The following is a 51,338-nucleotide window of genomic DNA, read 5'->3' as shown; positions in this document are numbered from 1 at the left end:
AGCCGCAACAAGGCGCCGCGCCACGCCAGCCCGGCTTCCAGCAGCGCCTGCCCGGCGCACAACGCCCCGCCGCGCCGCGCAAGCCGGCGCTGGCTCCGCCGCCGAAGGAAAAGAAGAAACGGTGATTGAGCTCAGCTCTTCGTCGCGCGCGAAGCTCTCGTAGGCAAAGCGAAGCGTGCCCACCCATCTTTCGCGACGGAGAGAGGTGGTGGGCACGGCGCAAGTGCGCCTTTGCCCACCCTACGATTCCGGACTCGCGGAGAGAGCTAGCTCACGCCTCGCCGCGCAGCCAGGCGCGCACCTTTTGCAACAGGCCGTACCGCAGCGCGTCGGCGGATGCAGCCTCGCCCGGTGTCAGCGTCTGCAACGTTGCGTCGGTCTCGTCGGCGGCCAGCGTCGGTACGGGCGCGGGTGACGGTGCAAGGCCGGCCGCGGCGATCGCGATCGGCCCGACCTGGGTGAGAAAGGCGCGCTCATATTCGCGTGAGAGGCGCGCGAGCGCGTCGTCCAGCGGCAACCAATCGACCGCCTTGATGTCGTTCATCAACTTCCGGACCTGGCCGCCCTCGGCCTCCATCCGCCAGAAATGCACCGCTTTCGAGCGCCCTCCCGACTGGTACACGAGCGTGCCCAGGAATTCGTGCATGACGACGTCGTGGCCGGTCTCCTCCATCACCTCGCGGTGCGCGGCCTGCTTCGGCGTTTCGCCGTCGTCGAGCTTGCCCTTGGGCAAGACCCATTCATTGCGCTTGCGTTGACGCACGATCGCGATCAGCGGCGCGTCGCCACGCCGCAACACAATACCACCCGCCGCCATCACCGGCGCCCGCGCCATCACCAATCCCGTTGGATCGTCAATTCGTCCCCCTGGACGATATAGACGCAGGACGCGGCGGAATGAAGACTAGTTCCGCCGCAGCAGCGCTTGACCTGCACGAATGCGCGTGCCCTCCGCAACTCCGTCGCAGAACGAAAAATCGCCCGGCGCGAGGATGATGATGGTCGAGCCGTGCTCGAACCAGCCAAGCTCCTCGCCCTTGGTGACGTTGACGTCGCAAGGAAAATTGACCGGTCCCCTGGTCTGCGCGTTCAGCACCATGTCGAGAAAGTGCAAGCGGATGCTGGCGACCAGGATCGCCGCCACCGGCACCAGCGTCACGGGCTCGCCGGTCGACAAATGCGTGCGGATCACCGCGCGCTCGTTCTTGCAGAACAGCCGCTCGACCCGCTTCAAGGCGATCGGGTTGACGTTCCAGACGTCACCATGGATCAGCGTGACGCGCTCGACATGCGCGTCATAGGGCGCATGAAAGCGGTGATACATGCTCGAGGTCAGCCGCAGCGTGACGAAGCTGCCGTTGCGGTGCTGCTCGACCAGCGCGGGATCGCCGAGCAGGTCGAGCAGCGAATAGGGCGCGCCCTTGACCTGGAACAGTTCGGTATCGGCGATCTTGCCGTGGGCGCCCACGATGCCGTCGGAGGGGCTGGCCACGACCGAGGGATCCGGATCGAACGGACGCAGGCCCGGCTTCAGCTCGCGCGTAAAGCAGTCGTGCAGGCTGGTGAAATGGGTCTTGCGCGCTTCCGACAGATCGAGATCAGAGAACAGCTTCCACAGCGCGATGGAAAAATCCCGCACCAGCGGATTCCTGATCTTGGAGAACCAGCCCATGAAGCGGGTCAAGCCTGCGCGGGGGATGCGGTTGGTCAGCAGGAAGTTGAGGTCTTCCTGCTGGGTGAAAGAGGCGATGAGGGCTTTGACTGTCATGAATCTGTCAGCTCACAGGTTTAGCGCTTGTTGTCATGGAAACGACACTCCCGATTCTCTCGATGTCCGTGGCCGCCGCAGCGTCTGCTGCCGCCGTCCTCCCGAAGATCAAAGCGCGGGTCGAGTTGTCCCGCGCCAAGCACCGCTCGCTCGCCGGACACTCCAAGATGTCGCGTCGGGTGGCCAGGCTGCTGCCGTTCTACGAGTTCGAGGGTGACAAATATTTCGGCTGCGACGGCGCGCCCGCCAATGTGGTGATGCAACGCAAGGACGCCTTCTTCCGTCTGGCGCGCATCTACGCCGATCGCTACCCCAGGGGTCGCGCCATGACGAAGGCGGCGGCAGAGACGATCTCCGACCTCGACTTCACCGAAAGCTACCGCGTGCCCTTCCAGTTCTCGCGCCTCGTCCGCGAGCATCTGGGCACCTCGGCGTTCATGGAGTCCTCGAGCGGCGTCACCGTCACCGATGTCGACGGCAACACCTTCTACGACCTCACCGGGTCCTACGGCGTCAACATCTTCGGCAATGACTTCTACAAGGAGTGCATCGAAGGTTCCGAGAAGCGCGCGCATGCGCTCGGCCCGGTGCTCGGTCCCTACCACCCCGTCATCCTCGACAACGTGCAGCGGCTCTGCCAGATCTCGGGCCTCGACGAGGTCTCGTTCCACATGTCGGGCACCGAAGCCGTGATGCAGGCGGTGCGCCTTGCGCGCTACCACACCAAGCGCACGCATCTGGTTCGTTTCGCCGGTGCCTATCACGGCTGGTGGGGCGACGTGCAGCCCGGCGTCGGCAATCCGCTTCCCACGCACGAGACCTACACCCTCTCCGAAATGTCGGAGAAGACGCTGCACGTGCTGAGGACGCGCAAGGACATCGCCTGCGTGCTGGTCAATCCGCTGCAGGGCCTGCATCCGAACGTCAACGCCCCCGGCGATTCCTCGCTGGTCGATTCCTCGCGCGGCGGCAATTTCGACCGCGCGGCCTACAGCGAATGGCTGAAGAAGCTGCGCGAGGTCTGCGACCAGCGCGGCATCGTGCTGATCTTCGACGAGGTCTTTGTCGGCTTCCGGCTCGCCGCCGGCGGCGCCCAGGAATATTTCGGCGTCAAGGCCGACATGGTGACCTACGGCAAGAGCCTCGCCGGCGGCCTGCCGGTCGGCGTGGTCTGCGGCAAGAAGGACCTGATGCGCCGCTTCCGCGACGATCGTCCCGCCGACATCTGCTTCGCCCGCGGCACCTTCAACTCGCATCCCTACGTCATGACGGCGATGGACGAGTTCCTGAGCCGGCTCGCCAGCCCGAATTTTCGCGCGGTCTATGACGGGCTGGAGGAGACCTGGAACGGGCGCGTGAACAAGCTCAACCAGATGATGCAGGATGCCGACTTGCCGGTGCGCTTCGCCAACTTCTCCTCGATCTGGACAGTGAAATACACCACGCCGTCCCGCTACAACTGGATGCTGCAATATTACCTGCGCGCCGAAGGCCTGGCGTTGAGCTGGGTCGGCACCGGCCGTCTGATCTTCAGCCTCAACTACACCGACGCCGACTTCACTGAAGTCGCCGATCGCTTCGTCCGCGCCGCCGAGAAGATGAAGGCGGACGGCTTCTGGTGGCACGACGGCGCACTCACCAACAAGACCATCAAGCGGCAGATCTTGAAAGAGATGCTGGCCAAGCGTCTTGGGCGCTGAGGTCGGATTATCCATCCTCGTCATGGCCGGGCACAGCCGTCCGAAGGACGGCGTCGCTTCCGCTCGCCTATGCCCGGCCATCCACGTGTTTCCGCGCAACGGCTCCAAGACGTGGATGCCCGGGACAAGCCCGGGCATGACGTAAGCCATAGACATTCGTGTTCTGGGCGACGGCTGTATCAGGCGTGCTGCTCTTCGAGCACGGGCTCGTCGATGAAGCCCAGCGTGTGCTCGGGGTTGAGGTGCAGGCCGGGATCCATCAGCTCGCCGCGCATCAGGGCGAGCGGAGCTCTGCGATACAGCATCAGGTCATGGAACGGATCGGTCAGGATCTTGGTCATCCAGACGAGGCCAGTCTCGACATCGCGGATGAAGAACAGATGCACGGTGCGGAACAGAAGACCGCCGCCGCCGACTGCCAGCCAGATCTTGGCGACCTGGCGGACGAAGTCGCTCGCATTCGCCCACGGCGTGAACAGGCCGAACAGCGTGGGATCGACGACCAGCACCAACGGCGATGCCGCCCAGATCGCCATCAGCACCACCTTGCGCTGAAGGTTGTAGCCGACCTTGATCTCCTCCTTGTACTCGTGCGTCGCCTGGTTGATGTGGTCGTAGGTGTGCGGCTCGAAGAAGAAGTGGCCGGCCTGGCGCGAGGTCATCGAGACCAGCCAGCCGACCAGCGCCGAGATCATGGGATCGACGAACAGCCAGACATAGGCAAAGAGGAAGCTCAGCGCGCTGACGAAGTGCAGGCTCTGATTGATGCGGCTGTGGTGATAGTAGCGATGGTCGTCCCAGCGCTGGATCCGCAGCTGCTCGAGATAGTTCTTGATCATGCTCTTCCCCAAAATGCTTTCGGGTTCAGGATTTACAGGGATTCGATGTACGGCGTGTGACATCATCGTTTTGTCATATGACGATGTGCAGCGACGCGATGACGCAAAGAACGCGCGAGCGGTGCTGCCTTGCTCAAGCTGCCTTGGCGATGTCGACCTTGCGGAAGCGCACCAGCGAGAAGTGGCCGAGCGGCGGAATCAGGCGGCGCTCGGCGAGCTCCATGCCCTTGGCGCCGGCAAGCCATTTGGCGTAGCGCGACCAGGCGAACTCGGCGGTGCGGAAGCCGAGCGGACGCACCACCGGCTGCAGCTTCTGCTCGATGAAACGGCGCATGCCGGTGTCGGCGCTGATACGGGTCAGGATGATCAGCTCGCCGCCCGGACGCAGCACGCGGGCGAATTCGTCCAGCGCCGTCTCCGGATTCGGCACCGCGGTGACGACATATTGCGCCATCACGACGTCGAAGGAATTGTCGGGGAATTCGAGTTTCTCGGCGTCCATCACCGCGAGGCCCTCGACGTTCTTGAGATTGCCCTCGCGAACGCGGCGGCGGGCCTTGTCGAGCATCGCGTCCGAAATGTCGGTGCCGAAGATGCGCAGATGCGGGGCATAGAGCGGCAGCGAGATGCCGGTGCCGACGCCGACCTCGAGCACGCGGCCGCCGATCTTGTTGGTGGCTGCGATCGCGGCCTGGCGGCCCTTGGCGAACACGCCGCCGAACACGAGATCGTAGACGGGCGCCCAGCGGTCATAGGCCTGCTCGACCGAGCCACGGGTGAGGTCGAGCTGCTGGGTGCCGTCAAGGTTCATGATCTTAGCCATCGATGAGGTTCTCGCTTTGGGTCAAAATATGGATCACCCGCGCACCGGCCGCTGCGCCATGCGAGGTGAAGCGCGCAAGGCGCGGCTGGGCTGAAGTGAGGTGAGATTGCCGACGAACTGGCGCGCGCTGTTTTCCCAGGAGCGCTCCAGCGCGAAGTCGCGGCAGGTCTCGCGCGACATGGTGAGCGCGCGCAGGCACGCGGCGCGCAGATCATGGTCGATCGCGCCGATCGGATGATCGGAGATGACGTCCTTCGGTCCCGTCACGGGGAATGCCGCAACCGGCGTGCCGCAGGCGAGCGCCTCGAGCTGCACCACGCCGAACGTATCGGTGAGGCTCGGGAACACGAACACGTCAGCGGCGGCGAGATGCGCGGTGAGATCGGCGCCCTTCTTCTCGCCGAGGAAGACCACATCAGGATATTTCTTCTCCAGCGCGGCCTTCTGCGGTCCGTCGCCGACGACCACCTTGGTGCCGGGCAGATCGAGCGAGAGGAAGGCTTCGAGATTCTTTTCGACCGCGACGCGCCCCATGGTCATGAAGATCGGGCGCGGCAGATCGAGCTCGGCCGGGGAATCAGGATGAAACAGCTCGGTGTCGACGCCGCGCCCCCAGTAGCCGAGGCGCTTGAAGCCGCGCGCCGAAAGCTCCTGCCGCAGCGACGGCGTCGCTACCATGGTCATTGCGGCGGCATCGTGGAAGTGGCGCAACACGGCGTAGCCGACGGCATCGGGGATGCCGGTTCGCACCGAGACATATTCCGGAAAGCGCGTGGTGTAGGACGTCGTGAAAGCGAGGCGGTTGCGGCGGCAATAGGCCCGTGCGGCCCAGCCGATCGGGCCTTCGGTGGCGATGTGCAGCGCTTCAGGGGCGGCCTTCTCGATCCGCCGCGCGATCTCTTTCCCGCTCGGCAACGCAATGCGGATGCCCGGATAGGTCGGCAGCGGCCAGGACCTGAAGCCGTCAGGCGTCAGGAAGTCGATCTCGACATCGAGCGCCTTGGCGGCGGCAGCCAGCGAGGTCAATGTCCGGACCACACCGTTGACCTGCGGATGCCAGGCGTCGGTCGCGATTAATACCCGCATGGGGAAATCCCGAGAGTTTGATGATTCTCAGGCATCGACCATCAACCACGGATATTTCAGGCGTGTGACGTCACAGAAATGTCGGCCCAGTGTTTTGTTCGTTAACGAACCTTCGCGGCCACGAAACTGTCATGAAACAATCCTTGCCGCGATGAAACCGTTTTCGATTTTCCGCGCAAACGTCCCGAAACTTGTTTCCGTTAGGAACTTAAGCAACGGAGCACCGCAACGGTGCCGGGGTGACCAAGAAACACCACGCAAACAGGGGCGACCAATGTTCAATCTGGACACGTTCAGGACGTATTCGCGCGCCGTTGCCGTCAGTGCAGTGGCCGTTGCTGCAATCGCATGTGCCGGCCCGGCAAAAGCCGCGCCCGTGCAGCTCTTCCCGTTCTTCCAGCCGCTGCCGGTGATGACTGCGCCACAGCCGCTTCAGCCTTATCAGCCTTATTCTGCGCCGACCTACCAGGCCGCGCCATCAGAGAACCAGGATGCCGTCGAGACGCCGGCCCGCTTCCGCCGCCAGACCGTTTCATATGCGACGCGCGAAGCGCCAGGCACCATCATCATCGATACGCCCAACACCTATCTCTATTATGTGCTCGGTAACGGCCAGGCGATCCGCTACGGCATTGGCGTCGGCCGTGACGGCTTCACCTGGTCCGGCACGCAGTCGGTGACCAAGAAGGCGGAGTGGCCGGACTGGACCCCGCCGCCGGAAATGATCCAGCGCCAGCCTTATCTGCCGCGCCACATGGCCGGCGGCCCCGGCAACCCGTTAGGTGCCCGCGCCATGTATCTCGGCGGCACCGTCTACCGCATCCATGGCACCAACGCTCCCGACACGATCGGCAAGCACGTTTCCTCCGGCTGCATCCGCCTGACCAATGACGACGTCTCCGACCTCTACGCCCGCGTCAACGTCGGCACCAAGGTGATCGTGCTGCCGATGACCGAGCGGCGCGCGGAGCTGAGGTAACGCGAGGTCCTGGAAGAAAATAGAATGCAAGCGGCCCCGGCAAGACCGGGGCCGTTTTCGTTTGAGGCCACATGGTTCGTCGTGGGATATCATGACTCGCATGATCAGGCTGCTCACACCCGCTGATGCCGCTCTCTACCGTGCGATCAGGCTGGAAGCGCTGGAGGCGCATCCCGAGGCTTTCTCCAGCACCTTCGCGCGCGAGCAGGAAAAGCCGCTCGCCTGGTTCGAGGAACGTCTCACCAGTTCGGACGTGTTCGGCGCCTTCATCGACGGCCAGATCGTCGGCATAGCCGGCTTCCACCGGCAGGATGGTCCCCAGACCATGCACAAGGCCGATCTCTGGGGCATGTATGTGCGACACCAGGCGGGAAGAGCCGGCGTAGGCCGGTGTCTCGTCGATACGGTGATTGCCCATGCCGCCAAGCACGTTGAAAAGCTCCAGCTGACCGTTGCGAGCCAGAACGAACCGGCGTTACGCCTCTACAAGGCCGCCGGCTTCGTCGAATACGGCCGCGAGGTGAAGGCGTTGAAGCAGAACGGCCGATATTTCGATGAAGTCCTGATGGAATTATTCGTCGACGGAAGCGGCAAATAACAAAGACGGCCCAGGAGAGACCAGGGCCGTCTTCGATCCGCACCGATGATCTCTTATGCCAGCCGCCCCGAGAGCAACCGCAGCCACGCCGCCGAATGGAACGCGCTCATCAAGAGATACATCGGCGCCATCCCGCCCAGCGACAGCCCGTGCCCGGCGGAGCAGAGCATGTCCGCCGGGCCGCCACTGAAGGCGGCCGTCAGGACCGCCATGGCCGCGAAGGTCGGCGTGGCCGCAAGGCCCAGCCACCGAGCAAGATGGGATGGGGCAAGCTGGGATGCGGCCTCGCTGCCGTCACGCCTGGCGCTGCCGGGATGGACGTCGCTCATTGGGCACCCGGTGTGCGGAGCGCGATCTCGCCGGCGTCGGAGACCTCGACCCATTTCTTGTCGGGCTCCGCACCCGCCTCGTAGCTGTCGTGCCAGTTCCACCATTTGTAGGTCGGCGTCTGCGGATAGCCCGGAGGCGAATCCTCCCATACCTCCTGGCGGCCGAGCGGGGTGATGTCGAGATAGTTCCAGGTGCCGCCCATCTGCTCGTCGCCGCGACTCTTGATCAGATAGGTACGGAAGATTCGCTTCCCGTCGCGGTAGAACACGTTGGTGCCGTGCCACTCGCCGACGCCGAAATCGGCATCGAAACTGTCGGTGATGGTGACCCACGGAATGTTCCAGCCCATCCGCGCCTTCAGCCGCGCGATATCCGCCTGCGGAGCCCGCGAGGCGAACACCAGCGTGGTGTCGCGGGCGTTCAGGTGCGAGACATGGGCGACCTGGTCGGCCACCATGGAGCAGCCGCGGCAGGCATGGTCGGGCCAGCCGAACACATCAGGCTCGAAGAACGCCCGGTAGAGGATCAGCTGCTTCCGGCCCTGGAACAGATCGAGCAGACTGGCCTTGCCCGATGGCGTCTCGAATGCGTAGGTTTTGGTCACTTCCATCCACGGCATGCGCCGGCGTTCGGCGGCGAGTGCGTCGCGGGCGCGGGTATGTGCCTTCTCCTTCACCAGCAGCACCTGACGGGCTGCTTCCCACTCCTCCGGCGAGACCACTGGCGGTGTTAGCATGGCGGGCTGTCCGTTGGTCGCTGCTTTGTTGGCTGATGTCATCATGGCTCTCCAAATCTCTCGCTCGCCGCACATCGTCGGCCGTGCGGGAGTTGTCGCACCGCAAGTGCGCACGGTGGGAGTAACAAGTGTGGCGGGATTTTCATGGAGTCGCTGATCACGGCCGCCGCACGTGCGCTGGAGGCCGGCGATCCGCTCGGCGCGCTGAACCGCGTCGCATTGCGCAACGATGCGCCCTCGCTGGCGCTGCGCGGCATCGCGATGGCTCAGCTCGGCGATCTCGCCAAAGCCAAGGCGCTGCTGCGCAGCGCCGCCCGCGCCTTCGGGCCGCGAGAGGCGGTCGCGCGGGCCAGATGCGTGGTGGCGGAGGCCGAGATCGCGCTGGTCTCGCGCGACCTGAACTGGCCGGCGAAGGCGCTCACAGCGGCGCGGGCGACGCTGGCAAGCCACGGCGATCTCGCCAATGCCGCCCATGCCGGCCATATCGAGGCGCGCCGCCTGCTCCTGCTCGGACGCATCGACGAGGCGGCGCGGACGCTGGCCGAGATCCGCGCCTGCCCGCTGCCGCCTGCGTCCCAGGTCGTGCGCGAGCTCGTGGTCGCCGGCATCGCCATCAGGCGGCTCAAATCGAACGAGGCGCGCGCGGCGCTTGACCTCGCGGCCCGCGCTGCGCGACGGGCCAACATCCCGGCGCTGGTGGCCGAGGTCGACGGCGCAAGCCTCATTCTGAAGACGCCGGCCGCGCGCCTGATCGCACGCGGCAGCGAGCACCCGCTGCTGCTCGGCGAGGTCGAGCGCCTCGCGACCTCGACCGCGCTCGTCGTCGACACCTTTCATCATGTCGTGCGCAGGCAGGGCATCGCCGTGCCGCTCGGAACGCGGCCCGTACTGTTCGCGCTCGCCCGTCTGCTGGCGCAGGCATGGCCCGAAGATGTCTCGCGCGAGGCGCTGATCTCAGGCGCGTTCCAGGCGAGGCACGCCGACGAGTCGCACCGCGCGCGCTTGCGCGTCGAGATCGGGCGGCTCCGCACCCAGCTCAAGCCGCTGGCCGAGATCAGCGCCACAAAACAGGGCTTCGAGCTGGCGCCGCGAAAGACCCGCGACGTCATCGTGCTGGCGCGCCCGGTCGAGGAGAAGCACGCCGCCGTCCTTGCCATTCTTGCCGATGGCGAGCCATGGTCGAGCTCGGCGCTCGCGCTCGCGCTTCGTATGAGCGCACGCACCGTGCAGCGGGCGCTCGAGGAGCTGGCGCGATCGAACAAGGTGCAGTCGTTCGGCCATGGCAGGGCACGGCGCTGGATGACCCCGCCGGTCCCGGGTTTCCCGACAGGCTTGTTACTCCCCTCGCCGCTCTTGAAAGCGTAGGATTCATTGATCGCCGCACAGGGACCACACCATGAAACGATCAGCCGCCGAGATCATCCGCGAGTACGGGCCTTTTTCGAACGTCAAGTCCGTGCACGGCGTCACCTATGACGGCAGCCAGGTCTGGTTCGCGTCCGGCGACAAGGTGAACGCCCTCGATCCCGCGAGCGGCGAGATCTCGCGCTCGATCGACGTCGCCGCACATGCGGGCACGGCGTTCGATGGCCGTCACCTGTTCCAGATCGCGGAGGATCGCATCCAGAAGATCGACGCGGCGAGCGGTGCGATCGTCAGCACGATTCCCGCACCGGGCGGTGGCGGCGATTCCGGGCTGGCCTGGGCTGAAGGCTCGCTCTGGGTCGGGCAATATCGCGAGCGCAAGATCCATCAGGTCGACCCTGAGACGGGAAAGATCCTCCGCACCATCGAGAGCAAGCGCTTCGTCACCGGCGTGACCTGGGTCGACGGCGAGCTCTGGCATGGCACCTGGGAAGGCGATGACAGCGACCTCAGGCGGATCGATCCTGATACGGGCAAGGTGCTCGAGCAGCTCGATATGCCCGAAGGGACGATGGTCTCGGGGCTGGAATCCGACGGCGGCGACCAGCTGTTCTGCGGCGGCGGCGACAGCGGCAAGGTGAGAGCGGTCCGCCGCCCCCGGCGCAGCTAACTCGCGATAGCCGGGTCCCGTGATCACGGTGTAAAGATATGGCACCGCCCTTCGGGAGAAACCAATGACCGCGCTGGCCACGCTGCTCGACGGCGGCAAATATTACGAAGCCCCGCGCTGGCATGATGGCCGCCTCTGGTTCGTCGACTGCCTGGCGCGGACGCTGCTGAGCATCGACACCGCAGGCCAATGCAGAACGCACGCAACGTTCGAGGACGACATGCCGTGCGGCACCGGCTTCCTGCCCGATGGCAGGCTGATCGTCCTGACCATGTTTCGCAAGCGCCTGTTCGTCTTCGCCGACGAGAAGCTGTCGCTTTATGCTGATCTGTCGCGCGTCGCGACCGGTGTCATCGACGACATGATCGTCGATGGGCTCGGGCGCGCCTATGTCGGTGATCTCGGCTTCAACTTCCCGCCTCCGCCGGATCGCGGCGCCGACGGGCGCATCATCCAGGTCGCACCGGACGGCGCGACGCGCGTCGTCGCTGAGGGACTGCGCTTTCCCAATGGCATCGCGATCTCGCCCGACCATCGCCGGCTCGTCGTCGCGGAGATGGATGGCGAATGCGTCGCCGATTACGAGATGGCGCCCGATGGCAGCCTCACCTTCCGCCGCAGGCTGCCCTGCGGCAAGGAGCCGGACGGCATCTGCCTCGACCAAGACGGCGCGGTCTGGGTTGCCGCCTATTCCGAGGATGCCTTCATCCGGATCGACGCCGGCGGGCAGGAACTGCGGCGCATCACTGTCCCCGGCCGCCGCGCCATTGCTTGCGCGCTCGGAGGCCCCGACCGGCGAACCTTGTTCTGCATCAGCGCCGCGACCTCGCATGAGGACCTGCGGCGCGGCAAGTCCTCCGCGCGGATCGACGCCGTCACGGTGGATGCGCCTGGCGCGGGCTACCCCTGAGACACAGCCGCCGCTTCCGTTAACCCGTTTGCCGCAATTCCACCCCACCGGTGCGCTCTAGCGCCCTCCTCGCCCGCCCTGTAAAATCCCCGTTGGGCGGCCTGGGGGATCGATGCGTCTGACGTTGAATTTGAAGACCGTGCTGATCGCTGTTGCGGTGCTGGCGGCGTCGTTTTTCATCAGCCTGAAGGCGATGGACTGGCTTTCGCCGCGCGCGGTCAATTCGGCGCCGCCGATCGCACAATTGCCGCCGCTGCCGCCGGCCGCGAAGAGCTCGATCGTGGTGGCACCCGTCGCGATCGCGCTGTCGGCGATCCGCGACCAGGCCGAGAAGGCCTCGCCGCGCAATTTCGCCGGCAAGGCCGAGAACCCGATCTCGCAGATCCTGGAGAACGCCGATATCGGCTGGAGCGCCGCCCGCGGGCCAATGTCGGCGACCGGCGACAAGGACGTGCTGACGCTGTCGACACCGATCACCGGCAAGCTGAACGTAACAGGGTCGCTGTCGGCAAAGGCCACCGGCGCGCTCGGCGATGCCCTGGGCAGCGTGCTCGGCGGCGACGCGGCGAAACGGATCGGCGCCGTCAACATCAAGAATTTGAATGCCAGCGCCGAGATCAGGGGCAGCGTGGTCGTCACCTCGCGCCCCAAGCTCGCGGCCGCCTGGCACCTCGAGCCGAATTTGGGCGCGCAGGTCAATCTCGGCGACACCAACGTCAACGTCGCCGGCGCCAAGGTCAACGTGCCGGCGCAGGTCAAGCCGCTGATCGACAAGACCGTTGGCGAGCAGCTCAACGTCGTCGCCGAGCGCATCCGCAACGATCCCAGCCTGCGCGACAATGCCAGGGTGCAATGGGCCAAGGCCTGCCGCTCGATCCCGCTGCAGGGCACCGGCTCCTCGGCGGCGCTGCCGCCGCTCTGGCTCGAGATGAAGCCGACCCGCGCCATTGCGGCGCAGCCGCGCGTCGACGCGCAGGCCGTGACCTTGCTGCTCGGCCTCGAGGCCGAGACGCGCGTGACCTCGGCGCAGACCAAGCCGGACTGCCCCTTCCCCGACAAGATCTCGATCGTGCCGCCGACCGGCACCGGCGTGAACATCGGCGTTCCCATCGACGTGCCCTTCACCGAGATCAACAAGCTGATCGCGGCGCAAATGGTCGGCAACACCTATCCCGAGGACGGCTCCGGTCCGGTCGACGTCACCGTGAAGAGCGTCAACGTGATCCCCTCAGGCGATCGCCTGCTGATCTCGCTGCTGGTGCGCGCCAAGGAGAAGAAGAGCTGGCTCGGCCTGGGTGCCGAGGCGACCGTGCACATCTGGGGCCGGCCGATGCTCGACCAGGCGCAGCAGACGCTGCGGCTTGCCGACATCCGGCTCGCGGTGGAATCCGAGGCGGCCTTCGGCCTGCTCGGCGCCGCGGCCCGCGCGGTGGTGCCGCAGATGCAGCAGGCGCTGGTGCAGAAAGCGACGCTCGACCTGAAGCCGATCGCCGCCAATGCGCGCGAGAAGATCGCAGCCGCCATCGCCGACTACCAGAAGAGCGAGGACGGCCTCAGGATCGACGCCAAGATCGACAGCCTCACGCTGACCGACATCGCCTTCGATTCCAGGACGCTGCGCGTGGTTGCGGAAGCCGGCGGGACGCTGAACGTCTCGCTGACGAAGCTGCCGTAGCGCGCCTTCTCGGCGGGTCCGCGCGCGTCCCGACGGCCGTCATCGGCCATGACGTAAAGCGGAGCCCTCCCCCCGAACTTCGCGGATTGCGAATGCAGATGTCAGCGCCGAACTGATCAGGAACGTGCGTGGTGCACCGAGACATGCTTGAAATCTTGCCTGCTTTGCTCTTCCTTTCGCAGGCCGTCCTCGAGCCATAAACGAAACCCCTCTATAAGAGGGGCATGAGAGCGCTCCGGCCTAATGTGAAGATAATATCCATTGAGCTTAACGTTGGTGCCTAGAAGCTCGACGAGGTTTCCGCCATCGATCTCTCGAGCAACGGTAAGGCGGGAAGCCAAGACGATGCCTTGGCCCGCCAAGGCGGCGTCTATTGCCATGTTGGCGTCCCAGAGCAGGGGCCCTTTCAGTGCGGTTCTTAGCTTGTAGCCGGCGCCTTTGAACCAATTCGTCCACTGTTGGCGGCTCTCCTCGTGGATCAACGGGAGTCTCGAGAGCTCTGCCAAGTTCTCCGGCTGCCCGTTTTTCTCGATCCAGACCTTGCTCGCAACCGGGAACGCTCTCGGACTGATCAGCCACGTTGCGCCCGCGGGCAGGTCGGCTTTTGAACCGAAACCGATCATCACGTCTGCTTCCGACTTCGAGAAGTCCGGCAACCGATCGATCGCCCTGAGGACAATATCTGCACCAGCCAGCGTCCGTTCGATCTCAGACAAGCGTGGAGCGAGCCAGCGCGTTGCAAGGCCCGGCATTGCCCAGATGCGCAACATGCCCCTGCGCGTGCGGGGGCGCAACTCGACCGCCGCAGCGGCGATGATTTGAAATGCCTCGGATACGGCTCGGTAAAAAATCGCGCCTTCCTGTGTCAGCAGGGTACCCCGTGGCCCGGTATCGAGCAGCTTCCGACCAGACCAAACCTCTAGGTTTCGAACGTGACGACTGATGACGGTGTGGCTTACGCCAATATCGTCGGCAGCCTTCCGCATGCTTCCGGCTCTCGCCGCCGCCTCGAATGCCCGGACCATGATCAGTGGTGGCATTCTGGGCGATTCGAGGGGGACATCCTCTGCACCGTTGGCTTTCGGCATAGGCCTCGTAAGTGACTTCATCGTCTCGCCCCTGCTCTTCAGTGGAAACTGTAATGCACCACCGCCTCCGGAATCAATGGTGGTGCGTCTCGTGAACCACTGCGTCGCAATCAAAACGATACCGGCCACGCCGTGAAGGAAGGTAGCCTTTTCCGAATTCAGGAGGAAAGTAGCTCGTGTCCGATAACGCTCTGCTCCAGTCCCGTCGTGCCGCTGCAATTCCACGTGGGCTCGCTTCCGCGTTTCCCGTTTTTGCCACTCGCGCGGACAATTCCCAGCTATGGGACGCGGACGGCAATCGCTTTATCGATTTCGCCGGCGGCATAGCGGTCCTGAACACCGGGCACAGACATCCCGCGGTTCTGAAGGCGGTTCAGGCTCAATTGGCCGCCTACACTCATACCGCGTTCCAGGTCATCCCTTACGAGCCCTATGTGGCCCTGTGCGAACGACTCGGTAAACTTGCGCCCTTCAAGGGCGATGCCAAGAGCATCTTGTTCTCGACCGGCGCGGAGGCGGTCGAGAACGCCGTGAAGATCGCGCGCGCCCACACGCGCCGCACGGACGTGATCGCGTTTTCCGGCGGTTTTCATGGCCGTACTCTCATGACGAGTGCGCTGACGGGAAAGATTGCGCCCTACAAGAAAAAGTTCGGTCCGATGCCGGCCGGAGTCTGGCACGTCCCCTTCCCGGTGCCGCAGTATGGAACGTCGGTCGCCGACACTTTGAACGCGATCGACCATCTGTTTCGTGCGGACGTCGAACCGGCGAACGTTGCGGCGGTCATCATCGAGCCGGTTCAGGGCGAGGGTGGGTTTCACCCGGCTCCGGCCGAACTGCTTGCCGCGTTACGACGCATCTGCGACGCCGAAGGTATCGTCCTGATCGCCGATGAGGTGCAGACCGGATTCGGGCGCACCGGAAAGATGTTTGGCATCGAGCATTCCGGCATCGAACCCGATCTCGTCACGATTGCGAAATCCCTCGCCGGCGGATTTCCGCTTTCCGGCGTCATCGGGAGGTCGGCCATCATGGAGGCTCCAGAGCCCGGTGGTCTGGGCGGCACGTATGCCGGTAACCCGATAGCGTGCGCAGCAGCGCTTGCGGTTCTCGATGTCATTGTCGAGGAAAAACTGCTCGACCGAGCCAACAGGCTTGGCGCGCTGGTGCGGGACGAGCTTCAGCACATCGCGCGGCGCAACGATACGATTCCAATTGGGTTCGTTCGCGGCCCAGGAGCGATGGTCGCATTCGATGTATTGAAGTCGGGCGGGGCCGCGGAGCCCGATCCCGACGGGACAAAACGGGTGATTCAGGAGGCCTTGAAGCAGGGGCTGATTCTCCTGGCCTGTGGCGCACATGCCAATACCATCCGATTGCTGATGCCACTCACGATATCGGACACCCTCCTGATCGAGGGGCTTGCCAAGCTTCAAAACGCCCTCGCCAACGCGCGCTGAGTACAAGCCCATGCTGAAATCGATGCCGCTTGTCGAACGGCTTGCCGACCGTTCGCTTCTGAGGTTGCAGGCTTACATCAACGGTCAATTTGTCGGTGTCGCAAACACCACCGTCAAGAATCCTGCGAATGGACAAGTGATTGCAGCTGTGTCCGGTGTCGGCGCTCAGGAAACGACGAATGCAGTCGAGGCTGCTGCCGCTGCCTTTGGGCCCTGGGCGGCACGAACCTGCAAGGAGCGGAGCGCAATCCTTCGCCGCTGGTTCGATCTCGTAGTTGCCGCGCGCGAGGATCTCGCGATCATTCTCACCAGTGAGCAGGGGAAGCCACTCGCCGAGGCACGAGGAGAGATCGACTACGCGGCGGCCTACATCGAATTCTACGCAGAAGAAGCAAAGCGGGTTGCTGGGGAGCTCCTTTCCTCGCATCGTGCAGACGCGCGCATTTTAGTGCAGCGGCGTCCGATTGGAGTCGTGGCGGCCATCACGCCCTGGAACTTTCCAGCTGCCATGATCACTCGCAAGATCGCTCCGGCGCTCGCGGCTGGCTGTACCGCCGTGGTGAAGCCCGCGCCGGAAACGCCGCTCACGGCGCTCGCTCTCGCCGAGCTCGCCCATCGCGCCGGGTTTCCTGCCGGAACGCTGAATGTGATCACCGGAGATGCCAAGGAGATCGGCTCGGTTCTTACGACGCATCCGGCGGTGCGCCTCGTGGGTTTTACGGGCTCCACGGCTGTTGGGAAGGTGTTGATGGCTCAGGCGGCGGCGACCGTCAAAAGAGTTGCTCTTGAACTCGGTGGTAATGCGCCGTTCATTGTTTTCGACGACGCCGATCTTGATGGTGCCGTCGAAGGTACACTCGTTTCAAAATACAGAAACATGGGACAAACATGCGTCTGCACCAACCGGATCTACGTTCAGGATGGTGTTCACGACGCTTACGTGAAGAAACTGGCTGCCAAGGTCGCCACGCTGCGCGTGGGCGATGGACTCGATGACAATGTCGAGCAGGGGCCTCTCATCAACGAACGGGCATTGGCCAAGGTCGAGGCGCATCTTGACGATGCCGTGTCCAAGGGCGCCTCAATCGTCATTGGCGGTCAGCGCCACCCCCTTGGTGGCACTTTTTTTGAGCCGACCGTACTTCAAGGCGCGACCGACGAGATGCTTCTGAGCCAGGAAGAAACGTTCGGTCCGATTGCCCCCATCTTTCGCTTCAGGAGCGAGGACGAGGTCGTCGCGGCGGCAAACAGCACGACATCGGGGCTCGCCGCCTACCTCTACTCCCGCGACGTCAGCCGCATCTTTCGCGTCCTCGAGAGACTCGACTTCGGAATCGTCGGGATCAACACGGGCCTGATTTCAACCGAGCTCGCTCCCTTCGGCGGAGTGAAAGAGAGCGGCAACTCCCGCGAAGGATCGCACCATGGGATTCTCGAATTTACTGAACTGAAATACGCATGTCTTGCAGTTCGGGCTTGAAATCCGAGGCGGGCGATGGCTACGTTGCTCTTGGTCGAGGCGTTTGGCTCGTGCAATTCATGCCCACATCCACCAGCGCGTGACCATGAACGGAAACAAGGCAGTGGCATTCCCGGCCAGTCCAGGCTCCTTTGCTCAGACAGAATTGGACGACGCTCCCGTCTCGACAACCCTATCCGGAGACATTGATAGTCATGACGAGCGGCCACGACTTTTCGATAACCAAGGCCGACACGCGCACACCTTCCGGAAGTTCTGATCGATGATGGCGACCGCTCAGGATATGCCGGCAGCACGAGAGGACGCCATTCAAGGCAGCATGGCCATGCCCGCGCCCATCCTGGTGCGCTTTTCCGGCATTCAGAAGACCTATGATGGCGAGCACCTCGTGGTGAAGCACCTCGATCTCGACATCAAAAAGGGCGAGTTCATCACGCTGCTCGGCCCCTCGGGCTCGGGCAAGACCACCACGCTGATGATGCTGGCCGGCTTCGAGGTGCCGACCCAGGGCGAGATCTACCTCGCCGACCGCCCGATCAAGAACATGCCGCCGCACAAGCGCGACATCGGCATGGTGTTCCAGAACTATGCGCTGTTTCCGCACCTGACGATCGAGGAGAACGTCGCCTTCCCGCTCTCCGTGCGCAAGACGAGCAAGGCGGAAACGCAGGAGCGCGTCAAGGCGGCGCTGCGCATGATCAAGATGGAAACGCTGGCGCAGCGGCGGCCCGGGCAGCTTTCCGGCGGCCAGCAGCAGCGCGTGGCGCTGGCGCGCGCGCTGGTGTTCAACCCGCAGCTGGTGCTGATGGACGAGCCGCTCGGCGCGCTCGACAAGCGCCTGCGCGAGCAGATGCAGCTGGAGATCAAGCAGCTGCACGAGACCATGGGCATCACCGTCGTCTACGTCACCCACGACCAGAGCGAAGCGCTCACCATGTCGGACCGCATCGCCGTGTTCAACGACGGCATCGTGCAGCAGATCGACAGGCCCGATGCGCTGTACGAGCGCCCGGTGAACAGCTTCGTCGCCAATTTCGTCGGCGAGAACAACGTGCTGTCAGGCACGGTCGAGACAACAGACAAGGATTATTGCCGCGTCTTGCTGGCCGCCGGCGGCACCGTCATGGCCCGTGCGGTCAACGTCTCGGGCGCGGGAGCTGCGACCTCGCTGTCGGTGCGGCCGGAGCGGGTCGCGATTGTCCCCGACGGCGCCTCCAGCGACGGTGCGAACCGGCTGCCGGCCAAGGTGCAGAACACCATCTATCTCGGCGACCATGCGCTGGCCGTGCTCGATGTCGCCGGGAATACAGAGTTCATGGTCAAGCTGCAGCCAGGCGCGCATGACCGGCTGAGATCAGGTGAAAGCGTCTTCATCAGCTTCCGCCCCGAGGACTGCCTCGCGCTCGACCCCGTTTGATTGACCGATCAACCTCAACGCAACTCACCAGAAGAAGGACAACGACCATGCTGAAGCGCAAGACCAGCAAGATGACTGGCAAGATTGCTCTGGGTTTCGTCGCGGCGTTCACCGCCAGCGCGGCGCTGGCGACGGTTGCGCAGGCGCGTGACCTCACCGTCGTGTCGTGGGGCGGCGCCTATCAGGACGCGCAGAAGAAGGTCTATTTCGAGCCGTTCAAGAAGGCGTCAGGCATTGCCATGAACGACGAATCCTGGGACGGCGGCGTCGGCGTGTTGCGCGCCAAGGTGCAGGGTGGCGCCGCCACCTGGGACGTCGTGCAGGTCGAGAGCGACGAGCTCGCGGTCGGCTGCGAGGAAGGCCTCTACGAGAAGCTGGATTATTCCAAGATCGGCGGCGAGGCCGCCTATATCCAGCCGTCGGTCAATCCCTGCGGCGTCGGCGCCATCCTCTATGATTTCGTGCTCGGCTACGACAAGGACAAGCTGAAGGAAGCGCCCAATGGCTGGGCCGACTTCTTCGACACCAAGAAGATCCCCGGCAAGCGCGCCTTGCGCCAGGGCCCGAAGACCACACTCGAGATCGCCCTCATGGCCGACGGCGTCCCGCCGAAGGACGTCTACAAGGTGCTGGCGACCGACGAAGGCGTCGATCGCGCGTTCAAGAAGCTCGACACCATCAAGGGCGACCTCGTCTGGTGGAAGGCCGGCGCCCAGCCGCCGCAATTGCTCGCCTCCGGCGAGGTGGCCATGACCTCGGTCTACAACGGCCGGATCGACACTGCGAACAAGAACGAGAAGAAGAACTTTGGCATGGTGTGGGACGGCGCGCTGTTCACGCTCGACAGCTGGGTCATCCTGAAGGGCAGCCCGAACAAGGACGCGGCCTACAAATTCCTGGACTTCGTCGGCAAGGCGGAAAACCAGTCCAAGCTGTCGCAGAACATTGCCTACGGCACCTCGAACAAGGATGCCGCCGCCCTGATCCCGCCGGCCGTCCTGAAGGATCTGCCGACGGCGCCTGACAACATCAAGAACGCGGTCGAGATCAACGTCGCCTTCTGGCTCGAAAACATCGACAAGCTGACCGAGCGCTTCAACAAATGGGCCGCGAAATAGCGCGCGATCGAACCGGCGTGCGGCGCGGGCGGAGGGGCGAGACCCTTTCGCCGGCGCACCGCCCCTTGCCTGAAATGATCAACCCATGACAGCAGCCTCCCTCACCGGCGCCGATGTGAAGACCAACGTGTCGCTCAAGCGCCGCCTGAAGCGGGCGGAGCGCGCGCGCCAGATCAAGGCGCTGGCGCTGGTTCTGCCGCTGCTGCTGTTTCTGCTGTTCACCTTCGCCGGGCCCATCGCCGGCATGCTGTGGCACGCGGTCGATGACCACGAGGTGCGCCAGGTTCTACCGCAGACGGTCGCGGCTCTCGCCAGTTGGGACGGCAAGGATGTGCCGGACGAAAAGGCCTATGCCGCCCTGGCAAGCGACATCGAGGCGGCGCGCACGGCCGGCACCATCGCCATCGCCGCCAAGCGGCTCAACTATGCCCAAAACGGTTTTCGCACGATCCTCACCAGCACCGCACGCAATCTGAAAGCGATGCCGGAGCCGGGCACGGCCAAGGAGACGCTGGGCAAGATCAACCCGGCCTGGCGCGACCGCGCCACCTGGACGACGATCAGGGGCGCCAGTGGTCCGGTCACCAGCTTCTACCTGCTGGGCGCGCTCGACCTTGTCAGGAACGCGGACGGCGCGATCGTCGCGGCTCCGCCGGATCAGGCCATCTACCGCGATGTCTTCGGCCGCACTTTCCTGATCAGCCTCGGTGTCACGGTGCTCTGCCTGGTCCTCGGCTTCCCGGTCGCCTATTTGCTGGCGACGCTGCCGCCGGGCCGGTCGAACCTGTTGATGATCTTCGTGCTGCTGCCGTTCTGGACCTCGCTTCTGGTTCGAACCTGCGCCTGGATCGTGCTGTTGCAAAGCAAGGGCGTCGTCAATGACAGCCTGCACTGGCTCGGCATCATCGATGAGCCGCTGCGCCTGATCTACAACCGCTTCGGCGTCTGCGTGGCCATGACCCACGTGCTGCTGCCGTTCATGATCCTGCCGCTGTACAGCAGCATGAAGGCGATCTCGCCGGCCTATATGCGTGCCGCCGCCTCGCTTGGTGCATCGCCCATCACCGCTTTCCTGCGGATCTATATGCCGCAAACCCTGCCCGGCATCGGCGCGGGCAGCCTGCTCGTCTTCATCCTGGCGCTCGGCTATTACATCACGCCGGCCCTCGTCGGCGGCGCCGCCGACCAGATGATCAGCTACTTCATCGCGCTCTACACCACCGAAACAGCTAATTGGGGCCTGGCTTCGGCGCTGGGCGCGGTGCTGCTGCTCGCGACCGTCCTGCTCGCGCTCGTCTATGGCAAGCTGGTGCAGGGCCAGCAGGTGACGGGAGGGATGAAGAATTGAGCGACGCTTCCTCCTTGCGCACACCCAGCCAGCGCATCGCCTGGACCGCAACCATCGTCATCTCGACGCTGGTCTTCATCTTCCTGATCGCGCCGATCCTGGCGATCATGCCGCTGTCCTTCAGCTCGGGTTCGTATCTCACTTATCCGCTGCCGGGTCTCTCCTTGCGTTGGTACGACGACTTCATCAGCTCACCGCGCTGGATGAACTCGCTGAAGAACAGCATGATCATCGGCGTGGCCTCGACGCTGTTGTCGATGGTTCTCGGCACGCTGGCAGCCCTTGGGCTGGCGCAGTGGAAGAGCCGGTTCAAGCCGCTGGTGCTGGCCTTCGTGCTGTCGCCGGTGGTCGTGCCCGGCGTCATCACCGCGGTCGGTCTCTATTTCTTCTTCGCGCCGATTGGCCTCACCGGCAGCTATCTCGGCCTGATCCTGGCTCACACCGCGCTGGCAACGCCGTTCGTGGTGATCACGGTCGGCGCGACGCTGCAAAGCTTCGACACCAACCTCGCCCGCGCCGCCGCCTCGCTCGGCGCCTCGCCGCTTCTGGCGTTCCGCCGGGTGATCCTGCCGCTGATCCTGCCGGGACTCGCATCGGGTGCACTGTTCGCCTTCGCGACCAGCTTTGACGAGGTGGTGATCGTGCTGTTCATGGCAGGGCCCGAGCAGCGCACTTTGCCGCGCGAAATGTTCAGCGGCATCCGCGAGAACATCAGCCCGACCATCACGGCAGCCGCGGTGATCCTGACGACGGTCTCGGTGATCCTGCTCGCGACGCTGGAGGGCCTGCGCCGGCGTAACGAGCGGCTCAAGGGCGGCGCGTAATGCCCTCTTCCTTCTTCCCTTGCGGGAGCCGAGATAGCGAAAATAGTGCAATGATATCAACGGTCAACAGCGAGGCCGCCTCCTTTCGGTCTCGCCGGCGGGGGCTCTCGAACGTCCCAAATATTCTAGTGGGGTACTGCTACGCCGAGGCGGAGAAGTACGGGTCCGGCCACGCGCAGTGGCTACAAGAGAGAATCAGCTACACTGTGAGCAGCCTTTGGGAGAATGCTCAGCGTGCCTAGCGACCGCTATCCTCACGTCACCGAGCGGAACAAGCGCATTTGCGCCCTCTACGAAGAGGGCCGCGCCTCCGGTCTGTCGTTAACTGCGCTTGGCAAGGAGTTCGACCTCAGTCGCGAGACCATTCGCGGCATCATCCGTCGCCGCAACAATGCACGCCGACGAGCAGAGGCACTTGCGTCGCTCAGAGAAGCGTTTGCTAAGGGCAATGGCGACCCCCGTCGTCACGACCGGACGTAGGCCGCGACTTCGCCGCTGGGGAATGCATGCGGATACGTGAACAAGTGCAACTGAATCCAGTGAGCGATGAAGTGTTGGCGCTCACTGCCGTGGTTCGCCCAATTCTTACGGGCACTCTCTATGCCTTGAAGGCCGATATAGTTGCCGAGGCGGGCGGATATGATCAGATCAAGCTGAAGATGCTACCTCGGCTCTACAAAGCTGGCGATGGCGACTGTGGCATCTGCTTTGAGTACGCAGTGCATGAGGCGATCAGCAGGGGCGATGCCCGCGTGCTTGAGCGGATAGAAGACGCGGCAAAGCTGTGTAAGTTGAACGGGCAAGCGCCCCCTCGCTCGCTGTTGTTCGGCCTCGAAAAAACCGGAACGCAGCAGTTAATCGACACTGCGGGTGACATCCTCACAGATGATTCGCGGCTTCTGTACGGGACGCGCGGCCAACCCGCGAAGTTGAAGCGCCACCTTAACCAGATCGCCGGAGCATTCCGAAACAGAAAGACGCGACTGGCGCTGCCATACTCAATTCGCGGTCTTTGGAAAGCTGACTTGTTCGTCGGCTACACCGATGTAGAACGTTGGGTGGCGACGACCGTGAAGATCAATCCGTCTCAACTTGAGGGGGCCGCTGGACTTCGCATCGGCATCGTGCCGACGAAGCAAGGCGCAAAAGACATCGTTCGGAAGGACGACGGAAAGAACCTCATCATCTGCCCGCTGCATCACGATGAAGACTTCATGCAGACCTTTTACGAGGGTTGGCGCATCGTACAGGCTTTCATTGATGCGGACGGGCAAATGCCCAAAGAGGTCTCGCTGCCGCGTCCGGCGCATCGAGAGGTCGTGAGGATTCTGGTTGAGCGGCGCGAGTTCCCTGTCGTCGATGTTGTCGAAGCCATAGAGGCCTTCGGCCAGCCGGAATTGCTCGCAACTGACGACAAGCAAGTGGAAACGACGACGCTCAAGGGCCATTCAAATACCGACCTGATGATCGCTCCTGTTTCGCGAGAACCAGACTTGTTTGGCCCACGGTAACTCCATGCTCTCCCAGATTTTCGGCGCAGCCGTTCAGATCGCTTGCGGGCCTCGCTGATGCGTCGGCACGTCGGCCGATGTTCAGTGCCGGCGATCTCGAACGAATGCATGGGCGGTCGGCTCCGGCGATCTTGCCGAGGCGCAGGCATAGTCCGCCTACTCCTTGAGCCAAAAAACCACGACGGATGCCACTTTAGGATCAGGAACATCCCCTGCATACCAGTCCCACGTCTTGCCGTCGTTATAAGAGATGATGGAGCTTCCGGTTTTGCTATCGCGCCCATATTTTGGCGCGTCCTCGCCGCTGACCAACGCACCGCTCGCATTATAGGCCTTCACATGCGCCTTGTAACTGCAGCCTTTGTCGCCGAGAGGCGCGTGCATGAAGTCGCAGTCTTTTGGTTTGGTGCTCGTCTGGACCTTGTCAAAGCCAACTTGGTATTTGACGCCATACCAGAGCGCATTCGTCCAACTGTCTGGAGCAAAGAACCAAAGAGCTACCGACCCAAAAAGAAAATATACTGCAGCACCATCGTCAGATTGAGCCACGTTTCCAGCCCTCTATTACAGCTATGCGTCCCTCGTGAAGCCGGCGAACACCCAGCCAATCACCCAGAAGAGGACATAGGCAACGATGGCACAGATGCCGGTGATGATCAGGCCCATCCCGAGCGCGGAAGCTGCCTCGCTCGTCATGAATGTCGGAGCCGGCGAGTCTGCGATTGCAATGATCTCGCCTACCGACTTGCCATAGAGGCCGTAGTCCGAGCAACCGTTCACGTCGTAGTCGAGCGTTCGGCTGTCGATCGATGGATATTTCAGTTTGAAGACGTAGCCCGCGCGTGACAGCCGCGCGATGCACTGAGCGTTCCTTTGGACGCTCACTTCTCTACTGTAGCCCTCGTTGACGATACCGTACGTAATCGCGAGGCCGATCACAGCCACCAGCACGGCAACGACCGCGCCGATCCGAGTGAAGCCGCGAATGAAGCGCGCACCGCCGGTCAACGGTGCATCGCGCTTTGGTTGGAAAGGACTAAGACTGTTCATCGCCCCCGGTGCCCCAGCATTCATCAAGCCCCAAATCACTGGTCTAATTCGCACACCGTAAGGAGGTCAATGCTGCTTATTTCTCGCCGCCAGCGCGGCCAGCGGCGCCTTCCGCCAAGCCTGCATGATCGGCCAGTCCTGATACACGCCATGGGCGACATCAGGTAGCCCGGCGGCGGGCCGTCCAGCGCGGGATAAAACACGGAGGGGCCGCCGACGACGCCGATCAAAGACCAGTCTAGCTTCTTGCTGATGGCCAGATATTCGGCGCGCCGGCTGCCGTGCTCTTACCACCGCTGATGATCGCCGGCCGCGACGATCTCCATGCCGGTCGCGAACAAGCCGACCATCTCGTCGCTGACGTTGGGCTTGGCCGCCCGGTGCAGCAGCTCCCGCTCGGCCGAGCTCATGGCGCGCTTCCCGGCGGACGACCGGGCGAGGCGCGTACCGGTTCGTAGTTAGCCCAGTCGGCTCAGCGTCCGGACCACGAAGGCGCGGTTCGCGAGTTCGTGCTTCAGCGCCGGGTGATCCTTGATGCCGCTGCGGGTGCGGATCACCGGACAGCGCTCCTGATCTCCTCGCACAAGGCCTCGGCATGATCGCGAAGCGCCGGATGAGGGGTATCTGTCCGCGCATTCAATTGAGAGTTGGATTCGCGGAGAGAACCCCTCACCCGTCTCGCCGCTATCGCGGCGAGCCACCCTCTCCCCCAAGGGGAGAGGGTTAGGAACACCGCCCGCCCCTTCCGATTTTGCATTCTGCTATGGCGCGGAGCGCTTAGCTGCGATCGCCGATAGCCGCTAGAACAGTCCCCGCAACAACGCCCCAACGACAATACACAGGGAGAAACGATATGCATAAACTCATCGCCGCGGTCGCGGCCGGCCTCGCCGTCGCCGCCACACCGGGCGCGGCACAGGCGCAGATTTCCGACAACGTCGTCAAGCTCGGCGTGCTCACGGACATGTCGAGCCTCTACGCCGACGCGACCGGCAAGGGCTCGCTCGCCGCGGTCGAGATGGCCGTAGCCGACTACGGCGGCAAGGTCGCGGGCGTGCCGATCCAGGTCGTGTCCGCCGACCACCAGAACAAGCCCGACGTCGGCGTCAACATCGCCCGCAACTGGTACGACAACGAGAAGGTGGACGCCGTGATGGACGTGCCGACCTCCTCGGTCGCGCTGCCGATCTCGGCGCTGACGCGCGAGAAGAACAAGATCAACATCAATTCCGGCGGCGGCTCGTCCGACATCACCGGCACCGCCTGCTCGCCCAACACGGTGCACTGGACCTACGACACCTACGCGCTGTCGAATGTCGCCGGCAAGGCGATGGTGAAGCGCGGCGAGGACACCTGGTTCTTCGTCACCGCCGACTATGCCTTCGGCATGGCGCTCCAGCGTGACGCCGCGAATGTGGTCAAGGAGAGCGGCGGCAAGGTGCTCGGCGAAGTCCGCCATCCGCTCAACTCGTCGGACTTCTCGTCCTTCCTGCTCCAGGCCCAGGCCTCGAAGGCCAAGGTGGTCGCGCTGGCGAATGCCGGCGGCGACACCACCAATGCGCTGAAACAGGCCTCGGAGTTCGGCTTGACCCAAGGCGGCCAGAAGATGATCGCGCTGCTGCAGGAAATCACCGACACGCATTCACTCGGCATCAAGGCAACGCAAGGCCTGATCGTCACGGACGCGTTCTACTGGGACATGAACGACGAGACGCGAGCCTTCTCCAAGCGCTTCAACGAGAAGGTCGGGCACATGCCGACCATGATCCAGGCCGGCCTCTATTCCGCGACCATGCATTATCTGAAGGCGATCGAAGCCATCAAGAGCGACGAAGCGCCGAAGGTGATGGAGCAGATGCGCAAGACGCCGATCAACGACTTCTTCGCCAAGAATGGCAAGATCCGCATCGACGGCCGCATGGTCCACGACATGTATCTGTTCGAGGTGAAGAAGCCCGAGGAATCCAAAGGCGAGTGGGATCTCTACAAGCTGATCGCCACCGTGCCCGGCGACGAAGCCTTCCGTCCGCTCGACAAGGGCGGCTGCCCGCTGGTGAAGGGGAATTGAGGATCTTCTTCCCGTGAAAAAGACACGACGGCGCGCCCGGTGAAAGCCGGGCGCGCTGCGTTCAGGCGTTTAGAAGCCATTACTCCGAGTACTTGAACTCGGGCATGTTCTTCAGCTCGTCCTTGGTCGCATTGAACACGGCGTGGTCAGGATACCACTTCGAGCTCGACGACGCCGTCGTGGTGGTGGTCGCAGCAGGCCTGTCGGTGCCGGTCGCAGCACCCGTCGTCGTGGTCGCAGCGGGCTTGGCGCCCGGGTTCGTCCCGGCGCCGGTATAGGCCACGGCCTCATTGACGAACTTCAACTTCTCATACGGCACGGCAACGAGATGCTCGCCCATGCCGAGGAAGCCGCCGACGCCAATCACAGCGATTTTCACGGCGCCGCTCTTGTCCATCAGCAGATCGTTGATCGAGCCGATGTTCTCGTTCGCCTCGTTATAAACCTTCACGCCTGCCATCTTCGAGGCGCGCCATTCGCCCGACGCGCTCGTGGTTGTCGTCGTCGCGGTCGAAGCGGTGGGCGATTTGTCGGCGGTGGTGGCGGCCGGGTTCTGCGCAAACGCAACGGTCGCAAGCAAGGCAGTGCCGGCCAGGCCGGCAGCGATCGATTTCATCAACATGGTTTGTCCTCTCCTTCAGCAGAAAACTCGTGCGGGGAAAACAGCGACGGTCACCAGCAGTTCCCAAGGTGCGGCAATTTCGTCGCGCCTTTGTGGCACTGCGGCGCGAGGAAAAGTTCCTGGAACGCGCGAGGCGCATAGTTCCCCGCCGACAATCATGCGCCCTGGGATGAAGCATGCTGGCGCCGCCGTCGTTGCGGGGCGTTGCCGACATGCGCTCGGAAACACACTGAAACAATAATCTTCGCCTTTTGGCCCGAATCTTGGACAAACAAGGCCCATGGCCATTCCTTCTCCCAACATCCTGGTCGTCGAGGACGATCGCGAAACCCGGACCTTGATTGCGAAATATCTGCGCAACAACGCCTGCAACGTCACCGCCGTGAGCGACGGCCGCGAGATGTCGCGAGCCATGGCCGACCACCGCGTTGATCTCATCATCCTCGACGTCATGCTGCCCGGCGAAGACGGCCTCAGCCTGTGCCGCAAGGTGCGCTCCGAGGCGCAGACGCCGATCATCATGCTGACCGCGCGCGGCGAGGACGTCGATCGCATCGTCGGCCTCGAAATGGGCGCGGACGATTATCTGCCGAAGCCGTTCAACCCGCGCGAGCTGCTCGCGCGGATCAATGCGGTGCTGCGGCGTCAGGAGGGCGCCCCGACACTCGCCTTCGAAGGCTGGCGCATCGATTTGCGGCTGCGCGAGCTGTGCAATCCGGAAGGCGCCCGCGTCGCGGTGACCAGCGCCGAGTTCGACCTGCTCAGGACGTTCTGCGAGCGTCCCGGTCGCGTGCTGTCCCGCGACAGCCTGCTCGACCTGACGCAGGGCCGCAACACCGGCTCGTTCGAGCGCTCCATCGACGTGCTGGTCAGCCGCATCCGCCGCAAGATCGAGCCCAATCCGGCCGATCCCACCATCATCAAGACGGTGCGTTCCGGAGGCTACCTGTTTACGCCTCGAACGGAAGTGTGTGCCACGCCGGCGAGCAACTGACGGGCTCTGCGACGATGAAGCCGTTCGGATTCTTTCACCTCAAGGGCATCGGCGGACAGATCGCCGCGCTGGTGCTGGCTTCGACCGTCGCGCTGCACCTCGTCGTCACCACCGCGTTCCTGCTCAGCCGCCCCGACCGCCCGGACACGTCGCCTGATGGCGCGCATCAGCTGACCGATGCGGCGCTGCTGCTCGGCTCGGCGAGGCCCGACGACCGGCCGCGCCTCGTCGCAGATCTCGCGCGCGCCTTCCCGAAACTCAACCTCGAAACATTGGCGCCCGGCGCGGCGGCGATGGTCGACGACAGCGAAGCCCAGCACCTGCGTGGCATCCGCCGTCATCTCGGCCGCGGCTACAAGGTGGTGCAGCTCGCGCCGGAGGGCGATGCCCGTCGCGTCGGCGTGGAATTGCCCGACGGCACCGTGATTGCAGGCCATGTCGAAAGCGGCCCGCGTCCGTGGTTCTGGGGCGCACCGTGGCTCATCACGCTGATGACCGCCTTCATCTGCATCACCGTGCTCGGCCTGTGGGCCGCACGCGCGCTGGCGGCGCCGCTGTCGTCCTTTGCCAAGGCGGCCGAGAATTTCAGCCTGGGCGGGACCGCCGATCCGCTGCCCGAGCGCGGTCCGGAGGAGATCCGCTCCGTGGCCCGCGCGCTCAACCGCATGCATGAGCGCATTGCGCGCCTGATGTCGGATCGCACCAGGATGCTGGCGGCGATCAGCCACGATCTGCGCACTCCGATCACGCGGCTGCGCCTGCGCGCCGAGTTCATCGCGGACGAAGGCAACCGCAAGCGCATGCTTGTTGACCTCGACCAGATGCGCTCGATGCTGGAGAGCGTGCTGTCGCTGCTGCGCAACGACCGCAAGATCGAGGCGGTGACGCTGGTCGATATCGCCTCTACGCTGCAGCTCATCGCCGACCAGTTCGGCGACATGGGCCATGTCGTGCATTACGAAGGCCCGCCATCCGCGACCGCCGCAGCGCGGCCCGACGATCTGCATCGCGGCGTCACCAACCTGGTCGAGAACGCGGTGCGCTTCGGCGCCGAGGTCACGATCCGCCTCGATGTATCCAGCACAAAACTCGTCATCGATGTCGAGGATGACGGCCCCGGCATTTCGGACGCGCGCAAGCAGGAGATGCTGGAGCCGTTCGTGCGCGGCGAGGATGCGCGCACCATGGACGATGCGACCGGCTTCGGCCTTGGCCTGTCGATCGCGCGCGCAATCGCGCTCGCCCATGGCGGCGAGCTGTCGCTGCACGACCGCCAGCCGCACGGGCTGATCGTCCGAATGCAATTGCCGATATGGCGGCAGCCGCGGCTGGCCGCCTAAGGCCTTCGCCTCAGGCCGCGAGCGGGACGGTCACAGGCTCATCGAAGATCGCGATCGCCTCGAAGTGATAGCCACAAGCCTGGCATTTCCAGAGATAGGAAATGCGTCCCTCGCCCGGCTCGATCCAGTCCGGGAACGGGATCGGTGTCCCGCATTGTGCACACGGATTATGCGTGGGGATGTCGCCGATGTCTGCTGGGGTCACGGACGTCCTCCCGAATGCTGGTGGTGCGGTTTTTGGGCGGATGCACCAATGGACAGACCTGCTGTCGCGTAAGGCACTCCGCCGGCTCCGAACCTAACCCATGTTTGAGTCGTAAAAACGACGGCTCGGCGAAAATCGCCGGTGGCGGCGTTTCGCCACATCATCGCCGTGTTCGGCAGGCCTAACGCGCACGGTCCAGGTCAGTTCTGCCGGGGAACATTTCAATGAAAATTTTGCGCATCGCCGTTCTCGCGGCAGTCGGGCTGATATTGCCGCAAGCCGCAATCGCAGGCCAGGCCGACTATGCAGAGATGGTTGCGATGCATGCGCGCGCCAACGGCGTGCCGGAGGCGCTGGTGCATCGCGTCATCATGCGCGAGAGCCGCTATCAGCCGGGCCTCGTCGGCCATGGCGGCACCATCGGGCTGATGCAGATCAAGCTCGCGACCGCCCGCGGCCTCGGCTACACCGGCGATGCGAGCGGCCTGCGCGACCCCAACACCAATCTCACCTATGCCGTCAAATATCTCGCCGGTGCCTATCACGCCGCCAATGGCGATCACGACCGGGCCGTGCGTTATTTCGCGGGCGGCTATTACTATGCTGCAAAGCGGCAGCGCCAGGAGATGGTGCGAGAGGCAAGCTTCGAGCCTCAGCTGGAGCCGAACGGCAATCCGCAGCCGATGTTCGGCCCCGCGCCGCATCGCAAGCTGGCCCAGCAGGTCCGCAACGCGCGGGCGCAGGTTCCACACGATTGATCGTCATTCCGGGATGGTGCGAAGCACCAGACCCGGAATCTCGAGATTCCGGGTTCGATGCTTCGCATCGCCCCGGAATGACGGGGCTGCAACATGCGTTGACCACCCTGTCCTACTGGCCTACATTAGAGTCGTTCCGAGGGGTGCTCCGAGGAGGAGCTGAGATACCGCTAAATGGGCAAGCCTGCACTTCGGCAAGCACGCCCAGGACCGCGGTGACCCTTTGAACCTGATCCGGGTCATGCCGGCGAAGGGACAGGGATGTTGCAAACGACCAAGCGACCGGATTCCCCGGTATCCATCATCGGCGCAGGCATAGCCGGAGCCTGGCAGGCGCTGCTGTTCGCGCAAGCCGGCCACGCCGTCACCCTGCACGAGCGCGGTGACGCTGACATGACCGATGCCACCAGCCATTGGGCCGGCGGCATGCTTGCGCCCTATTGCGAGGCGGAGGTCGCCGAGCCCATCATCAGCCGCCTGGGGCTGCGCTCGCTCGATATCTGGCGCCGCGAATTGCCCGACACCCCCTTCAACGGCTCGCTGGTCGTCGCCCATCCGCGCGAGCGCAACGATTTCGAGCGCTTTGCCCGGATGACCGAGAGCCATCGCCGGCTCGATGCCGCGGGCCTCGCCGCGCTCGAGCCGTCGCTCGAAGGCCGTTTTCGCGAGGCGCTGTTCTTCCCGACCGAAGGCCATGTCGAGCCGCGCCGCGTGCTGCCGAAGCTGCACGAGCGCATCGTCGCCGCCGGCGGCATCATCAAGTTCGGCAGCGACGTCACCGCCGCCGAGCTCGCAAACCTTGATCCCAAAGGCCTCGTGATCGACTGCCGCGGCCTTGCCGCGCGCGAGGAACAGCCTGGCTTGCGCGGCGTCAAGGGCGAGATGATCCTGATCGAGACCAGCGAGGTGCAGCTGTCGCGCCCGGTGCGGCTGATCCATCCGCGCTGGCCGCTCTACGTCATCCCCCGCGAGGCCAATCGGTTCATGCTGGGGGCGACCTCGATCGAGGCCGAAGACACCGGCGTCAGCGTCCGCTCGGCGCTGGAGCTCTTGGGCGCGGCCTACACCGTGCATCCGGCCTTCGGCGAGGCCCGCATCGTCGAATTCGGCTCCGGCCTTCGCCCCGCCTTTCCCGACAATCTGCCGCGCATCGGCGTGCACGGCGGCAAGATCAGCGTCAACGGGCTCTACCGCCACGGCTTCCTGATCGCCCCCGCCCTCGCCGAGCTGACGCTGGCTTTCGTCGAGCGCGGCGAGATCGACAATGAGGTGATGCAATGCGCGTGATCGTCCAATGCTTGTAATCGTCAATGGCGAGCAGCGCGAGATCAGTTCAGCCAGCGTCGATGCGCTGCTGTCCGAGCTCGACTATGAGGGCACCCACTTCGCCATCGCGCTCAATTACGACGTCGTGCCGAAGAGCCGCTGGGCCGAGACGAGCTTGAAGCCCGGCGACGAGATCGAGATCATCACGCCGCGGCAGGGAGGGTGAGGGAATGAATGCCTCCACGAACTCAGCCGTCATCCCCGCGCGAGCGCATAGCGCTCGTCGCTGGAGGTGCGAGCCGTCTTCGGCTCGCCTCGAAGGATGGCCGCAAGCGGCGCTGTCATCCTTCGAGGCGCGCAAGTGCGCGCACCTCAGGACGACGGTCTGTGCAAGTTGCCTGCAAGGAAATTAGAGCCATGGTGACCTTCTACGGCAAGACCTTCGCCTCCCGCCTGCTCATCGGCAGCGCGCTCTATCCCTCGCCCGCGATCATGCAGGACGCCATCCGCGCCTCCAGCTCCAACATCGTCACGGTCTCGCTGCGGCGCGAATCCGCGGGCGGCAAGACCGGGGACGCGTTCTGGAAGCTGATCCGCGAGCTCGACGTATCAGTGCTGCCGAACACCGCCGGCTGCCGCACCGTGCGCGAGGCCGTGACCACCGCAAAGCTCGCCCGCGAATTGTTCGACACCTCCTGGATCAAGCTGGAAGTCATCGCCGACAACGACACGCTGCAGCCCGACGTCGTTGGCCTGGTCGAAGCCGCCACCATCCTGATCAAGGACGGCTTTGAGGTGTTCCCCTATTGCACCGAGGATCTCTCGGTCGCCAATCGCCTGGTCGAAGCGGGGTGCAAGGTGGTGATGCCGTGGGCCGCCCCGATCGGCAGCGCCAAGGGCATCATCAACCGCGACGCGCTCAAGCTGCTGCGCGAGCGGCTGCCTGACGTCACGCTGGTGGTCGACGCCGGCATCGGCGCGCCGAGCCATGCGGCTGAAGCGCTCGAGCTCGGCTATGACGCCGTGCTGCTCAACACCGCGATCGCCAAGGCCGCCGATCCCGTCGCCATGGCCAAGGCTTTCCGCCTCGGCATCGAGGCCGGCCGCACCGCTTATGAGGCCGGGCTGATGAACGCCCGCGACTTCGCCTCTCCTTCCACCCCTGTCGTTGGGACCCCGTTCTGGCATGCCGTATCCTGATCGCGACGCGTATCCTGATCGCTTTTATCCTGTGGTCGACAGCTTGGCGTGGGTCGAACGCCTGACCAGGCTCGGCGTCGGCACCATCCAGCTGCGCGCGAAGAATCTCGACGACGCGCAGGCCTTGCAGATCGTCACCGACGCGCTCGCGATCACGAAAGGCACGCAAGCCAAGCTGGTCGTGAACGATTATTGGCGCGCGGCGATCGTCGCCGGCGCCAAATACCTGCATCTCGGCCAGGAGGATCTGGCGGAGGCCGACCTCAAGGCGATCCGCGAAGCGGGCCTCTCGCTCGGTATCTCCACCCATGACGACGACGAGCTCGCGACCGCGCTCGAGGCCAAGCCTGACTACGTCGCGCTCGGCCCGATCTTCTTCACCACGCTCAAATCGATGCGCTTCGAACCTCAGGGCATTCCCAAGATCACGGAGTGGAAGCAGCGTATCGGCACCATCCCGCTGGTCGCGATCGGCGGCATCAAGTTCGAGCACGCCGCGGAGATCTTTGCGGCGGGTGCGGATTCCATTGCCGTCGTCAGCGACGTCACCCAGAACGCCGACCCGGACGCGCGCGTGCGTCAATGGCTGGGCCAGAAGGAGGCGGCATGATGCATATCCTGCTCTCACCCCACACAACACTGTCATCGCCCGTCTTGACCGCCGCGGCTTCACGGCTCCAGCCGCACCGCCTCGGAATACTGGATCCCCGCCTTCGCGGGGATGACGGAGAGCCTTCCACCCGGCGTCATTCCGGGGCACGCGAAGCGTGAACCCGGAATCTCGCTCAACAACCTCGAGGTTCCGGATCGGACCGCTATGCGGTCCGTCCGGAACGACGCCCATTAACCGGAGAACCCCATGAACATTCGCTCCAACCCCGAAAAAACCGTCCCCGCCGTCACCACCGGCCCGCTTCCCTCCTCGCGAAAGATCTTCGCTTCCCCGGACGCCGCGCCCGATCTGCGCGTGCCCTTGCGCGAGATCATCCTGTCCGAAGGCGCCGGCGAGCCGAACCTACCGGTGTACGACACCTCGGGCCCCTACACCGACCCGTCCGTGACCATCGACGTCAACGCCGGCCTTCCCCGCAACCGCAAGCAGTGGGTGCTGGAGCGCGGCGGCGTCGAGGAATATGAGGGCCGGCAGATCAAGCCCGAGGACAATGGCAGCGTCTCCACCGACAAGGCCGCGCGCGCCTTCTCGGCCTATCACAAGCCCTTGCGCGGCCTCGACGGCCACAAGATCACCCAGCTCGAATTCGCCCGCGCCGGCATCATCACCAAGGAGATGATCTACGTCGCCGCGCGCGAAAATCTCGGGCGCAAGCAGCAGCTCGAGCGCGCCGAAGCCGCCCTTGCCGACGGCGAAAGCTTTGGCGCTTCGGTCCCAGCCTTCATCACCCCGGAGTTCGTCCGCAGCGAAATCGCGCGCGGCCGCGCCATCATTCCCTCCAACATCAACCACAGTGAGCTCGAGCCGATGATCATCGGCCGCAACTTCCTCACCAAGATCAACGCCAATATCGGCAACTCGGCGGTGACCTCGTCGGTCGAGGAGGAGGTCGAGAAGATGGTGTGGGCGATCCGCTGGGGCGCCGACACCGTGATGGACCTCTCCACGGGGCGCAACATCCACACCACGCGCGAGTGGATCCTGCGCAACGCCCCGGTGCCGATCGGCACCGTTCCCATTTATCAGGCGCTGGAGAAGTGCAACGGCGATCCGGTGAAGCTGACCTGGGAGCTCTACAAGGACACGCTGATCGAGCAGTGCGAGCAGGGCGTCGACTATTTCACCATCCACGCCGGCGTGCGCCTGCAATACATCCACCTCACCGCGAACCGCGTCACCGGCATTGTCAGCCGCGGCGGCTCGATCATGGCGAAGTGGTGCCTGGCGCATCACAAGGAAAGCTTCCTCTACACCCATTTCGACGAGATCTGCGATCTCATGCGCAAGTATGACGTCTCGTTCTCGCTCGGCGACGGCCTGCGCCCCGGCTCGATCGCCGATGCCAACGACCGCGCCCAGTTTGCCGAGCTCGAAACGCTCGGCGAGCTGACCAAGATCGCATGGGACAAGGGCTGCCAGGTCATGATCGAAGGCCCCGGCCACGTGCCGATGCACAAGATCAAGATCAACATGGACAAGCAGCTCAAGGAGTGCGGCGAGGCGCCGTTCTACACGCTTGGACCGCTGACCACCGACATCGCGCCGGGCTATGACCACATCACGTCAGGCATCGGCGCTGCCATGATCGGCTGGTTCGGCTGCGCCATGCTCTGCTACGTCACGCCGAAGGAGCATCTCGGCCTGCCCGATCGTAACGACGTCAAGACCGGCGTCATCACCTACAAGATCGCCGCCCACGCCGCCGACCTCGCCAAGGGCCACCCCGCCGCACAACTGCGCGACGACGCCCTCTCCCGCGCCCGGTTCGAATTCCGCTGGACCGACCAGTTCAACCTCGGCCTCGATCCGGATACGGCAAAGAGCTTCCACGACGAGACCCTGCCGAAGGAAGCCCACAAGGTCGCCCATTTCTGCTCGATGTGCGGCCCAAAATTCTGCTCGATGAAGATCACGCAGGACGTGCGGGATTATGCCGCGACGCTGAACGATCCGAACAGCGTGGGCATGTCGATCAGCGGCACCGCCGAGGACGGCATGGCCAGGATGAGCGCGAAGTTCAAGGAGATGGGCGAGAGCTTGTATCTGGATGCGGAGAAGGTGAAGGAGAGTAATCGGGTGTTGTGAGGGGCTCTTCGCTCCATCAAGCAGCATTCAGCTCGTAGGGTGGGTTAGCGCAGCGTAACCCACCCCTTTGCATCCTACGCCGCGCCAGACGTGGTGGGTTACGCCTTGCGCCGTCGCGTGTTGAACGACCACGCTTATAAGCGGCTAACCCACCCTACGAGACCTCGGCATCGGCTTCACCGATCTCGCTAAGTTGGGCACCTCGACAAAATCCTCCTCCGTACCTATTCTGATGGCATGAACATCGTTCGCCGCAGGCTGGATATCGACGCCGACACTGACGCGCGTCTGCACGAGACGGCCGACGAGCGCGGGCAGGATGTCGCCGCCGTCCTCGCCGAAGCCGTGGCGCTTCTGGATTCCGTGGTCGATATTGCCGGCCCCGACGTTGCCGAGGATCGCCGGCGGCTGGATGATTTTCGAAGGAGCCCCGCCGCCGTGCCGTTCAATGAGGTGACGGACTGGGTCGCGAGCTGGGGATCGGCGAAGGAGCTGCCGCGGCCTGCGGCGCGCAGGATCGGATGATCCGTAGCCCGGATGGAGCGAAGCGCAATCCGGGACCACCTTATCAGCCGATCCAGCTCCCGCATTGCGCTTCGCTTCATGCGGGCTACGTCGCGACGGACAATTGACTTGATTGAAGCCCACCGCCTCCCCGACCAGCTCCGCGAAAACCTCCGCCTCGTCTTCGTCGGCACCGCCGCCTCGACGCGCTCGGCCGAGCTTGGGCATTACTACGCCCATCCCGGCAACCGGTTCTGGCGCGCGATCCATGAGGCCGGGATCACGCCACGGCGGTATCAGCCGGGCGAGTTCGCATCGCTGATCGAGCTCGGGATCGGCTTCACCGATCTCTCCAAGTCGGGCGCGGGGATGGATCACCAGATCGCGGCGGAGACGATCGATGTGCCGGGCTTCAGGGCGAAGATGGAAAAGTATCGGCCGCGGACGATTGCGTTCACGAGCAAGAAGGCGGCGAGCCTGTTTTACGGCAGGTCGTCAGCTGCGATTGCGCTGGGGCGGCAGGTGCGCGATGCGGACCTGCCCGAGATATTTGTGCTGCCGTCCCCATCGGGCGCTGCCTCGGGGCATTGGACGATCGAGCCGTGGCGGGCACTGGCGGTGTGGATTGCGGCAGAGGGGGATGAACGATAGCGCTCCAAACTCAGCGGTCGTCCCGGCGAAGGCCGGGACCCATAACCACAGGCAGGAGTTTGGCGAAGACTCGTCGTTCGGTACGCTTACCGGCCTCACCCGTTAGATCACGCGGTATGGGTCCCGGCCTTCGCCGGGACGACACCGTTTGTTTGGCTACGCCGAACAACTCATCTCGCTGCTTCGTAGGGTGGGTTAGCTGCGCGAAGCGCGGCCGCGCGGCGTAACCCACCGCTTCGGTCGCCGCGGAAGCGCAAGCGGTGGGTTACGCCTTGCGCAGTTCCGTGTTGATGGACCACGCTTGCGAGCGGCTAACCCACCCTACGCACCGCCACCGCCGCCCAACGCCGCCACTTCCCGCGCGAGATTGGCGCGGGCTTGCCGGTCATACGCCGCGGCGAAATCCGGATCGGGAAAGATCACCTCGCGGGCCGCGAAGCGGCGCAGCACCCGGGCGCGGCCGATGCGATAATCGTGCTCGCTGACATGGCCGAACTCGCGGCGGATCGCGGCGGCATACGCGTCGTAGCGCGCGGGATCAGCGCCGAGAATGCTGAGGTCGATCGAAATCAGGATCGCCCCCAAGCGATCGCCGGCATCCACATCGTGTGTCTTCGTCAGGCGGATCAGGCGGCCGACCACCTGACGAAGCTCGGCGCGAACGTGCTGCTCGGCGAGCTCCGCGCTGCGCTCCTCGTTGTCGGACCGGGTCGGATCGTAAACGACATCGTGCCACCAGATCGCCTCCGTCAGCGTCTCGCGCTCGGCTGCCGAAAGACCCTCGACCCGCGCGAGCGCGGCCAGGCAATCCTCGATATGCGCGAGATTATGATAGTGGCGGCCAGGCGCCGCATACGCGTCAGCCAGTTGGTCGCGCTTCATCAAGGCATCACTCCTCGAACGTCGCGTTGTCGATCTTGTCAGTATTGATGGCCATCGCGATCTCCCCCGAGCGATGTTTGGTCCATCCTACGGCACATGAGGCAATCCGCAACGCTCTCCAAGGACACAACTCTCGTAGGGTGGGCAAAGGCGCCCTTGCGCCGTGCCCACGACCTCTCCATGAGTTCGACAGAACGTGGGCACGTCGCGCCAAGACGCGCGCCTTTGCCCACCCTACGAGAGCGTGCCTAGAGATCGAAATTGGTCGGCATCATCACCACGTCGCGGATGGTCATGCCGCGCGGGCGGGTCAGCATGAACATCACGATTTCGGCGACTTCGCTGGCTTCCAGCAGGCTGCCGGAATCCCTGGCCTCCTGCAGCTTCTCAGGCGGCCAGTCCGCGAGCAGCGCGGTGACGACGGGGCCGGGCGAGATCGAGCCGACGCGGATGCCGTGCTTGAAGACCTGGCGCCGCACCGTCTGGACGAAGCAGTTGATCGCCCATTTCGACGAGGCATAGACCGGCTCCCATGGCGTCGGAAAATGCGCCGCCAGCGAGCTGGTGACGATGATGTCGCCGCTGCGGCGCGCGATCATGTGCGGCAGCACGTCGTGCACGTTCTTCATCACGACGTTGACGTTCAGGTTCAGCATCCGGTCGATCGCAATGGTGTCCGCATCGACCAGATCGCCGCCGACATAGCTGCCTGCGTTGGCGTGGAAGATGTCAAGCTGCCCTGCCTGCTCCAGCACGCGCGGCAGCAGCGCCGCGCAGTCTTTGGGGTCGAGCAGGTCCACGACCAGCGGGATCACGGCATCGCCGTGCTTGTTGCGAAGCGTGTTGAGCGCAGCCTCGTCACGATCGACCATCACCACGCGCGCGCCCGCGGCCAGCATCGCTTCCGAGCTCGCCAGCCCGATGCCCGACGCCGCGCCCGTCACCGCCGCAACCTTGCCTTCCAACGCTCTTGCCATGAGATCACCATTCTGCTGGGAGCGGCAGTATAGCGATGCGAGGCGCGCTCGCGAAGCAGATCGCCGGCCTCGTAGGGTGGGCAAAGGCGCAAAGCGCCGTGCCCACGGTCTCTCTCCGAATCCGGCAGAACGTGGGCACGGCGCGCGAAGAGCGCGCCTTTGCCCACCCTACATCCCATCATCCTCACCCCGCATACGCCTTGTCCAACTCCGCAATTACGAGCTTCCGCATCCCCATCATCGCCTGCATGACGCGGTTCGCCCTGGTGCGATCAGGATCGCTGAGATAGCGGCCGAGCGCGGACGGGATCACCTGCCAGGACAGGCCGAACCTGTCCTTGAGCCAGCCGCAGCGGGATTCCTCGCCGCCGTCGGCGGTGAGCGCTTGCCAAAAGTAATCCACCTCCTCCTGCGTCTCGACGCTGATGAAGAACGACACCGCCTCGTTGAAGCGGTATTGCGGCCCGCCATTGAGCGCGTGGAAGCGTTGCCCTTCGAGCTCGAACACCGCCATGAAGTCGCTGACGGTCTCGACCTCAGCGTTGGGGAATACGGATTTGTAGAAGGCGACGGCATCAGGAACATTGTTGTCGAACCAGAGAAACGGCGTGATGGAGGTCATGTCAGGATATCCTTTGCCTTGGACCAGGCGCGCCCACGCACGCCGTCGCACGAAGGACGAAGGCGGGGGCGATAATCCGACAGGCGGAATAGCATTTTTTGATCCGGAGAGCGGCCTCCGCCAAACGGATGATGCCGGGGTATCCTCCGATCGGCGTCGTGTGCGGACACTTGCCAGGGCGTGACAGCAGCGATACGACTTTGAGTGGAAAAATCGCGTTGGAACAGCCGGGCCTCAACCAGCGCACATGTCGAGGATGCCGCCGCATGAGCGACGATCTCTCCGGTGTCTGGGACGGCACTTACATCCAACCCGGCACGGGGATGGTCACGTTCACGGCGACGCTGGTCGAGGCCGGCGGCGCGCTCTCAGGCTGCGTCACCGAACCGTGCTCCAATCCGCGCTGCCCGGTGCGAACCCACAGCGCCTCGATCACGGGCCATCGCGCCGGCAGCGTGGTGTCCTTCGTCAAGCGCTACGAGCCGCCCGGCTATGGCTTCGACATCGTCCACTATGACGGCATCATGAACGGCGAGGCGACCGAGATCGACGGGCGCTGGCGGCTTCCGGGCACGTCAGGATCGTTCCTGATGATCCGCTCCGGCAAGCGCGCAGAGGCCGCCACCACCGACAAACGAGCCACGACGCCCGCCCGCGAGTAAAGGGAGCCATCATGCTGACGCTCTATTCCTATCCGGAGCTGTTCGGCGTCGCCGACAACAACGGCTATGGGCTCAAGGTCTACGCGTTCCTGAAGCTGTCAGGCGTTCCGTTCGTGCATGAGCATATCTTCGATGCCTCGGCCGCACCACGCGGGCAGCTGCCTTATATCGTCGACGACGGCGACACCATCGGCGACAGCGAGACCATCATCGCGCATGCGATCGCAAAATATCATCTGACCATCGATGCCGGACTGTCGCCGGCACAGCGCCGCACCCATCATTTCGTCACGCGCATGCTCGATGATCTCTACTGGGTGATGTCCTATTCGCGCTGGAAGGACGAGCGCTATTATCCCGCGTTTCGCGACGGCTTCATCGCGCAACATCAGCAGATCGATGCTGCCGGCTTCGAGAAGGCGAAAGCCTACAACGCGCAGCGCTACCACTACCAGGGCATCGGCCGCTACACGCCGGAGCAGGCCTACGCGCGGGGGCTGGCCGATTTGCAGGTGCTGGCCGAGATCGTGCCCGCAAATGGCTTCGTCGATGGCGAGCGCCCCACCAGCTGCGATGCCGGCATCTACGGCTTCATCGCGAATATCTATTACTTTCCGATCCCGACGCCGCTGAAGGCCTTCGTCGATGCGCATGGCAATCTCGTCGCGCATTGCGAGCGGGTGCATGCGATGGTGAGCGGGTAGCCACGTCCGGGATCTCGTAGGGTGGGTTAGTCCTGCGGATGCGCGAAGCGCAGGCCGCGGGGCGTAACCCACCATTTCTGTCACTGCGGAAACCAAAGAGGTGGGTTACGCATCGCGACCGCGCTTCGCGCCGTCGCGACGCCAACCCACCCTAGGGCACCGTGCCCTACTGCATCGTAATCGCAAGGCCGGATAGATCGGCATTCGCCATCAGGCCGGTCTGGGTGCCCGACAGCTCCAGCACCGCGCCCTTCTGGTTGGTGAGCACGATGGCGCGGGCGCCACGGCCGACGGCAAGGCCTGCCCCGGCAGCGCCGTAGACGCCGGCGACGTCGGACGGCCTGACGATGTTGGAGACGCGACCGCGCAGCACGGTCTTGGAGCCGCCGAAGACGAGGCCGTAATCGAGCCCGCCGGTCGAGAGTCCATAGGAGCGGCCGTGGAAGTTCAAAACGCCCGAACCGCCGGAGCCGCCGATGAACCAGCCCGCCTTGTAGATCGTCAGCACCACGGTGCCGCCGTCGGCCTGCGCCGCGGTCGAAAGGCCGGCAAAAGCGGCCATGGCGATGAGCGCGGCACGCAAGGTGGAAGCAATCTTCATGAGGCGTCTCCGGGGGCTATTTTTCTCGGGAGGAAAAGCGAATCAGACGCAGCAATCTATCCGATCGATCGCGGCGGCAACATGATGGGGTGTGGCCCATGAGGCGCGAGGTGGGTACCCACACACTCAACTGTCATCGCCCGGCTCGACCGGGCGAACCAGTATTCCAGAGGCCAGCGTTGAAAAGCTCGCTCTCACCACATCCGCCACGGCGTACTGGATGCCCCGGACGAGCCGGGGCATGACAGCCGAGTTCTTGGCGCTACAGGGCCCTCATGCCCGCATTCCCCCATCATGCCATTCTGCCACTGTTTTGCCCGACGGGTCAATGCGCATTTCTTCCTTCCCGAATTTGCGGTTTTGCCGATCATTTCTACTGTGCATGGGGTTGTTTTCGCGTTTTGTGTTGGAGCAGGCCGCGCATCCCGCTACGCTTCGCCCAACTTACCCGCACCCTCCGAGGCCCCCATGCCGATCCAGCATTTCGCGCCCCCGCCGCACGTCAAGGCGCCGCCGCTCTCTTTCGCGACCCGTGTCGGCGACCTCTTGTTCGTGTCAGGCATTCCCGGCTTCGATGCCCATGGCGCGCTGCCTGACGGCTTCGAGGCGCAGTTCGCCAACGTCGTCGTCAACATCAAGCGCGTGCTGGACGAGGCCGGTGCCACGACGCGCGACCTCGTCAAGGTCAACGTGCTCCTGACCCGCCCCACTGATGTTGCCGCGATGAATGCGCTCTATGCCGGCGCGTTCGGCCCGCCGCCATTCCCTGCACGCACCACCTGCGTGGTGCAGGCGCTGCCCGATCCCAAAATGCTGATCGAGATCGAGGCGGTGGCGTCGCTGGCGAAGTGAGCGTGTGTGTCCTGCAGGGCACGCAGCCAAACCAAGTGGTCGCGCCGGTCTGACATGTCCGTGAAAGCCGGCTCCCCGGCTTGCAAAGCAGCTGTTTTTACCGCACGAATTTTCGGTTCACCCGTCCAGACTGAGGAGATTTTCCATGCGTCGCGTTTTCGCCCTTTGTGCCGTTGCCGGCATCGCCAGCTCCGTCTTTGCCGCGCCCGCCTCCGCAAAGGTCGGCTATTACGTGATCCGCTGGGACAACACGGGCATCTGCCAGGTCTGGAACGAGGACCTGCACTACAAGCCGCTGCAGTGGGGCGTCTCGACCTACAAGGTCGTCAGCAAGCCGCTCCCGACCTTCGCCCAGGCTTCCGACCTCCAGATCAAGATGCGTGGCGAGCGCCGCTGTACGCTCTGAGCCATCAGGCGGGTCCTGATATCGAGGGCGAGTTGCGCATGCAGCCCGCCCTTTCCTTTTGGCGGCTTTGAACCTGATCAGCACACGGAACTACTCACCTCTTGTCCGGGGCGCAGGCTGAGGAAGCGCTCCGCACTCCTCCCCGTCATTGTCGGGAGGCGCATCACATCTTTCAATTGAGGAGCTGATCCATGCGTCGTCGTATTTCCATGCTCTGCGCTGCCGCCGGTCTTGCCGCAGCCGCTTTCGTCGCTGCGAGCCCCGCCGAAGCCGGCTATCATTTGATCCGCTGGCAGGACAGCGGCTTCTGCCAGATCTGGGACGAGAGCATTCCGACCACGCCGTGGCCCGCCGGCTATCATCGCGCCAGCACGACCGTTCCGACCTTCGTCGACGCACTGGCGATAAAGGACAGCGCGCTCAAGGCCGGTCACTGCCGCTGGTAAGTCTTCGATCGGCGGACGACAGGGCCGGGCAAGGATGCGACGCTAGCATCCTTGCCCGGTGATTTTTTGCCTCCCGAACAGGAGCAGCTCGATGCGCGTACGGACCACGACGCTGGCGGCCCTCGCCGCTTCGCTCCTGCTTGCCGCTGCAGTGCAGGCGCAAGCCCCGCAATCCTTCCGCGTCATCTCGCCGATCTTCGGCCAGCTCGTCGCCTTCGCGATGCCGTCGCATTTCGCTGCGGTGTTCGAGAACACCAGGGGCGGCCACTACACCCGCGAAGCCGTGCTGAAGGGCGAGACGTCCGAGCGCTGGACGCAGATGATCACGGTGACAGGCGAAAAGGGCATGACGCTGACGCCAGGGAGCTCGCCGGAGATGTTCGCGGGCACCATCGCCGGCGGCTTCAAATCGGCCTGCCCCGACAGCTTTGCGGCGCGGCCCCTGGGCGAGACCAGGTTCGGCCGCTTCGAGGGCTTTGTCGCGGTGATCGGCTGCGGCCGCATCGACAGCGGCCCGACGCGGCACAGCGAGACCACACTGCTGATCACGCTGAAGGGCACGAGCGACTATTACACAATCCAATGGGCCGAGCGCGGCCCGGAAAGCGACGAGCCGCCGGTCAACGACGTCAGCTGGCAAGCGCGCCTGCGCGACCTCAGTCCGATTGATCTCTGCCCGATCATGCCGGGCGAAGCCGCGCCCTATCCGAGCTGCGTCAACAAGAGCTGAGCGCTCTCAGGCGTCCTTGTGCGCGCCCGGATGAATCAAAACGTCGCGCGCGGCCGCGAGGTCGATGAAGGCCTGCGCGCTGCCGCCCTGGTCGGGATGCATGCCCTTGGCGGCGCGGCGATAGGCCTGGTTGATATCCTCGCAAGTGAGCTGCACCGCGAGCGGCAGGCCAAGCATCTTGCGGGCCCGATCCTCGCTGGACAGTTTCTTTGGCGCCGCGTTGCGACGGCCAAAGCGCGGCGCAGTCAGATCATGGACGACGTCGAGGATCACGCCGATGCGGCGGCGCGCGGCCAGCGTCACTCCGTGATCGTCGTTGTCTGCGGCCTGGCGCAGCACGGGCAGCGCCTGTTCGGCGGCATGGCGCAGCGTAGCATCCGTGCTCATCCTGATGATCTCGGCCACCAGCCGGCCCGCCTCGGCCCACTCCGCCGTGTCCGACGCCCGCAGGCGCTCGAGCGCCAGTTTCCAGGATTCAAGTCGTTCCATCATGCGCGCAACGTTTAGCAACGCGGACGAGTATGCCAAGGCCGCCGTTTCCGCCGCCTTAATTTCGGGTTAGCCTTTCATGAAACTTAGAAACGAATCCGGGAGAAAATTGCCATGGCATTGCTCGCAAACCACATCGCTGTCGTCACGGGCGCCGGATCCGGCATCGGCCGGGCGATTGCCGCCGGCTATGCCCGTGAGGGCGCGCAAGTGGTGCTGCTCGACGTCAACGCCGCCACGGTCGCGGAGGCCGCCGAGGAGATCCGCAAGGCCGGCGGCAAGGCTACGAGCTTTGCGCTGGACGTGACCAGGCGTGACGACTGTTTCGCGCTGGCCAAGCAGGTCGCCGACACAGTCGGGCCGGTCTCGATCCTCGTTAACAATGCCGGCATCACGCGCCGCAATGCCTTCACCGCCGAGACCGAGGCGGTGGCAAAGGACTGGAACGACATCATCTCGCTCAACCTCAACGGCGTTTTCAACACGACGCAGGCGTTCCTCAGCGCCCTGCGCGCAACCAAGGGGCGTATCGTCAATATCGCCTCGATCCAGTCCTTCGTGCATCTGCGGACGCCGAGTTCGGCGGCCTACACCACTTCGAAGCATGGCGTGCTCGGCTTCACCAAGGCGCTCGCGGTCGAGCTCGGCAGGGAGGGCGTGCGCGTCAACGCGATCGGGCCGGGCTTCATCGAGACCAACCTCAACGCCCATGTGCGCGCCACCAATCCGGCATTGGTGCAGGCCTTCGTCGACCACACCCCGCTCGCGCGCACCGGCAAGCCCGAGGACATCGTCGGTCCCGCGATCTTCCTCGCGTCAGACCTGTCGTCCTTCGTCACAGGATCGATCGTGATGGTGGACGGCGGATATCGCACAGTGTGAGCCGCAAGAGATCGGTCCGCATCGCTATGCATCTCGTGCCAATCGCGGCAACGCTGCGGCATTCCCAAGGTCAATTCATAGCGATCGCTTGGAATTAACCTTTCATTAACCAAAGCCGCCCACCGTAGATCTACGGATTAGGAGTCGTTGTTCTCGATCCGCTTCCAACGATGGAAGCGGGCGTTGATCGGGGGAGTGTATTGATGACCACTGTTCATGTCGCGGCGCCCGAGCAGGGCACGCAATTGCTTGCACCCAATGAGATCGTCCCACTGTTGATCGGCGCGACCGTCGACGAGGTCGAACGCGAGCTGGTACTGCAGACGCTCGCGCGCTGCGACGGCAACCGCACGCGTGCCTCGCGCGTGCTCGGCCTGTCGGTGCGCACGCTGCGCAACAAGATCAGGATCTATGCGGCCTCCGGCATCGAGGTGCCGGCCTATCACGACTAGCGCGTGACGGCGCCGAAGAGCGTCCGGTACAGCTTCGTGCCGACAAGCAGTGACGTCGTGATGATCGCGACCAAGGTCGCGGTCGATGCGATTGCGCACGACGCGAAGGCCGTCAGTATCGCCCATGACGGCTGCGGCTCCTCGGCGTAGCCAACCGGGACGACGTCGGGGCACGATGCCGTCTTGCAGCGCCGATTGATGTTGATCAAGCCCGCCACGACGCGCGGGCGGAATTGCTGCTGCCGTCAAACGCCGCTAAGTAGCAAGCGTGCCAAGAGGGAGCAGCGGCGTGGCAGACGATCAGGGACGGCCGGGACCGCAGGGTCCGCGCGGACGGCAGGGCGAACCGGGACGGCCGGGGCCGCAGGGTCATCCGGGCAAGCGCGGCCCGGACGGCGCGCGCGGCAAGCCGGGACCACAAGGCAAGCCTGGACCGACCGGAAAGGCTGGACCTCAGGGCAAGCCTGGCTTGCCAGGCAAGCCAGGCGAGGTCGGTCCGCGGGGTGCCGCAGGACCCCAGGGCCCCGCAGGACCCCAGGGCCCCGCAGGATCTCAGGGCCCCGCAGGACCTCAGGGCCCAGTCGGTCCGCAGGGCCCGCGCGGCGAGCCGGGCCCGCCCGGCCAGTTGCCATCGATCGAGCAAGTGCTGCCGTGGCTCGATCAGCTGTTCGACGCCTGGGACGAGCGCCGCCGCCAGCGCGAGCAGGAAGCCGCCGAGCGCACCGCCCTCGAAGCTGCAGTGCACGAGGTTGAAGATGCGTCCTCGGATAACGATAGCGACGAGGACGAAGGCGACGAGCCCAAGAAAAAGAAGAAAAAGAAGAAGCACGGCCAGAAGGGCTAAAACATGATCCGGAAAAATGCGAAGCGGTTTTCCGAAAAGATCATGCTCAAACCACGAGCTGAAGCGCGATGATCATCGCGCTTTGCGCCGTTACTTCGCCTGGTTGTCACGTCGCGGCACCATGCCCATGCGCTCGAACTGCCAGCGCATGGCGCGGTACCAGAGATAGCCGACAGCCGCGCCGCAAACCGCCAGGATCACCACGTTCGCGCTCGAGAACGAGCCGCTCCACCACATCATCCACGCTGTCCACAACAGCGTGAATATGATGGCACCTGCTTTCAGCGGAAGAAGGGGACGGCTCATGGTTCCTGCTCCGGGTTGTCAGAACCCCGGCAGACATCATCGCGCGTCACGGCCAACGCCACCGTGAGGCAGGTCACGGTGGGACTTTGTGTAACGTCTAGCCGAAGCGCAGACGCGAACGCTCCTTCGCCTTCTCCGCCTCGACCTCTCGGTCGCGCGCCGGCGCGTGGGTATGCAGCGAGGTCAGTAGTTTTCGCGCAGCCTCTGAAACCTCCGCCACCGCCCGGTCGAAGGCCGCCTCATTGGCCTGTGAGGGCTTGTTAAAGCCGGAGAGCTTTCGCACAAACTGAAGCGCGCTGGCATGGATCTCCTCCTCCGTCGCCGGCGGCTCAAAATTGAACAGGGTCTTGATGTTGCGACACATGCAGTCTCTCCCGGTGATGTCCTCATAAGACGGTCGGCGAAGCCGAAATCCTACATCCGTCCGGACACTTCTGCTAAGGTCCACGCCAACGCGGCCGCCAGAGATGAGCCGCATGGGGAGAGAAACGTGAAAGCTTCTTGCGCAGCACTGTCGGCCGTCCTGCTGTCGATTTCGGCATCGGCATTCGCGGCAGACTACCCGGCACCGAAACAGGGCGACTGGATCGCCAGGGACTTCAAGTTCCATACCGGCGAGGTCATGCCGGAACTGAGGCTGCATTACGCCACGATCGGTGAACCGACCGGACAGCCGGTGCTGGTGCTGCACGGCACCGGGGGCTCTGGCGCGAGCATGCTGACGCCCGCCTTCGCCGGCGAATTGTTCGGAGCCGGCCAGCCGCTCGATGCGTCCAAATATTACATCATCCTTCCAGATGCGATCGGCCACGGCAAATCGTCGAAGCCCTCCGATGGCATGAAGACGAGCTTCCCGAAATACAATTACAACGACATGGTCGAGGCGCAGCATCGCCTCGTGACTGAAGGCCTTGGCGTCAAGCACCTGCGGCTCGTGATCGGCAATTCCATGGGCGGCATGCAGACATGGCTGTGGGGCGAGAAATATCAACAGGCGCCGACCGCGGCAAAGGCCGACGCGATCGTTGACGAGCGGCTGGCGAGGCCGATTACCGCTGACGCGAACGATTACGTTTATCAATGGGAGTCCTCGCATGACTACAAAGCCGCCGAGAAGCTCGAGGCGATCGAGGCCTCGCTGCTGCTGATCAATTCCGCCGACGACGAGCGCAACCCGCCCGAGACCGGGATCACGGATGCCGCGATGAAGCGGGTCAAGAACGGCAAGCTGTACCTCATCCCCGCGAGCACCGAGACGCGTGGCCACGGCACCACCAGCAACGCAAAATTCTACAGCGAACAGGTCCGGCAACTGCTGCAAACCGCACCGCAGCGCACGATGTAGACATCTTCCAGCGACCTCAATATCGCAACGCATCATGTGCGGCGCCCCCGCGCCGCATATTATTTGAGCATGCAATGAGCGGACGGCTCGGGCTTAATCGCGTCAGCGATACGAATCGACAACGCGATGAGGAGGATTTGCATGCACAGGCTTGCGCTGTGCGTTTGGCTCGCCGCGATGACGGGCACCGCGCTCGCGTTCGACAATGGCCAGTACGATGGCGTTCCACCCGACATCCGTGCGTGGTTCAAGAGCGTAATCGCGCCGAACGGCGTACCCTGCTGCGACATCTCCGATGGCCACCGCACGGACTACGACGTGCGCAAAGGTGCGTACTGGGTGCCGATCGAGGGACAGTGGATGGAGGTGCCTGAGCGCGCCATCATCCGCGATCGCGGCAATCCGGTCGGTCAAGCCGTGGTGTGGTACGTCCACCACCGCGGCGCAATCATCATCAGCTGCTTCGTGCCTGCAGACGCCGTCTGACGTCTCAAGGGGAATTCATTGGCGGACGTAGCCCGATCGGGTAGTTTGACGCCGAGCTCATCCGGAGGCACGCCGTTGACTGACCTTTGCGCCGAAGACCTCGCCACCATCTATGCGAAGCCAACCCCGCGCGTGATCGCCAAGGCGCGTCCCGCGATCGATGCGCATGCGAGGAAGTTCATCGAGATGTCGCCGTTCTGCGTGCTCGCGACATCGGGCACCGATGGAAGCGTCGATGCCTCACCGCGCGGTGGCGGCGTCGGCTTTGTCCATGTCGCCGGCCCAAACCAGTTGCTGATGCCCGACCGCGCCGGCAATAACCGCATCGACAGTTTTCGCAATGTCGTCGAAGGCTCGGGGTTCGTGCATTTGCTGTTCTTCGTCCCTGGGATTGACGAAACGCTGCGCGTTGGCGGGCGCGGAACACTCTCGGCCGATCCGGATCTGCTCGCCGCGATGGTGGAGTTCGGCAAGCCGCCGCGCGCGGTGCTGAGCGTCGCCGTCAACGAAGTCTACTTCCACTGCGGCAAGGCTCTGATGCGCTCCAAGCTGTGGTCGACGGAGAAGGTGCCGCGCTCAGTGATGCCCAGCATCAGCCAGGTCATCCACGATCAGACCAGCCTCGGCGAGCCCGAAAGCCAGGAGATCGTGGAGGAGCGCTACAAGGCGCAGCTGTAACGGGATGTTCGCGGCTCAAACAGACCGTCATGCCCGGGCTCGTGCCGGGCATCCGCATTCTTCGTCCCGCGTCGCAAGACGTGGATGGCCGGGTCAAGCCCGGCCATGACGAAACGAGAGAGCGAGGCTCAGTGCCCCTCGCCCTCGAGCCCGCCGACGTGCTTCTGGGTGTAGAGCTCGAGGCCGATGCGGCCGATCAAGTCGAGCTGGGTTTCGAGGAAGTCGATGTGGTGCTCCTCGTCGCTCATCAGCTTCTCGAACAGGTCGCGCGTGACGTAGTCCTTGACGCCGTGGCAGTAAGTCGCCGCTTCCTGGTAGAGCGCACGCGCGCTCATCTCGGCGGCAAGATCGCACTCGATGATCTCCTTGACGTTCTGGCCGATGCGGAGCGGATCCAGCACCTGCATGTTCGGGAAGCCGTCGAAGAACAGGATGCGCGCAGTGAGCTTGTCAGCGTGCTCCATCTCCTCGATCGACTCCTTGCGCCAGACCTTGGCCATGTCGAGAAGGCCCCAATTGTCGAGGAAGCGGTAGTGCAGCCAGTACTGGTTGATCGCAGTCAGTTCGTGACGCAGCGCCTTGTTGAGATAGTCGATAACTTTTGCGTCGCCTTGCATGGTCCACTCCAGCTCCTGCAGTCCAAATCGGTTCCATCCGATTTAGAACGCTTCTAAATGAGTTTAAATACAAGGGCAACTGACTGCCGGGACGCAGCCGGGGAAAAGCTCAGCCGGCGTCGCGGAAATTTTCAGCAGGCCGCGAGGGCGAACTGGGCGGGTTCGGCGAACTCGTCGTTCGCAGCCACCGTGTGGCTGTGCGGGCAACCGGCGCAGCAGGACTGCGCACACGGGCCGAGCGCTTCGTCGATGATCGTCTTGATCGTTCGGGCGCAGCGACCGCATTCGGCGCTACAGCCGAGGCATCCATAGACCTGCTTGGCATGGCGCACAGCATCGTCGGACTCGGCGACGGCGGCGCGGATATCGTCATCGCTCAGCACGTTACAGGAACAAACGATCATGGAAGCGATAGGCCCCTTCGGTGATGCACCATCATCGATATTTAAGGGGCCGGCCGGACGCAAAAGGAAAAACCGGTATTTCAAGCTATTCCAAACTGGCCCGGATAAAGCCTAGAACGGCTCTAAATTAGCGAGTTGCGCTGGATCAAAAGGATGCCGGACCGGGCTTAATCGCTGCTCCCGCCGCCTCCACCATCACCACCGCCGCCACAATCTCCACCGCTGCCGCCACTATCACTGGCGGAGCAGCTGCCGCTGTCGGTCGAGCTTCCGGAACTGTCGCTGGGGAACCAGCTTCCTAACGAGAAGCCGTCATTCGTCGTATCCGAATAGCTGTCGGCGCCGCCATCGCCGCTTGCTCTGGTACGCGTCCGAGGGGCGCGGTTCTGCAGGTGGGTCATCAGGGCATAACCCACCACGCCAACGGCGCCGAAGGCGATCAGGGCATTGGTCAGGGCATTCATCGTCGTCTCCTGGAAGCCTCTGTCTCAACCATTGGTCGCACCCGCCCATTGCGCCGTTCATTGATCATTCAAGCGAAATATGGAACTTTGGCCGCAAGAGTTATGCGTTCCTGTGAAAGGTCGAGCCGATGAAGAAGACGCTATTGGCAATCGCTGCCGCCGCCACCCTGGTCCTGACCACGGGAGCGCCTGCCCACGCGCAGCGAGGTGTCGCAGCAGGCGTCGCCGCCGGCATCATCGGTGGTGCCATCGTCGGTGGCGCGCTGGCTTCTCCGTATTATTACGGACCCAGCCCCGGTTACGCCTATGGCCCAGGCTACGGCTACTATCCGCCCCGCTATTACGCGC

The 51,338-nt window shown here is 64.0% G+C and carries 63 protein-coding genes, 1 pseudogene and 1 riboswitch (1 of these 65 only partly in view); of the genes and pseudogenes, 41 read left to right on the top strand and 23 right to left on the bottom strand.

What is annotated here, in order from left to right; translation table 11 throughout:
* Positions 1-271: 271 nt before the first annotated feature.
* Together XH98_RS36420 and asd are read right to left on the bottom strand one after the other, a co-directional pair.
* Positions 272-835, bottom strand: coding sequence for an NUDIX hydrolase (locus tag XH98_RS36420; protein WP_271602519.1), 564 nt, complete (start codon positions 833-835; stop codon positions 272-274).
* A gap of 69 nt (positions 836-904) precedes the next feature.
* Positions 905-1,768 (bottom strand): archaetidylserine decarboxylase, encoded by an 864-nt coding sequence (gene asd, locus XH98_RS36415; protein ID WP_271621405.1) that lies wholly within the window; start codon positions 1,766-1,768, stop codon positions 905-907.
* A gap of 35 nt (positions 1,769-1,803) precedes the next feature.
* On the opposite strand from asd, the gene XH98_RS36410 reads away from it, so the two are divergent.
* Positions 1,804-3,468 carry an aminotransferase class III-fold pyridoxal phosphate-dependent enzyme gene (locus XH98_RS36410; protein WP_271621404.1) on the top strand — a complete coding sequence of 555 codons (1,665 nt, stop codon included), beginning with the start codon at positions 1,804-1,806 and terminating at the stop codon, positions 3,466-3,468.
* Positions 3,469-3,647: 179 nt separating this feature from the next.
* On the opposite strand, the gene XH98_RS36405 is transcribed toward XH98_RS36410, so the two are convergent.
* The 3 genes from XH98_RS36405 to XH98_RS36395 form a co-directional block, all read right to left on the bottom strand.
* On the bottom strand, positions 3,648-4,307 hold the full coding sequence (locus XH98_RS36405; RefSeq protein ID WP_271602516.1) for a hypothetical protein: 660 nt from the start codon (positions 4,305-4,307) through the stop codon (positions 3,648-3,650).
* 133 nt (positions 4,308-4,440) lie between these two features.
* Positions 4,441-5,130 (bottom strand): class I SAM-dependent methyltransferase, encoded by a 690-nt coding sequence (locus XH98_RS36400; RefSeq protein ID WP_271621403.1) that lies wholly within the window; start codon positions 5,128-5,130, stop codon positions 4,441-4,443.
* A 33-nt stretch (positions 5,131-5,163) separates the two neighbouring features.
* Positions 5,164-6,216 (bottom strand): glycosyltransferase family 4 protein, encoded by a 1,053-nt coding sequence (locus XH98_RS36395; RefSeq protein ID WP_271602514.1) that lies wholly within the window; start codon positions 6,214-6,216, stop codon positions 5,164-5,166.
* A gap of 274 nt (positions 6,217-6,490) precedes the next feature.
* Here XH98_RS36395 and XH98_RS36390 point away from each other — a divergent pair, with 274 nt between their 5' ends.
* Positions 6,491-7,195 carry a L,D-transpeptidase gene (locus tag XH98_RS36390; RefSeq protein ID WP_271602513.1) on the top strand — a complete coding sequence of 235 codons (705 nt, stop codon included), beginning with the start codon at positions 6,491-6,493 and terminating at the stop codon, positions 7,193-7,195.
* Positions 7,196-7,286: 91 nt separating this feature from the next.
* Positions 7,287-7,793 (top strand): GNAT family N-acetyltransferase, encoded by a 507-nt coding sequence (locus tag XH98_RS36385; protein WP_271621402.1) that lies wholly within the window; start codon positions 7,287-7,289, stop codon positions 7,791-7,793.
* Between the two features lie 53 nt (positions 7,794-7,846).
* On the opposite strand, the gene XH98_RS36380 is transcribed toward XH98_RS36385, so the two are convergent.
* Complete coding sequence (locus XH98_RS36380) at positions 7,847-8,122, bottom strand: hypothetical protein (protein ID WP_271602511.1); 276 nt, start codon at positions 8,120-8,122, stop codon at positions 7,847-7,849.
* Positions 8,119-8,904: a DUF899 domain-containing protein gene (locus XH98_RS36375; RefSeq protein ID WP_271602510.1), complete on the bottom strand. Its 786-nt coding sequence runs from the start codon at positions 8,902-8,904 to the stop codon at positions 8,119-8,121. Before XH98_RS36375 ends, XH98_RS36380 begins: the two co-directional genes overlap by 4 nt.
* Positions 8,905-9,003: 99 nt before the next feature.
* Here XH98_RS36375 and XH98_RS36370 point away from each other — a divergent pair, with 99 nt between their 5' ends.
* The 4 genes from XH98_RS36370 (at position 9,004) to XH98_RS36355 (ending at position 13,479) form a co-directional block, all read left to right on the top strand.
* Entirely contained in the window at positions 9,004-10,224 is a 1,221-nt protein-coding gene (locus tag XH98_RS36370) for a helix-turn-helix domain-containing protein (protein ID WP_271621401.1), read from the top strand.
* A gap of 31 nt (positions 10,225-10,255) precedes the next feature.
* A complete protein-coding gene (locus XH98_RS36365) occupies positions 10,256-10,894 on the top strand; it encodes a Vgb family protein (protein WP_271602508.1) in 639 nt (212 codons plus the stop codon).
* A gap of 64 nt (positions 10,895-10,958) precedes the next feature.
* A complete protein-coding gene (locus XH98_RS36360; protein WP_271602507.1) occupies positions 10,959-11,804 on the top strand; it encodes an SMP-30/gluconolactonase/LRE family protein in 846 nt (281 codons plus the stop codon).
* A gap of 112 nt (positions 11,805-11,916) precedes the next feature.
* Positions 11,917-13,479 (top strand): DUF4403 family protein, encoded by a 1,563-nt coding sequence (locus tag XH98_RS36355; RefSeq protein WP_271621400.1) that lies wholly within the window; start codon positions 11,917-11,919, stop codon positions 13,477-13,479.
* A gap of 116 nt (positions 13,480-13,595) precedes the next feature.
* Here the strand turns inward: XH98_RS36355 and XH98_RS36350 are convergent, their stop codons facing one another.
* Positions 13,596-14,567: a LysR substrate-binding domain-containing protein gene (locus XH98_RS36350; protein ID WP_271621399.1), complete on the bottom strand. Its 972-nt coding sequence runs from the start codon at positions 14,565-14,567 to the stop codon at positions 13,596-13,598.
* A 176-nt stretch (positions 14,568-14,743) separates the two neighbouring features.
* On the opposite strand from XH98_RS36350, the gene gabT reads away from it, so the two are divergent.
* From gabT to XH98_RS36305, 9 genes and pseudogenes are all read left to right on the top strand, one after another.
* A complete protein-coding gene (gene gabT / locus XH98_RS36345) occupies positions 14,744-16,027 on the top strand; it encodes a 4-aminobutyrate--2-oxoglutarate transaminase (RefSeq protein WP_271621398.1) in 1,284 nt (427 codons plus the stop codon).
* A gap of 10 nt (positions 16,028-16,037) precedes the next feature.
* Positions 16,038-17,507 (top strand): NAD-dependent succinate-semialdehyde dehydrogenase, encoded by a 1,470-nt coding sequence (locus XH98_RS36340; RefSeq protein ID WP_271602501.1) that lies wholly within the window; start codon positions 16,038-16,040, stop codon positions 17,505-17,507.
* A gap of 34 nt (positions 17,508-17,541) precedes the next feature.
* Positions 17,542-17,655 (top strand): annotated as a pseudogene (gene purU / locus XH98_RS36335) (formyltetrahydrofolate deformylase); the annotation flags it as partial.
* A gap of 171 nt (positions 17,656-17,826) precedes the next feature.
* Complete coding sequence (locus tag XH98_RS36330) at positions 17,827-18,924, top strand: ABC transporter ATP-binding protein (RefSeq protein WP_442868672.1); 1,098 nt, start codon at positions 17,827-17,829, stop codon at positions 18,922-18,924.
* 47 nt (positions 18,925-18,971) lie between these two features.
* A complete protein-coding gene (locus XH98_RS36325) occupies positions 18,972-20,042 on the top strand; it encodes an ABC transporter substrate-binding protein (RefSeq protein ID WP_057754284.1) in 1,071 nt (356 codons plus the stop codon).
* A gap of 85 nt (positions 20,043-20,127) precedes the next feature.
* Entirely contained in the window at positions 20,128-21,390 is a 1,263-nt protein-coding gene (locus tag XH98_RS36320; protein WP_271602499.1) for an ABC transporter permease, read from the top strand.
* A complete protein-coding gene (locus XH98_RS36315) occupies positions 21,387-22,214 on the top strand; it encodes an ABC transporter permease (protein ID WP_271621397.1) in 828 nt (275 codons plus the stop codon). The genes XH98_RS36320 and XH98_RS36315 overlap by 4 nt, the downstream gene beginning before the upstream one ends.
* Before the next feature lie 225 nt (positions 22,215-22,439).
* On the top strand, positions 22,440-22,694 hold the full coding sequence (locus XH98_RS36310) for a hypothetical protein (protein WP_271621396.1): 255 nt from the start codon (positions 22,440-22,442) through the stop codon (positions 22,692-22,694).
* Between the two features lie 26 nt (positions 22,695-22,720).
* Positions 22,721-23,725, top strand: coding sequence for a hypothetical protein (locus XH98_RS36305; protein ID WP_271621395.1), 1,005 nt, complete (start codon positions 22,721-22,723; stop codon positions 23,723-23,725).
* A gap of 156 nt (positions 23,726-23,881) precedes the next feature.
* Here XH98_RS36305 and XH98_RS36300 read toward each other — a convergent pair whose 3' ends face one another.
* From XH98_RS36300 to XH98_RS36290, 3 genes are all read right to left on the bottom strand, one after another.
* Positions 23,882-24,274 (bottom strand): hypothetical protein, encoded by a 393-nt coding sequence (locus tag XH98_RS36300; protein WP_271621394.1) that lies wholly within the window; start codon positions 24,272-24,274, stop codon positions 23,882-23,884.
* A 21-nt stretch (positions 24,275-24,295) separates the two neighbouring features.
* Positions 24,296-24,814: a hypothetical protein gene (locus XH98_RS36295; RefSeq protein ID WP_271621393.1), complete on the bottom strand. Its 519-nt coding sequence runs from the start codon at positions 24,812-24,814 to the stop codon at positions 24,296-24,298.
* Between the two features lie 248 nt (positions 24,815-25,062).
* Positions 25,063-25,185: a hypothetical protein gene (locus tag XH98_RS36290; RefSeq protein WP_271621392.1), complete on the bottom strand. Its 123-nt coding sequence runs from the start codon at positions 25,183-25,185 to the stop codon at positions 25,063-25,065.
* Between the two features lie 443 nt (positions 25,186-25,628).
* On the opposite strand from XH98_RS36290, the gene XH98_RS36285 reads away from it, so the two are divergent.
* On the top strand, positions 25,629-26,843 hold the full coding sequence (locus XH98_RS36285) for an ABC transporter substrate-binding protein (protein ID WP_271602498.1): 1,215 nt from the start codon (positions 25,629-25,631) through the stop codon (positions 26,841-26,843).
* A 79-nt stretch (positions 26,844-26,922) separates the two neighbouring features.
* On the opposite strand, the gene XH98_RS36280 is transcribed toward XH98_RS36285, so the two are convergent.
* Positions 26,923-27,465: a PRC-barrel domain-containing protein gene (locus XH98_RS36280; protein ID WP_271602497.1), complete on the bottom strand. Its 543-nt coding sequence runs from the start codon at positions 27,463-27,465 to the stop codon at positions 26,923-26,925.
* Positions 27,466-27,745: 280 nt separating this feature from the next.
* On the opposite strand from XH98_RS36280, the gene XH98_RS36275 reads away from it, so the two are divergent.
* Both XH98_RS36275 and XH98_RS36270 read left to right on the top strand, forming a co-directional pair.
* Positions 27,746-28,459 (top strand): response regulator, encoded by a 714-nt coding sequence (locus XH98_RS36275; protein WP_271621391.1) that lies wholly within the window; start codon positions 27,746-27,748, stop codon positions 28,457-28,459.
* A 14-nt stretch (positions 28,460-28,473) separates the two neighbouring features.
* Complete coding sequence (locus tag XH98_RS36270; RefSeq protein WP_271621390.1) at positions 28,474-29,799, top strand: ATP-binding protein; 1,326 nt, start codon at positions 28,474-28,476, stop codon at positions 29,797-29,799.
* A gap of 10 nt (positions 29,800-29,809) precedes the next feature.
* Here the strand turns inward: XH98_RS36270 and XH98_RS36265 are convergent, their stop codons facing one another.
* Complete coding sequence (locus XH98_RS36265) at positions 29,810-30,004, bottom strand: hypothetical protein (RefSeq protein ID WP_271602494.1); 195 nt, start codon at positions 30,002-30,004, stop codon at positions 29,810-29,812.
* A gap of 224 nt (positions 30,005-30,228) precedes the next feature.
* Here XH98_RS36265 and XH98_RS36260 point away from each other — a divergent pair, with 224 nt between their 5' ends.
* The 8 genes from XH98_RS36260 (at position 30,229) to XH98_RS36225 (ending at position 37,141) form a co-directional block, all read left to right on the top strand.
* On the top strand, positions 30,229-30,762 hold the full coding sequence (locus tag XH98_RS36260; RefSeq protein WP_271602493.1) for a lytic transglycosylase domain-containing protein: 534 nt from the start codon (positions 30,229-30,231) through the stop codon (positions 30,760-30,762).
* A 129-nt stretch (positions 30,763-30,891) separates the two neighbouring features.
* Positions 30,892-31,036: riboswitch (TPP riboswitch) on the top strand.
* Positions 31,024-32,049: an FAD-dependent oxidoreductase gene (locus tag XH98_RS36255; RefSeq protein ID WP_271621389.1), complete on the top strand. Its 1,026-nt coding sequence runs from the start codon at positions 31,024-31,026 to the stop codon at positions 32,047-32,049. (Overlaps the previous riboswitch by 13 nt.)
* 7 nt (positions 32,050-32,056) lie before the next feature.
* On the top strand, positions 32,057-32,254 hold the full coding sequence (gene thiS, locus XH98_RS36250) for a sulfur carrier protein ThiS (protein ID WP_057754260.1): 198 nt from the start codon (positions 32,057-32,059) through the stop codon (positions 32,252-32,254).
* Positions 32,255-32,445: 191 nt separating this feature from the next.
* Entirely contained in the window at positions 32,446-33,228 is a 783-nt protein-coding gene (locus tag XH98_RS36245; RefSeq protein WP_271621388.1) for a thiazole synthase, read from the top strand.
* Complete coding sequence (locus tag XH98_RS36240) at positions 33,215-33,838, top strand: thiamine phosphate synthase (RefSeq protein WP_271621387.1); 624 nt, start codon at positions 33,215-33,217, stop codon at positions 33,836-33,838. Before XH98_RS36245 ends, XH98_RS36240 begins: the two co-directional genes overlap by 14 nt.
* A 249-nt stretch (positions 33,839-34,087) precedes the next feature.
* A complete protein-coding gene (gene thiC / locus XH98_RS36235; protein ID WP_271621386.1) occupies positions 34,088-35,986 on the top strand; it encodes a phosphomethylpyrimidine synthase ThiC in 1,899 nt (632 codons plus the stop codon).
* Positions 35,987-36,223: 237 nt separating this feature from the next.
* Positions 36,224-36,511 (top strand): hypothetical protein, encoded by a 288-nt coding sequence (locus tag XH98_RS36230; RefSeq protein WP_271621385.1) that lies wholly within the window; start codon positions 36,224-36,226, stop codon positions 36,509-36,511.
* A gap of 78 nt (positions 36,512-36,589) precedes the next feature.
* The gene (locus tag XH98_RS36225; protein WP_271621384.1) at positions 36,590-37,141 is read left to right on the top strand and encodes a mismatch-specific DNA-glycosylase; all 552 of its coding nucleotides are present in this window, start codon (positions 36,590-36,592) and stop codon (positions 37,139-37,141) included.
* A gap of 321 nt (positions 37,142-37,462) precedes the next feature.
* Here XH98_RS36225 and XH98_RS36220 read toward each other — a convergent pair whose 3' ends face one another.
* The 3 genes from XH98_RS36220 to XH98_RS36210 form a co-directional block, all read right to left on the bottom strand.
* Positions 37,463-38,023 carry an HD domain-containing protein gene (locus XH98_RS36220; RefSeq protein WP_271602485.1) on the bottom strand — a complete coding sequence of 187 codons (561 nt, stop codon included), beginning with the start codon at positions 38,021-38,023 and terminating at the stop codon, positions 37,463-37,465.
* A 248-nt stretch (positions 38,024-38,271) separates the two neighbouring features.
* Positions 38,272-39,000 (bottom strand): SDR family oxidoreductase, encoded by a 729-nt coding sequence (locus XH98_RS36215; RefSeq protein ID WP_271602484.1) that lies wholly within the window; start codon positions 38,998-39,000, stop codon positions 38,272-38,274.
* 184 nt (positions 39,001-39,184) lie between these two features.
* On the bottom strand, positions 39,185-39,622 hold the full coding sequence (locus tag XH98_RS36210) for a VOC family protein (RefSeq protein ID WP_271602483.1): 438 nt from the start codon (positions 39,620-39,622) through the stop codon (positions 39,185-39,187).
* Positions 39,623-39,888: 266 nt separating this feature from the next.
* On the opposite strand from XH98_RS36210, the gene XH98_RS36205 reads away from it, so the two are divergent.
* Positions 39,889-40,284, top strand: coding sequence for a hypothetical protein (locus tag XH98_RS36205; protein WP_271602482.1), 396 nt, complete (start codon positions 39,889-39,891; stop codon positions 40,282-40,284).
* 11 nt (positions 40,285-40,295) lie between these two features.
* Positions 40,296-40,988, top strand: coding sequence for a glutathione S-transferase family protein (locus tag XH98_RS36200; RefSeq protein ID WP_271602481.1), 693 nt, complete (start codon positions 40,296-40,298; stop codon positions 40,986-40,988).
* Between the two features lie 166 nt (positions 40,989-41,154).
* On the opposite strand, the gene XH98_RS36195 is transcribed toward XH98_RS36200, so the two are convergent.
* Positions 41,155-41,589, bottom strand: coding sequence for a hypothetical protein (locus tag XH98_RS36195; protein WP_220006806.1), 435 nt, complete (start codon positions 41,587-41,589; stop codon positions 41,155-41,157).
* A 468-nt stretch (positions 41,590-42,057) separates the two neighbouring features.
* On the opposite strand from XH98_RS36195, the gene XH98_RS36190 reads away from it, so the two are divergent.
* The 4 genes from XH98_RS36190 (at position 42,058) to XH98_RS36175 (ending at position 44,023) form a co-directional block, all read left to right on the top strand.
* Positions 42,058-42,441 (top strand): RidA family protein, encoded by a 384-nt coding sequence (locus XH98_RS36190; RefSeq protein ID WP_220006805.1) that lies wholly within the window; start codon positions 42,058-42,060, stop codon positions 42,439-42,441.
* Positions 42,442-42,586: 145 nt separating this feature from the next.
* Positions 42,587-42,847: a hypothetical protein gene (locus XH98_RS36185; protein ID WP_057754219.1), complete on the top strand. Its 261-nt coding sequence runs from the start codon at positions 42,587-42,589 to the stop codon at positions 42,845-42,847.
* A 191-nt stretch (positions 42,848-43,038) separates the two neighbouring features.
* Entirely contained in the window at positions 43,039-43,293 is a 255-nt protein-coding gene (locus XH98_RS36180) for a hypothetical protein (RefSeq protein WP_271602480.1), read from the top strand.
* A gap of 91 nt (positions 43,294-43,384) precedes the next feature.
* On the top strand, positions 43,385-44,023 hold the full coding sequence (locus tag XH98_RS36175) for a hypothetical protein (RefSeq protein ID WP_271621383.1): 639 nt from the start codon (positions 43,385-43,387) through the stop codon (positions 44,021-44,023).
* Between the two features lie 6 nt (positions 44,024-44,029).
* Here XH98_RS36175 and XH98_RS36170 read toward each other — a convergent pair whose 3' ends face one another.
* Complete coding sequence (locus tag XH98_RS36170) at positions 44,030-44,515, bottom strand: J domain-containing protein (RefSeq protein WP_271621382.1); 486 nt, start codon at positions 44,513-44,515, stop codon at positions 44,030-44,032.
* 111 nt (positions 44,516-44,626) lie between these two features.
* On the opposite strand from XH98_RS36170, the gene XH98_RS36165 reads away from it, so the two are divergent.
* From XH98_RS36165 to XH98_RS36150, 4 genes are all read left to right on the top strand, one after another.
* Entirely contained in the window at positions 44,627-45,394 is a 768-nt protein-coding gene (locus XH98_RS36165; RefSeq protein WP_271621381.1) for an SDR family NAD(P)-dependent oxidoreductase, read from the top strand.
* Positions 45,395-45,597: 203 nt separating this feature from the next.
* Positions 45,598-45,846 carry a helix-turn-helix domain-containing protein gene (locus XH98_RS36160; RefSeq protein WP_271621380.1) on the top strand — a complete coding sequence of 83 codons (249 nt, stop codon included), beginning with the start codon at positions 45,598-45,600 and terminating at the stop codon, positions 45,844-45,846.
* Between the two features lie 3 nt (positions 45,847-45,849).
* The gene (locus tag XH98_RS36155; RefSeq protein WP_271621379.1) at positions 45,850-45,996 is read left to right on the top strand and encodes a hypothetical protein; all 147 of its coding nucleotides are present in this window, start codon (positions 45,850-45,852) and stop codon (positions 45,994-45,996) included.
* A 139-nt stretch (positions 45,997-46,135) separates the two neighbouring features.
* A complete protein-coding gene (locus XH98_RS36150; RefSeq protein WP_271621378.1) occupies positions 46,136-46,690 on the top strand; it encodes a collagen-like protein in 555 nt (184 codons plus the stop codon).
* A gap of 90 nt (positions 46,691-46,780) precedes the next feature.
* Here XH98_RS36150 and XH98_RS36145 read toward each other — a convergent pair whose 3' ends face one another.
* Together XH98_RS36145 and XH98_RS36140 are read right to left on the bottom strand one after the other, a co-directional pair.
* Positions 46,781-46,996, bottom strand: coding sequence for a hypothetical protein (locus XH98_RS36145; RefSeq protein ID WP_057754199.1), 216 nt, complete (start codon positions 46,994-46,996; stop codon positions 46,781-46,783).
* 97 nt (positions 46,997-47,093) lie between these two features.
* Positions 47,094-47,360 carry a DUF2277 domain-containing protein gene (locus XH98_RS36140; protein ID WP_057754196.1) on the bottom strand — a complete coding sequence of 89 codons (267 nt, stop codon included), beginning with the start codon at positions 47,358-47,360 and terminating at the stop codon, positions 47,094-47,096.
* Between the two features lie 126 nt (positions 47,361-47,486).
* On the opposite strand from XH98_RS36140, the gene XH98_RS36135 reads away from it, so the two are divergent.
* The 3 genes from XH98_RS36135 (at position 47,487) to XH98_RS36125 (ending at position 49,505) form a co-directional block, all read left to right on the top strand.
* Positions 47,487-48,341, top strand: coding sequence for an alpha/beta fold hydrolase (locus XH98_RS36135; RefSeq protein ID WP_271621377.1), 855 nt, complete (start codon positions 47,487-47,489; stop codon positions 48,339-48,341).
* Positions 48,342-48,482: 141 nt separating this feature from the next.
* The gene (locus XH98_RS36130; protein WP_271621376.1) at positions 48,483-48,827 is read left to right on the top strand and encodes a hypothetical protein; all 345 of its coding nucleotides are present in this window, start codon (positions 48,483-48,485) and stop codon (positions 48,825-48,827) included.
* Positions 48,828-48,902: 75 nt separating this feature from the next.
* Complete coding sequence (locus XH98_RS36125) at positions 48,903-49,505, top strand: MSMEG_1061 family FMN-dependent PPOX-type flavoprotein (protein ID WP_271602474.1); 603 nt, start codon at positions 48,903-48,905, stop codon at positions 49,503-49,505.
* Between the two features lie 128 nt (positions 49,506-49,633).
* Here the strand turns inward: XH98_RS36125 and bfr are convergent, their stop codons facing one another.
* The 3 genes from bfr to XH98_RS36110 all read right to left on the bottom strand — a co-directional run bounded on the left by bfr (position 49,634) and on the right by XH98_RS36110 (position 50,990).
* A complete protein-coding gene (gene bfr / locus XH98_RS36120; RefSeq protein ID WP_011089420.1) occupies positions 49,634-50,122 on the bottom strand; it encodes a bacterioferritin in 489 nt (162 codons plus the stop codon).
* A gap of 131 nt (positions 50,123-50,253) precedes the next feature.
* Entirely contained in the window at positions 50,254-50,526 is a 273-nt protein-coding gene (locus XH98_RS36115; RefSeq protein WP_057754191.1) for a (2Fe-2S)-binding protein, read from the bottom strand.
* A 167-nt stretch (positions 50,527-50,693) separates the two neighbouring features.
* On the bottom strand, positions 50,694-50,990 hold the full coding sequence (locus tag XH98_RS36110) for a hypothetical protein (RefSeq protein ID WP_271602473.1): 297 nt from the start codon (positions 50,988-50,990) through the stop codon (positions 50,694-50,696).
* Between the two features lie 128 nt (positions 50,991-51,118).
* Between XH98_RS36110 and XH98_RS36105 the strand changes: the two genes are divergently transcribed.
* Positions 51,119-51,338 carry the 5' portion of a hypothetical protein gene (locus XH98_RS36105; RefSeq protein ID WP_271621375.1) on the top strand. 113 nt of this gene lie beyond the right edge of the window, so 220 of the gene's 333 nt are visible here — the first part of the coding sequence; its start codon is at positions 51,119-51,121; its stop codon lies beyond the right edge, outside the window.

This window comes from Bradyrhizobium sp. CCBAU 51745, assembly GCF_028128715.1.
Lineage (GTDB): Bacteria > Pseudomonadota > Alphaproteobacteria > Rhizobiales > Xanthobacteraceae > Bradyrhizobium > Bradyrhizobium manausense.
Note: the sequence above shows the minus strand (reverse complement) of the source record. Positions and strands in the feature narration are given on the sequence as shown.

Bases quoted from the DNA above. Each gene is read 5' to 3' on its own strand.
- XH98_RS36420 (WP_271602519.1), bottom strand. From the start codon at position 835: ATGGCGCGGGCGCCGGTGATGGCGGCGGGTGGTATTGTGTTGCGGCGT.
- asd (WP_271621405.1), bottom strand. From the start codon at position 1,768: ATGACAGTCAAAGCCCTCATCGCCTCTTTCACCCAGCAGGAAGACCTC.
- XH98_RS36410 (WP_271621404.1), top strand. From the start codon at position 1,804: ATGGAAACGACACTCCCGATTCTCTCGATGTCCGTGGCCGCCGCAGCG.
- XH98_RS36405 (WP_271602516.1), bottom strand. From the start codon at position 4,307: ATGATCAAGAACTATCTCGAGCAGCTGCGGATCCAGCGCTGGGACGAC.
- XH98_RS36400 (WP_271621403.1), bottom strand. From the start codon at position 5,130: ATGGCTAAGATCATGAACCTTGACGGCACCCAGCAGCTCGACCTCACC.
- XH98_RS36395 (WP_271602514.1), bottom strand. From the start codon at position 6,216: ATGCGGGTATTAATCGCGACCGACGCCTGGCATCCGCAGGTCAACGGT.
- XH98_RS36390 (WP_271602513.1), top strand. From the start codon at position 6,491: ATGTTCAATCTGGACACGTTCAGGACGTATTCGCGCGCCGTTGCCGTC.
- XH98_RS36385 (WP_271621402.1), top strand. From the start codon at position 7,287: ATGACTCGCATGATCAGGCTGCTCACACCCGCTGATGCCGCTCTCTAC.
- XH98_RS36380 (WP_271602511.1), bottom strand. From the start codon at position 8,122: ATGAGCGACGTCCATCCCGGCAGCGCCAGGCGTGACGGCAGCGAGGCC.
- XH98_RS36375 (WP_271602510.1), bottom strand. From the start codon at position 8,904: ATGATGACATCAGCCAACAAAGCAGCGACCAACGGACAGCCCGCCATG.
- XH98_RS36370 (WP_271621401.1), top strand. From the start codon at position 9,004: ATGGAGTCGCTGATCACGGCCGCCGCACGTGCGCTGGAGGCCGGCGAT.
- XH98_RS36365 (WP_271602508.1), top strand. From the start codon at position 10,256: ATGAAACGATCAGCCGCCGAGATCATCCGCGAGTACGGGCCTTTTTCG.
- XH98_RS36360 (WP_271602507.1), top strand. From the start codon at position 10,959: ATGACCGCGCTGGCCACGCTGCTCGACGGCGGCAAATATTACGAAGCC.
- XH98_RS36355 (WP_271621400.1), top strand. From the start codon at position 11,917: ATGCGTCTGACGTTGAATTTGAAGACCGTGCTGATCGCTGTTGCGGTG.
- XH98_RS36350 (WP_271621399.1), bottom strand. From the start codon at position 14,567: ATGCCGAAAGCCAACGGTGCAGAGGATGTCCCCCTCGAATCGCCCAGA.
- XH98_RS36340 (WP_271602501.1), top strand. From the start codon at position 16,038: ATGCTGAAATCGATGCCGCTTGTCGAACGGCTTGCCGACCGTTCGCTT.
- XH98_RS36330 (WP_442868672.1), top strand. From the start codon at position 17,827: ATGGCCATGCCCGCGCCCATCCTGGTGCGCTTTTCCGGCATTCAGAAG.
- XH98_RS36325 (WP_057754284.1), top strand. From the start codon at position 18,972: ATGCTGAAGCGCAAGACCAGCAAGATGACTGGCAAGATTGCTCTGGGT.
- XH98_RS36320 (WP_271602499.1), top strand. From the start codon at position 20,128: ATGACAGCAGCCTCCCTCACCGGCGCCGATGTGAAGACCAACGTGTCG.
- XH98_RS36310 (WP_271621396.1), top strand. From the start codon at position 22,440: ATGCTCAGCGTGCCTAGCGACCGCTATCCTCACGTCACCGAGCGGAAC.
- XH98_RS36305 (WP_271621395.1), top strand. From the start codon at position 22,721: ATGCGGATACGTGAACAAGTGCAACTGAATCCAGTGAGCGATGAAGTG.
- XH98_RS36290 (WP_271621392.1), bottom strand. From the start codon at position 25,185: ATGAGCTCGGCCGAGCGGGAGCTGCTGCACCGGGCGGCCAAGCCCAAC.
- XH98_RS36285 (WP_271602498.1), top strand. From the start codon at position 25,629: ATGCATAAACTCATCGCCGCGGTCGCGGCCGGCCTCGCCGTCGCCGCC.
- XH98_RS36280 (WP_271602497.1), bottom strand. From the start codon at position 27,465: ATGTTGATGAAATCGATCGCTGCCGGCCTGGCCGGCACTGCCTTGCTT.
- XH98_RS36275 (WP_271621391.1), top strand. From the start codon at position 27,746: ATGGCCATTCCTTCTCCCAACATCCTGGTCGTCGAGGACGATCGCGAA.
- XH98_RS36270 (WP_271621390.1), top strand. From the start codon at position 28,474: ATGAAGCCGTTCGGATTCTTTCACCTCAAGGGCATCGGCGGACAGATC.
- XH98_RS36260 (WP_271602493.1), top strand. From the start codon at position 30,229: ATGAAAATTTTGCGCATCGCCGTTCTCGCGGCAGTCGGGCTGATATTG.
- XH98_RS36255 (WP_271621389.1), top strand. From the start codon at position 31,024: ATGTTGCAAACGACCAAGCGACCGGATTCCCCGGTATCCATCATCGGC.
- thiS (WP_057754260.1), top strand. From the start codon at position 32,057: ATGCTTGTAATCGTCAATGGCGAGCAGCGCGAGATCAGTTCAGCCAGC.
- XH98_RS36245 (WP_271621388.1), top strand. From the start codon at position 32,446: ATGGTGACCTTCTACGGCAAGACCTTCGCCTCCCGCCTGCTCATCGGC.
- XH98_RS36240 (WP_271621387.1), top strand. From the start codon at position 33,215: ATGCCGTATCCTGATCGCGACGCGTATCCTGATCGCTTTTATCCTGTG.
- thiC (WP_271621386.1), top strand. From the start codon at position 34,088: ATGAACATTCGCTCCAACCCCGAAAAAACCGTCCCCGCCGTCACCACC.
- XH98_RS36230 (WP_271621385.1), top strand. From the start codon at position 36,224: ATGAACATCGTTCGCCGCAGGCTGGATATCGACGCCGACACTGACGCG.
- XH98_RS36225 (WP_271621384.1), top strand. From the start codon at position 36,590: ATGCGGGCTACGTCGCGACGGACAATTGACTTGATTGAAGCCCACCGC.
- XH98_RS36220 (WP_271602485.1), bottom strand. From the start codon at position 38,023: ATGAAGCGCGACCAACTGGCTGACGCGTATGCGGCGCCTGGCCGCCAC.
- XH98_RS36215 (WP_271602484.1), bottom strand. From the start codon at position 39,000: ATGGCAAGAGCGTTGGAAGGCAAGGTTGCGGCGGTGACGGGCGCGGCG.
- XH98_RS36210 (WP_271602483.1), bottom strand. From the start codon at position 39,622: ATGACCTCCATCACGCCGTTTCTCTGGTTCGACAACAATGTTCCTGAT.
- XH98_RS36205 (WP_271602482.1), top strand. From the start codon at position 39,889: ATGAGCGACGATCTCTCCGGTGTCTGGGACGGCACTTACATCCAACCC.
- XH98_RS36200 (WP_271602481.1), top strand. From the start codon at position 40,296: ATGCTGACGCTCTATTCCTATCCGGAGCTGTTCGGCGTCGCCGACAAC.
- XH98_RS36195 (WP_220006806.1), bottom strand. From the start codon at position 41,589: ATGAAGATTGCTTCCACCTTGCGTGCCGCGCTCATCGCCATGGCCGCT.
- XH98_RS36190 (WP_220006805.1), top strand. From the start codon at position 42,058: ATGCCGATCCAGCATTTCGCGCCCCCGCCGCACGTCAAGGCGCCGCCG.
- XH98_RS36185 (WP_057754219.1), top strand. From the start codon at position 42,587: ATGCGTCGCGTTTTCGCCCTTTGTGCCGTTGCCGGCATCGCCAGCTCC.
- XH98_RS36180 (WP_271602480.1), top strand. From the start codon at position 43,039: ATGCGTCGTCGTATTTCCATGCTCTGCGCTGCCGCCGGTCTTGCCGCA.
- XH98_RS36175 (WP_271621383.1), top strand. From the start codon at position 43,385: ATGCGCGTACGGACCACGACGCTGGCGGCCCTCGCCGCTTCGCTCCTG.
- XH98_RS36170 (WP_271621382.1), bottom strand. From the start codon at position 44,515: ATGATGGAACGACTTGAATCCTGGAAACTGGCGCTCGAGCGCCTGCGG.
- XH98_RS36165 (WP_271621381.1), top strand. From the start codon at position 44,627: ATGGCATTGCTCGCAAACCACATCGCTGTCGTCACGGGCGCCGGATCC.
- XH98_RS36160 (WP_271621380.1), top strand. From the start codon at position 45,598: ATGACCACTGTTCATGTCGCGGCGCCCGAGCAGGGCACGCAATTGCTT.
- XH98_RS36145 (WP_057754199.1), bottom strand. From the start codon at position 46,996: ATGAGCCGTCCCCTTCTTCCGCTGAAAGCAGGTGCCATCATATTCACG.
- XH98_RS36140 (WP_057754196.1), bottom strand. From the start codon at position 47,360: ATGTGTCGCAACATCAAGACCCTGTTCAATTTTGAGCCGCCGGCGACG.
- XH98_RS36130 (WP_271621376.1), top strand. From the start codon at position 48,483: ATGCACAGGCTTGCGCTGTGCGTTTGGCTCGCCGCGATGACGGGCACC.
- bfr (WP_011089420.1), bottom strand. From the start codon at position 50,122: ATGCAAGGCGACGCAAAAGTTATCGACTATCTCAACAAGGCGCTGCGT.
- XH98_RS36115 (WP_057754191.1), bottom strand. From the start codon at position 50,526: ATGATCGTTTGTTCCTGTAACGTGCTGAGCGATGACGATATCCGCGCC.
- XH98_RS36110 (WP_271602473.1), bottom strand. From the start codon at position 50,990: ATGAATGCCCTGACCAATGCCCTGATCGCCTTCGGCGCCGTTGGCGTG.